The following is a 57671-nucleotide window of genomic DNA, read 5'->3' as shown; positions in this document are numbered from 1 at the left end:
ATCATCGCCGGCGGCTATATGGCGGACCGCGTCGCGAATTACAAATATTCTTCGAGAACTGCTTACACCGGCTTCAACTTTGACGGGCCGACAACGCCGGATTCGCCCTTCGACGCAAGCAATTGCTGTCTCAGCGTGATAAATAGCACAATGGACGACTTTGGCCTTCTGAGCACAGGGGTTGCGGGGATCGCCATCACGCATGCGCAATCGTTCACGATATCCCACAATACCATCCGCAACAGCCCGTCGTTCGGCATCGCCGTAGGCAGCGATTGGGACCATGCGCTGCCCGCCAACAGAAATAGTCTCTATAGCATCGGTAGCTTCGGGACGACGATCGCCTATAATGACATTTCCAACTGCGGCTATGAAAAGAACCCGGCAGGCGTTCCTGTGCCCGGCGGATCAATGGTCAATGATTTTGGCTGTCTTTATGTGCGTGGGCCCCAGGACGGAGACGGCGCGAAGCCACGCATGTCGATCATCGGCAACAACGTTCATGACGTCAGTTCGGGCGCGTGGCTGACGTTTGACGGGAAGACGCCAACTCGGCGCGCCCACGGCTTCGACGGAGTGCTCGACTATCACGACGGCAATGACGCCTCCGGTATCGATGAAAGCAACAATCTCTTCTATAATCTGAACAGCCTCGACCCGGTTCATCCAGGATATCCGAACAGGCTGATGCAACATACCGGCAACATGCGCGACGATTACTGGAATAATATATATTACGGCTTCGTCCCGGCCGGCTTCAAATATCCGAAAGATTTTGCCGCGCAGGCTTTTTATGGCGCCGGAGACCCAAATAGTCCGTGGGCGATACCTATCGAAGGGCCGCAACCGTTTTTGCGTTTCACCCGGAACATCATCGTTATTGATCAGCCCGGCGGCCCGGCGGCGCCTTTTCAGCACAACCTCGACGTGCGCAACCGAAATCAGTTCTATAAAAATGATTACAACATGTATTTCGAGCGCGGCAAAACGATCGTCGATTATGTAGATTACGGCGGCAAAATGTCGATTGACGAGTGGCGATCGCCTCCCTTTTCGCAAGACGTGCATTCGCTGTTTGACGTCGATCCGAATTTCAAGGATCCGGCGCACGGCGATTTCACATTTAAATCGACGGGAGAGGGCGCTCCGTGCGCTGGAACGGGGGGCGTCAGTCCCGCCTGCGGGTTTGCCGAACCGTTCATCCCATGGGACTATACGGCGGCGGGCGCGCACTAAGTCTTCAGCGCCCGCTGCGCGTTTCGACCATTGGACGCAAACGCTCCAATGCTCGATTGCCGCGTGGAACTGACAAAGAGAGACTTATATAACGCCGCTTCGAGAAAGAGCGACCCCATGAAACTTGCCGACGTTCGTCAAAAAGCTTTCGCGATGCCGTTGAACGACCCCGCCTATCCGCGCGGGCCGTATAAATTCTACAATCGCGAATTTATCGTCATCAGCTACCGGACCGATCCAGACGCGTTGCGTGAAGTTGTTCCCGAACCGCTCGAGGTCATTGGCGACACCGTCAATTATGAGTTCATTCGCATGCCGGATTCGACGGGTTTTGGCGATTATACCGAGACGGGGCAGGTCATCCCCGTGCGGTTCACCGGCGCGGACGGCGTGGTTCAGGAAGGCGGCTATGTCCACGCCATGTATCTCGACGATAATTCGCCGATCGCGGGCGGCCGCGAGATCTGGGGCTTCCCCAAGAAATTGGCGAGCCCCAAAATCTCTCATGAGAGCGAGACGCTGGTCGCTACCCTGCATTACGGATCGGTGCTCTGCGTTTCCGCCACCATGGGCTATAAGCATCGCGAGATCGACACGGCGCCGCTGTTGAAAAGCCTCGCCAAGCCGAATTTCATGATCAAGATCATTCCACATGTCGATTGCACGCCGCGCATCTGCGAGCTCGTGCGCTATTACTGTGAGGACGTCACGGTGAAAGGCGCCTGGTCTGGCCCCGCGGCCATAGAACTGTTTGAACATGCGATGTGCGATGTCGCGCGGCTGCCGGTGCGCGGCGTCGTTTCGGCGACGCACTTTGTTACCGATTTGACGCTCGGGCTTGGCGAAGTGGTCTATGATTATCTGAAGGTGTGATCCCACGCCCGCATCGGGAAGACGAAATCGGCGCTCGGGCGCTCCGTGGCCGCCGGTTTCGTTTAAGCGCATTGAAGGCGCTGACGCTTATGAGCGGACCCCGACCGATGTTGCGGGCGGCTGCCGCAGGCAAAGCGGCTGTTCAAATCCAAATCGTGCTTGCGCAATGTTTCGGAGAGCCCGCTGTGGCCCCTGGAGGGCCCCGGCTGTTGCGACGCGGCGGGCCGCGATCTGCGCCCGGTCTCCTTCGGAAGCGTCGTGACTGCTTTCGGAACCAGCCCGGCTCGACAGCATATGCGTCGATCACCTCGGGCGGCGTTCAAGCCGGCGACTTTGGTGAGCGAGAATCTTACGCCTGTGCGGCACAACAATGAGCATGCGCCAATTGCCGATGGCGAGCGCTTTTTCGTGGGGAACCGGCCGGTCAGGCATCGCGCGGGCGGGCGCGTTGAAATGATCAGCTCTGCGAAGGCTCCAGTTCCGCGCAAGGCGAAGCAGCGACAAGCTTAAAAAGGCTAAAGTTAATCGATTCTGTTCCTGTTGTTTTTCCTGTCGTTTTTCAGAGCTTGTTCAGATCTTGTTGCTAAATGTTGGGGTAGACTGTGTGGTTAATAATAATTATTTTGCTTAATATATTGTATATAAATCCGAATAAATAAATATTATGTATAATTAATAAAGCGACATCAGGGAGCGTTTAATTCCATTTGTAGGCATATTTTAAATAAAAGGCATTTTTCGGGATATTGTAAACTTCTGAGTTATTTTGTTATTTAAGCAGATCTTCACGGGTAAGGCGGTATACTTGGCGGCATGGTGCGCCGATCGCATCGGCGCTGCAGTAGCTTAGAGGCGAGGACATGTCATGGGTAATGCTCTAAAGAGCGAAGCGATGCAGACGCGCACCGAACAATCAGCGGAAGTTCGGCCGTTCTATCTCGAATCGCTGACGCTCGTCGAGCGCCTGCATCGGCGCCTTCTCGATGTGATCAAGGATGAATTCGACCGCCGCGGACGCAGCGATGTGAACTCGGTGCAAGCGCTTCTTTTGTACAATATCGGCGACAAGGAGCTGACGGCGGGTGAATTACGCACGCGTGGTTATTACCTCGGCTCGAACGTATCCTACAATGTCAAAAAGCTCGTCGAGACGGGCTACCTTCATCATGCCCGCTCACGCATCGACCGTCGCGCGGTGCGCATTAGCCTGACCGAGAAGGGCCGCGACGTTCATGACGTCGTCGGCGGACTTTACGATAAGCATGTCACCACGGTGGAGCAGATCGGCGGCATCAGCTCGGAGGAATTCAAACGCCTCAATCAATCGCTGGTGCGGCTCGAACGGTTCTGGACGGATCAGATCAGATACCGGCTTTAGAGCAGAATGCGTTTGAACGGAATCGTATTCCGGTCTTAAGCCTTTGTTATAACGCATGATGTGGGTCCAAAAAGTCTGCAGCTTTTCGGCATCATGATCGAGGATGATCGAGGGCAGTGGTGGAAATGCCTCTGCATCGCGGGGCAATGCGCCGGGCTCGCGGCGCTTCGGGCTTGCGCCGGACCGGCGCCGCCTCGCGGAGAGCGGCGCTTGCGCATCGGGCGAGCGCTTTGCGTCCGATTGCAGCAACGCTTCAGATTGGGGCAGGGCGGCGCGAAGAAATTCACCGTGCTCCGCACGCTCGCCGGCAAATCCCGGCAATTCCTTTTCCCTTTGTTCTTGCAACGCTTGCGGAAGCGTTCGGGCCCGGTCGTCCGGCGCGCGCGCAAGCTTGCCTCTGCCTTACAATTGCCGCCCTATTTGTGTCTTATTAACCATCGAGATGCTAAGGAAATGCATCAAATCCGAGAGGCGGACTTTCACGTCCCTTTGTTTTGCATCCGCCTCTGAAGCATGATGAGCAGCGTTTATTCAGCTTTGGCCGATCCTTTTCGGGAAAGGGCGGCGTTTCGGCTATGGCGCCATATTGCGGCGCTTCGCCACGGCGGCGGCGAAAGCGGGAGAAACGAGATTGCGGATCCGAAGGTTGGAGTTCAAATTGATAACAAATTTGCTTGACGCCTCGCGTCCCATCTTGCGGCGGGGACCGGCCGTCGCCGCCTTGCTGGCCGGCTTTTGGCTATGTCCTTCCCCCAGCGCCTTCGCCGGCCCGGCTTTCGGCGATCAGGCCGAATGGGCGCAGCGCTACGACGCCGATCCCCGATTGGCGATCACGCGCTCCAACACGCCCGTGCTTTCGCCGCAAACCTTGGCCGCGACCGAACAGGCGATTGAAGTTTATCAGCAAATCGTCGCCAAGGGTGGATGGGAGCCGGTCAACGCGACGCGTGTGCTGAGGCTCGGCGTCAGCGGCCCCACTGTCATAGCTCTGCGCAAACGCCTCGCGGCGTCGGGCGATCTTGACGTCTCCGTCGGCGCCGCGCCGATTTTTGATTCTTTCGTCGAGGCCGGCGTCAAACATTTCCAGGCTCGGCACGGTCTGCTCCAGACCGGCATTGTTTCGAAGGAAACGTTCGACGCGCTCAATATCCCGGCGGACTTCCGGCTGCATCAGCTGGAGATCAATCTGGTTCGTCTGCGCTCCTATTCCGGCAATCTCGGCGAGCGCTTCGTCATGGCGAATATTCCCGCTATGGCTGTCGAAACGGTGGAGAATGGCGTCGTCGCGACGCATCACGCCGCCGGCGTCGGCAAGATCGACCGCCAGTCTCCGGTCATGATGACCAAGGCGATCGACATCAATTTCAATCCCTATTGGACCGTGCCCGCCTCGATCATCCGCAAGGATCTCATCCCGCGCATGCAGAAGAACCCCGATTATCTGACCGAACACAAGATTCGGATCTTCAATAAGGATAATCAGGAAGTTCAGCCGAGCGAGATCGACTGGAACACCCTCGATGCGACGAATTATCGTTACCGGCAGGATCCCGGCGGCGACATCAATTCCCTCGGCGTCGTCCGCATCAACATTAACAACCCATATGGCGTTTACATGCATGACACGCCGGAGAAAGGCGTATTCGGCGATGATGTCCGCTTCGTCTCTTCAGGCTGCATCCGCGTTCAGAACGTGCGCGATTACGTGACCTGGCTGTTGAAGGATACGCCCGGCTGGGATCGCGAACATATCGATGAAGCGATCCGTTCGGGACAGCGCATCGACGCCAAGATCGCAACACCCGTTCCGGTTTATTGGGTCTACATAACAGGCTGGGGCACGCCGGAGGGCGTCGTTCAGTTCCGCGAGGACATTTATCAGCGGGATGGCTTTGGACCTGTCGCGACCAATGCTGCGTCGGCTCCGCTTCCGCAAGCCATCCAGCCCGATGCGCAGCGTCCGGTCAGCGCCGTCAGCACCAAGACGCTCGAACCATTAAGCGATGACGACCAACAATAATTTAGGGCTTACAAAGAATAATTTGGGCATCCGATCGTAAAAAAATGCGCCAGCCATGATGTGGCGCATCTCGGACGTTTTGTCGCATTTATGGCCAGGCGCAGCGTCCATTCGGCGTCCCGGCGCGATGAGCCTTCGCGGGGCGCGGCCCCGTCAGGCTTTTGCCACAATGACTTAGCCGCAACGTCTTAGTCCGAAAGGCGTAATTGCAAAGCCGGCGCATGCCGATTTCTGCGGCGCCGCGAGCGATGCGCTGGCCGAATTGAACCGACTGGTCGAGCCTTCACTCGGGCGAGATGACATGCTATTGCCAATTCATGGAGACTTCGCGCCGCGCGAAACTGCCGGCTCTCCAACCCATCGCTTTCTTTGCTTTTCCGTCTAAATAAGGAGCTCTCCAATGAGCCAGGCCAATGCCGAAAAGGGAGGCCCCGCTTCCAATTCGTTCTTCGCGGCGGATCTCAAGGACGCCGATCCGGAAATCGCTCAGGCGATCGAACTGGAGCTTGGCCGTCAGCGGCACGAAATTGAGCTGATCGCTTCAGAGAATATCGTCTCCAAGGCCGTCCTTGAGGCGCAGGGTTCGATCCTCACCAATAAATACGCGGAAGGCTATCCGGGGCGCCGCTATTATGGCGGCTGTCAGTTCGTCGACATCGCCGAAACCCTCGCGATCGAGCGCGTCACCCGACTGTTCGACTGCAAATTCGCCAATGTGCAGCCGAATTCCGGCAGCCAGGCCAATCAGGCGGTGTTTCTCGCGCTCATGCAGCCGGGCGACGCCTTCATGGGCCTCGATCTCGCCGCCGGCGGGCATCTGACGCATGGATCGCCGGTCAATTTGTCCGGCAAATGGTTCAAGCCGGTTCCCTATGGCGTGCGCCGCGACGACCATCGCATCGACATGGAGGCCGTCGCCCGCCTTGCCGAGGAGCACAAGCCAAAGATCATCATCGCCGGCGGTTCCGGCTATCCGAGGCACTGGGATTTCGCAGCCTTCCGCGCCATCGCCGATTCGGTTGGAGCCTATTTCTTCGTCGATATGGCGCATTTCGCCGGCCTGGTCGCAGGCGGCGTGCATCCCTCGCCGTTCCCGCATGCGCATGTCGTCACGTCCACGACGCATAAGACGCTGCGCGGCCCGCGCGGCGGCCTGATCCTGACGAATGACGCCGACATCGCCAAGAAGATCAACTCGGCGGTGTTCCCAGGTCTTCAGGGCGGCCCCCTGATGCATGTCATCGCCGCCAAAGCCGTGGCGTTTGGAGAGGCCTTGCGGCCTGACTTCAAGGTCTATGCGCGCCAGGTCGTCGACAACGCGCGGGCTCTCGCCTCGACGCTCAAGGACGCAGGCTTCGATCTCGCCTCGGGCGGCACCGACAATCATCTGATGCTCGTCGATCTGCGGCCGAAGAACCTGACCGGCAAGGCGGCGGAGGCTTCTCTCGGACGCGCCTCGATCACCTGCAACAAGAACGGCGTGCCCTTCGACACGGCGAGCCCGATGGTCACCTCGGGCATCCGTCTCGGCGCTCCGGCGGCGACGTCGCGCGGGTTTGGCGTCGCCGAATTCAAGAAGATCGGCGAATTGATCGCCGAAACGCTTGACGGACTCTCGACCAATGGCGACGCGAACGCAGACGTCGAGGCCAAGGTCAAAGCGGCTGTTTTGGAACTGACAGGACGTTTCCCGATCTACTGAGGTTGCGCCGCGATGCGGTGTCCTTACTGCGGCAGTCTTGAAACCCAGGTGAAAGACTCGCGGCCAACAGATGACGCCTCCGCCATTCGGCGGAGGCGCGTCTGTCCTGACTGTGGCGGCAGATTCACGACCTTCGAGCGCGTCCAGCTACGCGAACTCACGGTCCTTAAAAAATCCGGGCGACGGGCGCCGTTCGAGCGCGAAAAACTGATGCGCTCGCTTGAAATCGCGCTGCGCAAGCGCCCCGTGGAGCCGGAACGCGTCGAGCGCATGGTCAATGGCATCGTGCGCCAGCTCGAAAGCCAGGGCGAAAACGAAATCCAGAGCGAACAGATCGGCGAACTGGTCATGGAAGGGCTTCGCGCCCTCGACAGCGTCGCTTATGTGCGCTTCGCCTCCGTCTACCGCAACTTTCGCGAGGCGCGCGACTTCAACGCCTTAATCGATGAACTCGACGGCGCCGTTGACGCCGATGATGTTGCGATCGACGGAAGGCCGGCGCCGGCGGATGAGCCTCACGCCGGGCCGCCGCCAAAGACGCGATCCCCGAGCCGGGCATGATCGACGTCGCGGCCGATGATGCGCGCCTCATGGCCGCTGCGATCGCGCTGGCGAGGCGCGGCCTCGGGCTCTGCGCGCCAAACCCCGCCGTCGGAGCGCTCATCGTCAAGGACGGAGTCATTCTCGCCCGTGGCTGGACGAAGCCCGGCGGACGCCCGCACGCCGAGACGGAAGCATTGCGCGAGGCGGGCGAGCGCAGCCGCGGCGCGACGCTTTATGTCACCCTCGAGCCTTGCAGCCATCATGGCGCGACGCCGCCCTGCGCCGAGGCCATCGTCAGGGGGGGCATCGCTCGTGTCGTCGCCGCCGTCGGCGATCCTGACTTGCGCGTCGCCGGACGCGGCTACCGGATGCTGACGGACGCCGGCGTCGAAGTGACAAGGAATGTCTGCGCCGAGGCGGCGCTCCGCGCCAATCTCGGACATGTCCTTCGCGTCACAAAAAATCGCCCGATGATCACGCTAAAGCTCGCCTTGACCGCTGATGGCTTCGCCGCGGCTCTTCGCGGGGAGCCCCGTCTTGCCATTACAGGCGCGCCCGCCAATGGCTATGTGCATATTCTTCGCTCTCTGCATGACGGCATTCTCGTCGGTTCGCGGACGGCTCTGGAGGATGATCCTCTGCTTACCGTGCGGCTTCCAGGGCTTGAGGCGCGAAAGCCTTTGCGGATCGTGCTCGACAGCGATCTCGCGCTGCCGCCCGATTCGCGTCTGGCCGAAACGGCCCGCGCCCATCCAACGCTCGTCATAACCGGGGAGGGGGCCTCGGCGGCCCGAGCGTCGCAGCTTCGGGCAAAGAGCGTCGAAATTGCCCGCGTGCGCCGCGACGAAGTTGGCCGCGCCGACATTGGCGCGGCGCTCGAGTTGCTTGCCGGACGGGGAATGACGCGGCTGTTCTGTGAAGGCGGCCCGACACTGGCGAATGCGCTGATCGCGCGCGGCCTCGCCGACGACGTGATTGTGCTAAGGAGCGCGGCGCCGCTGGCGCGGGCTGGCCGGAATGGATTGAACGCCGAAAGTCTGGCGGCGCTCGGTGACCCGGCACGCTACAAGAGCGTTGAGAAGCGCCTGGTTGGCGATGACGCCCTGACCCGCAGCGAAAGGATTTTATAAACATGTTCACCGGTCTCGTCAGCGATGTCGGCGAAGTGTCGAGCGTCGAGCCGCGCGGAGCTTTAAGGCGCGTGCGCGTGCTTTGTTCCTATCCTTCGGAGTCGATCGCGCTTGGCGCTTCGATCGCTTGCGGCGGTCCTTGTCTGACCGTGGTCGGGTCTGGGATCGCGCACGGCAAGAGCTGGTTTGACGTGGATATCGCCGCCGAAACGCTGGCGCGCACCACCGCCGCGACCTGGAAGCGGGGTGAACAGATCAATCTTGAGCGCTCTCTCAAGATCGGTGATGAACTCGGAGGCCATATCGTCACCGGCCATATCGATGGAATCGCCGAAATTCTGTCGATTGAGGATTTTGACGGGATGAAGCGCTTCTGGATCCGCGCGCCCCATGGCTTGTCGCGCTTCATCGCGGAAAAGGGCTCGGTTTCACTCGACGGAACGTCGCTGACCGTCAATAGCGTCAAGGGCGATGCGTTCTCGATTCTGCTGATACCTCATACGCTGCATGTCACGACCTGGGGCGGTAAACGCGCCGGCGACGCGGTCAATCTCGAAGTCGATCTGATGGCGCGTTACGCCGCACGGCTCAGCGAAACGGCGCCCGCGAAGGTCAAGGCTGAAGCAGCCGCGCCATCTTATCCCTGATCGCCTCCACTGCGAGGACGATGCGGAAGCGCTGAAAGCCGGGCGCCCTCGGCGGCCCGTCTTCATTCAAAACGCCTGCGCCTTTTCGGCCTAGATGGGAGCGCAGAAGGACCCGCGCGTCAGCTGTCGGCCAGCGCGGCCGCGACCAGCTCCTTGCAGCGCAAGAGGCGCGCGTATTCAGCGGCGTCGACGAGGATTTGCTCGCGCCCGGACTCGCTCGGCCGCGCGGTCGCAGCCGCCTGTGCGCTGCGCAGCGCCGCCTCAAGTTTCGCAATGCGCGCATTGGCGAACTCGAGATGGATCTGAGCGTTGCCTGTCACCTTGACGGTGTGGGCATCCGTGGGCTTACCGAACTTCTTGTCGGCCGGGCGCTCCTTCTTGCCGAAATCATATTCAATGATCATGGCTTCTCCAATGGTGGCGGAGAGTTTCGCCCTTTTGGGCCTCGTAGCCCCGTCAAGCTTTCAGAATGGCTCTCTCCGCGCCAACGCGCAAGCTGGATTTGTGAATATCCAGCCAGCTCTTGAAGCCGTGCGGCGGCGCTCCGCTTTTTACACGTCGGCGGTCCGCGAGAAGCGCCCCGTCTGAAACCTGCGGCGCAAGCGTCAGACTGCGAAACGAGGATCGCCCCCCGCTTCCCTCTATCTCCTCTCTCCTCAATCCTTGGCTGCGGCATTGGCGCGAGCCGAGCCGTTGCTCTGGACGCAGGTAGTGAAATATTATAACGTTTCACTCTTATGCCGAGCTTTAGTTTCGAGGGGTGGCTATGTCGATACGTCAAACAATGTTGCTTGTAGCTCTGGTGATTGCCGCGCGGCCGGCCGTCGCTGGCGCGCTCCCGCCGGGAGCAGACGCTTCGCCCGTGGCGGCGCCCGGCGGCGGCCAGATCACACTCGATTCCATCGAGGTTATCTCGCAACAGCTCGATGAGGCTCGGCTGCAAATCCAGCCGAGCCTCGGCGCCAGCACCTATAGTTTCAACCAGCAGGCCCTTCAGGCGATCCCGCAGGCCGAAAATGCCCCCTTGAATCAGGTGCTGCTACAGGCCCCCGGCGTCGCGCAGGATAGTTTCGGCCAGGTGCATGTGCGCGGCGACCACGCCAACGTGCAATATCGGATCAATGGCGTGCAATTGCCCGAAGGGCTTTCCGTTTTCGGTCAGGCGCTCGAAACGCGCTTTGCCCGCAGCATATCGCTGATTACGGGGGCGCTGCCGGCGCAATATGGCTTTCAGACCGCTGGCGTGCTCGACATCCAGACCAAGACGGGCCTCACAAATCCGGGCCTTGGCCTTACCGCCTATGGCGGGACCTTCGCCTGGGCGCAGCCGAGCTTCGAATATGGCGGACGCTATGACAAGGTCGACTGGTTCATCACAGGCGATTATCTGCAAAACGCGCGCGGCATCGAAAACCCCGCGCCGAGCTTCAATGCGCTTCACGATAATACCGAGCAGTGGCACGGCTTTTCCATCATGAACGCCATCATCGATCCGGACACGCGGGTCAGCGTGTTCGGCGGCGCCTTCAATGGACAATTTCAGATCCCGAACAATCCGGGCCAGACGCCGCAACTCGGGCTCACAGTCAAAGGCGCCAGCACCTTCAACAGCGGCGCCCTCAATGAGAATCAGAGTGAGAACACGCAGTTCGGCGTGATCTCCCTGCAAAAACACCTTGGGCCGGCGGATGTGCAGATCTCGGCCTTTGTGCGCAACAGCAATCTCTCCTATGCGCCGGATCCTTCGGGCGATCTTCTGTTCAACGGCATCGCCCAGAGCGCGCAGCGCTCCAACCTCGCAGGCGGAATGCAGGCTGACGGCAGCTGGCGCCTCAATGACAGCCACACGTTGCGCGCCGGCTTCCTCGCTCAGCTTGAGCACACGAGCTACAATACATTTTCCAACGTCCTGCCTGTAGACGGCGCTGGCGTCCCAACATCGGATCAGCCGATCGGCGTGGTTGACAATGGCGGCAAGACCGGCGGCCTCTATGGCGTCTATCTGCAGGACGAATGGCGCATCCTGCCGGTCCTGACGCTGAACTATGGCCTGCGCTTCGATGGGGTCGATGAATATACCAATGAGACGCAGGTCAGCCCGCGCATCAATGCGGTGTGGAGGGCGACTGAAACGACGACCATCCACGCCGGCTATTCGCGCTATTTCGTTCCGCCGCCATTCGAGCTCGTCTCGCCGACGAGCATCGGCCTTTTCGCCAATACGTCGGCCGCGCCATCGGTCACGCGGGATGATGCGGTCAAGGCCGAGCGCTCGCATTATTTCGACCTCGGCGTCACCCAGCTTGTCGTTCCTGGCTTCACGGTCGGCGTCGACGGATATTACAAGCTGGCGACCAATCTGATCGACGAAGGCCAGTTCGGCGCTCCGATCATCCTGTCGGCCTTCAACTATGCGCGCGCGCGGGTCGGCGGCGTCGAATTCACAGCGAGCTACGACGTGGGGCCTTGGTCGATCTATGGCAACGCCGCTTATTCACGCGCGATGGGGATCAACATCATTTCCTCGCAGTTCAATTTCGCACCGGACGAACTCGCCTACATTCAGCAAAACTACATCCATCTCGATCACGACCAGACCTGGACGGCGTCGGCTGGCGCCGCCTACACCTTCAATCAGGGGACCAAATTCGCAACGCGCGTTTCCGTCGATCTCGTGGCGCAAAGCGGCCTTCGCGCCAGCACTGCGACTGTTCCAAATGGCGCGTCGTTGCCTGAATATGCGGCCGTCAACGCCAGCATCGTGCAAAAGCTCGATCTCGGCTTCGGCGCCGGCACGGAGCTTCGTCTTGATGTGCTGAACCTCAACGACGCCCAATATCAAATCCGCGACGGCAGCGGCGTTGGCGTTGGCGCGCCGCAATTTGGCCTGCGGCGCACGATTCTCGCAGGCGTCACGCAGCGGTTCTGAGCTGCTGGCGCCCGGCGATCACGCTCAATGCATGTCGCCGTGGGATTGACCCTCATGGCCGGGCGCGGTCGCCCCCATCCCCTCGACGGAATAGGTCACGCTGACTGTTCCCGCCTTCTCGAAGGTCAAGGTTCCAGAAAAGCTCTCGCCCTGTTTCAGGGGACGCTTCAGATCCTCGAACATCAGATGATAGGAGCCGGGCTTCAGAACGACCTCGCTCCTGGCCGGAATGGCGAGGCCGTCTTTCAAAGCGCGCATGCTCATGACGCCGCCGCTCATCGTCATTTCGTGAACCGCAGCGCGATCCGCGATTTCGGCGGTGGCGGAAACGAGCCGGTCAGGGGTCTCGCCCCCATTCTTGATGACGAGCCAGCCGCCCGCAGCTTTCGCGCTGGAGGGCGTCGCGCGCGACCAGGGCTGGATGATTTCAAGGTCGCCGAACTTGAAGTCTTTGGCGAAGGCGCTTTCGCCGAAAACCAGCACAGCGGACATGGCGAGGGCACCGGCGAAAGCACGACGGTTGAGGATGGACATTGGATTGTCTCCACACAAAATGGCTGCGCCGGATTGGCGCGGGGTCCCGGAATGAACCGGCTGGGAATCAGACAAATCTCGAACCCTTTGGCGGCGGCGCGCGGGGAGAATGCGGATTTCGCCTTTGTGGCGGGACGAAGCTCTCCTCACCCGCACCGCCTGACGCTGTGACCTCGATCGGCTGGCGCGCTATGAGGCTGGGGGAGGCTGGCGTCAGGGCGCCGCCTTGGCCGAACATGCAACACCCTGCGAGGCAGCAATGCGGCGGCGCTCCGTGATTGAGGGGATTGCGCGGGCCTTTTGGCGCGTCTTGCGCCTGTGCGCTGCAAATGATCGCGCCCGGCCCGATCCTCCCGGAAGCCAAAGCCTGCGCGCCGAGGAAACTCTGGGCGGCGAGCAGATAGGCCGCCGCGAGGGCGACCCAAAAGCTCCATTGGCTACGCATTGCTGTCACGGCTGTGGAGCCTCGCGCTTGAGCCGGCGCGATGGCGCGGGCCGCTGGACTAAATGCGATCTTGCCTATGTTCGGCGCACGGTCTCGAGCAGCCGCGCCGCGGCCTCCATTTCCGCCCAGCGCCGCTCCCGCCGCGCCATCGCCTGTTCGTCGACGCCCCAGACCTTCATCTGGAAATCCTCATCGACATGCGCCGCTGTCCAGGCTTCTTCCGGCGTCAAGGCGCCATGCGCCACCGCCAAAGCCAGCAGGGCCGATCCCGTCAGCGTCGTCATCACATGCAGCGCCGCGAGTGCAAACGGGCCGGACGCCTCATCCCCGGCAATTTTCTCGACGGCTTCGAGAATTGCGCGCCGCGCCGGCTCCGGCTGTTCGGCGAAATTGATCCCTTCCGCGCAGATCAGCCGCGCGCCGAGGTTATCTCGCGCGAAATCCAGCACCTTGTCCCAGCTGGCTGCCTGCGCCCGGGCAAGATCCTCAGTCTCTCCCGCGCGATAGCAGATGAGATCGGAGGCGCCATATTTCGCGACATTCGCCGCCGTCGCCGCCATCTCGCGCGCAACGCCGTCGATTGCGGAATTCGCGATCCTCGTCAGCGGCATGGAGCCCGGATCGATAAACTCCTCCTGCCGCGCCCATTCCGCCGCCAGCTCCTGCGCGGCGGCAAGCGTCGGCAGGGCGAGGGCGTTCCGGGCAGGCGTTTTGGCCGGGCGTCCATCGAGCAACAGCGCGAAGGCGCCGTCCCGCGCTTCCGCCGTCGCTTCTTTATAGAAGCGCTTCGGCAAGGTCTTGCGCAAATCGCGCCGCGCCATCGCGACGGGATCGATCGGGATGATTTCGCCCGGCGTGGGGGCGAGATCGTCGCGGATGGTTTTGTTCGGCTTATCGTCCTGGTTCATCTGCGATGAAATGCAGCAATTCAGCAAAATCCGCAACGATCCGTTCAGCGCCCGCATCCTCGAGCTCGGCCCGGCTGTGATAGCCCCAGCCGACGCCGATCGGGTGAACGCCGGCGGCCGCGGCCATCTTCATATCAAAGCTGGCGTCGCCGATCATATAGGTTGCGGAAGGCTCCAGGCCGGTCTCCGTCATGGCCGCGAGGATCATGTCCGGCGCTGGCTTCGAGGGGTGATCGTCGGCGGTCTGCACAGTGTCGAACCAGTCGCGCCAGCCAGCGCGCTCCAGCAGATGCGCGACGCCTCGCCGCGCCTTTCCCGTAGCGATCCCGAGCGCGACGTCATCCATGCCGGCGAGCGTCGCGATGATCTCCTGGGCGCCGGGAAAAAGCGGTTCGTCATAGGAGGGATCGGCTCTGATCTCCGTCCAGGCCTCGCGATAGGCTTCCGAGAGGCTCTCGACCGGGGCTTCCGCCCCGGCGAGAACCGTAAAGGCTTCACTCAGCGAAAGCCCGACGATGGAAAGCGACGCCGCGCGGCTCGGCGGCGCGATCTTATGGGCCGAAAATGCCCGCCGCTGCGCCTCGATGATGTAATCCTGACTGTCGACCAAAGTGCCGTCTATGTCGAAAATCACCAGTTTCACGCGCTTAATCCTTTGGTTCGATCGAGGCGATCTGCTTGCGGCTGAGCGTAACGGCCCTCGGCCTACAGGATAAGAGCGGCGTCGCGAGCCTTCAGACCTTGCCTCGATCGCCCGGCGGCGTCCCTTTCGCCCGTCAGGGGTTGCGGCGCGAAAAAGAGACCGCATAGGCGCCGTCGCGGGTATCGACGAGCGGATCGTCTGACTGCTCGATGCCATCGGTCAGCGCGCCGGGAAGGAACAGCAGTTTCTTTTGCGCCTCGAGACTGTCGGGGACCGCCTTGTCAATCGTCAACACGCCAAGGTCCACGACCTTTCGGTCGGCGGGCCAGGGTTTCGAGCCGTCCTTCGTCTGATCGTCCGGCGCCGCCAGCTGCGCCTTCAGATGAAAAGTGACGGGGCCGGCCTTCAGGCGGCTTGGCAACTCGTCGATGAGAAAATCAGGCTTCTTGTCGGCGGCTGCCTTGGGATCGAGATAGACGAGCTTTTCCGGCGTGATCTGATAGCGCACGGCCTGTTTCGTGCCGGCCTTGTTCACGAAGATAAATGCGTTGACGCCGAAATATTCCTCATCCGCGAAACTGTCCGGCGTATGCACAGTCGCCAAAGCGGCCGCAACTGTCGGATGGCTCTCCTTGAATTTGTCGAGCGCCGTTGGATGCGCGGCGTCTTTCGGGCTTTGCGAAATAGCCGTCAAAAGATCGCGAAATTGCTCGCCCGTCGCGACGGGGAAGAAGTGCAGCGAGTTCGTGACCATATCCGTTTCGCTGCCGTCGGGCAGGTGATATTTGATCGCGATGCCATGCGGGTTCGCTTGCGGACTGCCGTCTGCGATGTTTGGAACGCCCGTCGAATCGGAGAATCGTACGGTGACCGGGATCTTGGCGCCGGTAAAGATCGCCGCGCGGCTCAGTCCGGCTGCTTCGGGCGTCGCGGTGAAGCTGCCTTCGACGACGACTCCTTTGGCGTGATTGGCGCGAAAGCCAGGATGGACGCCGAAGACTTTGTTCATCACGTCGACAATCTGCGTCGCGACATCCGGCTCCTCGGCTCTTGCGGGAAGGGAGCCCGAAAGAATGGTCAATGCGGCCATGAATATTGGCAGCTTCGTCTTGGTCATTTACTTTCTCCCGGAAAGCGACATTGAGTAGGCGCGGCGAAACCGCAGGCTTCATTTTCGTATTCGCGCCGCGTTTCAGTATCATGTCTAAGAAATTGGCGGCAAGCCAGAGCGTGACTGGCTAGCGGCTCCGTTTCGCCTCGCAGACAAGCTCGCGCGGCTGGCAAGCGATGCCGGGGGTCGAACACGTTATTTTGACAAGTCCGCGGCGCGACCAGGGGTGATTTGCCCGCGCTTGCCGAGGCTCCAGACGGCGGCAGACGGCGCAACCGTTGGTCCATTCGAGGCAATCGGGGTTAAGGCGGCCGAAGTTTTGCAGCGTCAGCTCGGGTTTTGGCAGGGGCGAGACGCCCGGCTCATCCGCCAGCGCCGGCAACACGAGCGCGACGCCAAACGCCAACGCCGCGCCAAAAGCGGACGCCGGGCATCGTGTGACATGGGGAGCGGTGATCGGCATGAACCAGCTTGGTGAGAGGAGTTTCACACGGGGCAAATGGCGGCGGGGCAAATGCGAAAGCGTCGGCAAGGACAAGGGCAAACATAAAGAAAATGAAAACGCGCGGCTGCGATGTTAGCGCATTTTCGCATCAGGTCGAGCCTTGCGCCGTCCTTTGTCCCGTCTCCTCCACGCGCGGAGACCAATTGCCGTTTCCGGCGCAGCGTGCTAGGCGCGGCCATGCTTGAAGGTTTGCCTCCCAATAACGCCGCTCACGTCATGCGCCTCTCCTGCGACGAGCCGATGGCGCGCCAGGTCTCGGACGTCATTATCGAGACGTTCGATCCGGCCGACGTCGCGGTCTCCGCGTTTGAAGAAGCGCCGACGACAAATGACTGGAAGAGCGGCGCCTGGATTGTCGAAGCCTATTTCGGCCTGCCTCCGGACGAGGCGAACATCCGGGCGCTCATCGCCGCGGTGGCGGGCGAAGAGACCGCAGAGCGCCTAAGCTTTGGCCGCGTCGAGACGCGCGATTGGGTCGCCTCGTCGCTCGAGGGGTTGAAGCCCGTGCGCGCCGGCCGGTTCGTCGTGCATGGCGCGCACAGCCGCGCCGATGTGCGCGACAATGACATCGCCATTGAAGTCGAGGCGGCGCTCGCCTTCGGCACGGGGCACCACGGGACGACGCGGGGCTGCCTTTTGATGCTGGACCGCATCGCGCGACGGCGCCGGCCGCGCTCCATTCTCGACATCGGCACAGGCACAGGCGTGCTCGCCATAGCGGCCGCCAAACTGTTCAAGCGGCCCATTCATTCGGGAGATATCGATCCGGTTTCCGTTGCGGCCGCGGCCAGCAACGCGAGGCGCAACGGCGTCGGCGCCTTCATCGATCCGGTGCAGGCGCGCGGCGCGGCGCACAACGCTTTGCGCAAAGCCGCGCCTTACGATCTCGTCTTCGCCAATATCCTCGCGCGGCCCCTGCGCGAGCTCGCGCCGGACATTGCGCAGCTGACGCAAATGGGCTCCGACATTGTTCTTTCAGGCCTCATCGCTCGCGACGTCCCCGGCGTTCTCGCCGCCTATCGCGCGCAGAAAATGGTGCTCGCCCGCCGCCTCGATATCGACGGCTGGGCGACGCTTCTCATGCAAAAGCGCTGACCTTGAAGGATCGGCTCACGAGAGCGTTTTGGTGCGCGCGAAAGAGAGGCGCAGCCGCGCGAGCGTGATGGCGCGCAGCCCGGCGATATCCGCGCTCATCACAATCAAGGCGTAGACGGCGACGCCGAGGGTGATCTGAACGATGAGCGTCGCAACGCCCGGATCGCGATCGCGCATCGGCAGCAGCGCCGCCGCCATGACCGCGTTGCCGAGAATGATCGCGCCAATGTCCCGCATGCGCGGCCATTTCGGCTTGGCGGCGCTTGCAAATCCAATAAGCGTGACGAGGGACGCGAGGAGGGCTCCCGCCTGCGCAATCGCGAGGCTTGAGGCATCGGCGTCGCGCGGAAGGGCGATGATGAGCAGCGGATCAACGAGGCAGGCAACGACCGCGGCGACGATCAAGGGGCCGGTCCTCTTCTCGATCTGGAAGATCGGGGCGATCGCATATTGAATGATCGCCATGCAGAAAAGCCCGGTCATCATCAGCGGCAGCAACAGGCCGAAATGGCCGCGAAACTGTTCCGGCACGATGAGCAATTCGATCGACGGCAGCGTCAGCCAGATCCCCGTGCAGGCCGGCAGCACCATGGCGAAGACGATCGTCATGTTGCGCCCGATCTGACGCCTCGCCTGCTTCGGTCCGCGCAGCTCATGCGTCGCCACGGCGATCTGGAACAGCACGATATCGAGCGCCGAGCCGATCGCCTGAATGGCCTTGGATCCGAAATCATAGGCCAGCGAAAACTGGCCGGTTTCGGAGAAGCCATAAAGCACGGCGACGATCGACCGGTTGGCAAGAGGAATCGACAGATAGAGCAGATTGGCGGCGACGATCGGCAGGCTGTAGCGCATCAGCTCCTCCGCGATCGGCAATCGCGCGAGCCGGACGTCGGAGGACGGGTCGAGGAGCGCGGCGCGGGCGGTGACGACCGATCCGCCGAGGCTGATGATCCCGCCGATCAGCGTCATTTTTGCGGAGCCGAACCAGAATGCCCCACCGCCCATGAGCGCGAAGGTCAGGATATTCTTGACGAGGACGAGCCGCGCGAACAGCCGGTCATGGAAGCGGGCGCGAACGAGGGCCGTGTAATAATCGAACAGGCCGTTGGTGATGGCGACGCCCAGCGCCAGAAGGATCAGGCTGTCGGATAGCGTAAACGTCACGCCGGACAAAAGAAGAAAACAGGCGCCCGCCGTGAGCGCGACGGCGATGATGGCGAAGCCGAAATCGAGTGTCGCGCGCAAGGCCGGATCTTCGCTGCGGATGCGCTCCGAATAGAAGCGGGTGGCGCCGAGCCGGATCCAGTCGAAGAAGGCGGTCTGCACCGCGATCGCGGTCGCATGGGCGAGGGCGAAGCGGCCATATTCCTCGGGTCCAAGAAATTTGGCGACGAGCAGGCCGACTGCGAAATTGAACAGAATGTTGCAGAAAAAGGCGAAAAATACCGTCATCGCGGCGTTCGGCCCGGACCGTGCCGGTTTTTTGCGCCGAACTCGGCGCCGCCTGCGAGCGATGCGGGCTCAAAGCGCAACGAGTGGGCAATAACGGGAAAGCGCATGGAGATCGCGGCGATCCTTTCCAATTCCAAAGCCCGCCCAAGCAAACGGCGGGCCTGCCTATGGCTTTGCGATGGCTGACGTTTTAGAGCATTTTTTGCCGACGTCGAATCGCACGCATTTTATGCACGCTGTTTTGATCCGCGGGGCCTCAGATCGCGCTCCGGCAGGTATTGAGCCTATCACACGAAGTTTACGAAAATCGTCAACTGTTGTCCTTTGATCAGCGGCTTGCCGCTTCCGCCCATTCCTCGAACCCGCTAAAAGCGCTTATGTCGCATGATGTCACCCTTCCCGCCGCCGCGCTCGCCGGGCTTTTGTCCTTTCTCAGTCCCTGCGTCCTGCCTCTGGTTCCGCCCTATCTGACCTTTATCGCAGGGACGACCATCGAGGAGGTGGCGACGCAGCGGGAGGGCCGGGCGAGACGGGACATATTGATCGCCGCCGCGCTCTTCGTCTGCGGCTTTTCGACGGTCTTCGTCGGGCTTGGCGCCACCGCTTCCGTCGTCGGGCAGGTCTTGCGCGAGCATCTGAGGTTGCTGTCGGTGCTCGCCGGCGGCGCCATCATTCTGATGGGCCTGCATTTCATAGGCGTGTTCCGCTTCGCTGTTCTCTATCGCGAGGCGCGGGTCGAGGTGCAAAGGCCGGTCGGGAGCTGGGGCGCCTATGTCATGGGGCTCGCCTTTGCATTGGGCTGGACGCCGTGCATCGGTCCAATTCTCGCCGCGATCCTCGCCGTCGCCGCTTCGGAGGAGACAGCCGGCAAGGGAGCGACGCTCCTTGCCGCCTATTCCCTGGGCCTCGGCATTCCATTCTTTCTGGCGGCGCTGGCGATCGAGCCGTTCATTCGCGGGATAAAGAGGTTCAAGCGCTACTTCGGCGTGCTTGAGCGAACCGTCGGCGTCCTGCTCGTTCTGACCGGCGTCGCCTTCCTCACCGGCTCGGTTCAGGATGTTTCCTTCTGGCTGTTGCAGACGTTTCCGGGCCTTGCGACAATCGGGTGACGGCCTCGACGAAACGCGGCGCATCCTCACTGTTTGAGCTGGTAATAGCTGATGCGTCCGTCCGGACCTTTCTTCCATACGAACACGACATAATCGGCGCGCGTCACATCGCCTTTCTTGTCGAATTTGATGTCGCCTATGACGGTCTTGAACGTCATGCCGGAATGAATGGTCTTGGCGACTTCTAAAGGATCCAGCGATTTCGCCGCTTCCGCCGCCTGCTTCAGAACCTCGACGGCGGCGTAGGAATAGAGCGTATAGGTCTCCGGGTTGAAGTTTTTCGCTTTGAATTCTTCGACCACCCTCGCGGCTTCCGGCCGGTCGCGAGGATCGGGCGGGAAGGTCATGAACGTTCCCTCGACGCCGGGTCCTGCGATGGCGGCGAATTCGTCGGATGCAATGCCATCGCCGCTCATCATCACGGCGTTGACGCCCTGGTCGCGCATCTGGCGCAACAGAAGGCCGCCTTCTGTATGGACGCCGCCCCAATAGACGATGTCGGCGCCCGATTCCTTGAGCTTCGAGACGATCGCCGAATAATCCTTTTCCCCTTTGTTGACGCCCTCATAGAGCACTTCCGTGACGCCGAGCGCGTTGAGGCTCTTCTTGGTTTCGTCCGCGAGGCCTTTGCCATAGGTCGTCTTGTCGTGAAGAATGGCGATCTTCTTCGGTCCGAGACCGGCCAGGAATTTCGCTGCGACCGCTGCCTGTTGATCGTCGCGGCCGCAGGTCCGAAAGAGCGTCTCGATGCCCCGGTCTGTGATTTTCGGATTGGTCGAACCGGGCGTGATCTCCAAAATCCCGTTCTCGGCATAGACGTCGGAAGCCGGCATGGTGACGCCCGAATTGAAATGGCCGATGACGAAGGCGACCTGATCGCCGACGAATTTATTGGCGACGGAGACGCCCTGCTTGGGATCGGCCGCGTCGTCGCCGGTTTCGATGCTGACTTTCTGGCCGAGAATGCCGCCCGCCGCGTTAATCTCGGCGACCGCCTGCTCGGCGCCCATTTTCAATTGCGCGCCGAATGTCGCGTCCGGGCCCGTGATCGGCGCCCCCACGGCCATTTTGACGTCCGCCCGCGCCGCGCCGCAGGGGCCGATCGCGACGAGGATGCTTAGCGCGAGCGTCGCAAGGACGTTCTGACGGCGCTTCATAGCCAGCTGCGTCAATCGGTTCATGAAGGCTTCCCTGTGCTTGCTGGCGATCCTCGCGGCGCGTCCTCGCGCGCGAAGATCGGACCATATTGCTGTTTCATCTGGCTCCGCCGCGTCAGCTTGAATCCGCTGAGAACGAATCCGAACGCCGCGGCGAAATCGAGGCCGTATCGGGCGAGCGACACGAGCGGCTCGCCGAACAGGGCATAATGGAGAAAGCGCGCGGCGGCGGCGATGAGCAGCGCGGCGACGGCGCCATGCCAGATCGGACGCCAGCGCAGCGCGAGCGCGCGCCCGGCGCTGTAGGAGGCCGCGCCACTGAGGATGACGCTGAGGCCGAGAAAGATCAGGACGGAGCGGTTATCGAAGGCGAATAAGGGCGTCAATGTCCACCCTCAAGATAAGCGGCGCGAATTTCAGGACGCGCCAATAATTCGCGGCCCTTGCCGGACAAAGTGATCGCTCCATTGACCATGACGTGGCCGCGATGGGCGAGCGTCAAGGCATGAAAGGCGTTTTGCTCGACGAGAAAAACGGTGAGGCCTTCGGTCCGGTTCAAATCCTTGATGACTTCGAAGATCTGCTTGACGATGAGCGGGGCGAGGCCGAGCGAGGGCTCGTCCAGCATCAGAAGGCGCGGCCGGCTCATCAAGGCGCGCGCGATCGCCAGCATCTGCTGTTCACCGCCCGACAACGTGCCGCCACGCTGGTTTGCGCGTTCTTTGAGACGCGGAAAAATCACGAAGACCCGTTCGAGGTCCGCGGCGAAATGGCGATCGCCGCTGAGCTGCGCGCCGATTTGCAGATTTTCATAGACGCTCATGCGCGGAAAAATCCGCCGTCCCTCGGGCGATTGCGCAAGGCCAAGGCGCGCTATGTCATGCGTTTGCATGGCGGTGATGTCACGCCCGGCGAAATGGATCGCTCCCTCGCGCGCGCGGGGATTGCCGAAGATGGTCATCATGAGCGTCGTCTTGCCGGCGCCATTGGCGCCGATCATCGTTACGATCTCGCCTTCATGAATGTCGAGATCGACGCCTTTGAGGGCGATGATGTTGCCGTAGTAGGTTTTTACGCCCCGCATCGACAACAAGGGGCCAGATCCTGCGCCGCTCATGCCCTGACCGCCGCCGCGACTTCGTCCTCGTGCTCGACGCCGAGGTAGGCCTTGATCACTTTCGGGTCCTGACGAATCTCGGCCGGGAGCCCGTCGGCGATCTTCACGCCATAATCGAGAACGACGATATGATCCGAAATCTCCATGACGACGGACATGTCATGCTCAATGAGAAGGATCGAGGTTCGATGTTCGTCGCGAAGGCTTAAGAGAAGCGCGTTGAGCTCGTGCGATTCACGCGGGTTCAACCCGGCGGCGGGCTCGTCGAGGCAGAGCAGCACCGGCGCCGTCGACATGGCTCGTGCGATCTCGAGCCGGCGCTGCGCGCCATAGGGCAGGGAGCCGGCCGCATCGTCGGCGCGGTCCAGAAGGCCGATCCTGTCGAGCCAATAGCGCGCGGATTCGATTGCGGCTTTTTCACGCGCGGCGGAGGCCCCAAAGCCGAGCAGGCCGGAGAAGCCGAAGGCCGCTCCGATGAGCTGATTATGCTGCGCGACAATGAGATTTTCGAGCAGCGTCATGCCGGCGAAGAGGCGGATGTTCTGGAATGTCCGCGCGATGCCGGCGTGCTTTGCGATCTCGAAATCGGCCATGCGCTCCAGAAGGAAAATTTCGCCGGAAGCCATTTTGGCGTGGCGGCGTCCCGTTTCCGTCAGGCTGTGCACATCCTGCGCCGCGGCGCAGCCGGTGCGCGCGAGGGCCATGCGGCCGCCGCAACTGCGGTAAAAGCCGGTGATGCAATTGAAGACAGTGGTCTTGCCGGCGCCGTTCGGCCCGATGAGAGCGGTGATGTCGCCGCGCCCAACGGTGAAATCCAGCCCCTCCACGGCGCACAGGCCGCCAAAGCGCATCGTCAGCTGTTCGACCGCGAGCAGGGGCGCGGAAATCCAGCGCATCAGCCGTGGCCCTCTTGCGCCAGTACGCCGACGGGCTTTGGCTTTGAGAGGAAGATCGACGGTTTTCGCAGGGCGATGAGGCCACGCGGCTTCCAGTTCATCATCGCGACCATGGCGACGCCGACGATCAGCATGCGATATTGAGTGGGATCGAAGCCGTCGCCGAAAATAACCTTCAATCCGTCGAGTTCGCGCAAAAGCTCCGAGCCGCCGATGATCCCCACGGCGGCGAGCGCGACCCCGAGTTGCGAGCCGCCGCCGCCGAGAACGACCAGCGCGAGAATGGTCGCCGATTCCATGAAGGTGAAGCTTGTCGGCGACACGAAATTCTGGCGCGCCGCAAACAGGGCTCCGGCCATGCCGGCGATCAAGGCGCCGAGGGCGAAGGCCGTGAGTTTCGTCGCCACAGTGTCGATGCCGAGCGAGCGGCAGGCAATCTCATCCTCGCGCAGCGCCTCGAAGGCGCGTCCGATCGGCAGGCGCCTGAGGCGCAGGCTCAGGAAATTGACCAGAAGCGCCATGGCGAGAACGAGGTAGAAAAGAAAGATCACCCGATGCACCGGTGCGAATTTCAGCCCGAACAAAGCCGCGAATCCGTGCGGGCCTGGAACGAAAGGCCAGCCGAAAAACGTGATGCGGGGAATCGAACTGATGCCGGCGTCGCCATTGGTCAGCGCGGTCCAGTTGGTCAGCACGATGCGAATGATCTCGCCGAAAGCAAGCGTCACGATGGCGAGATAATCGCCGCGCAGACGCAGCACAGGCAGACCGAGCGCAATGCCCCATAGAGCGGCGAAAAAGCCCGCGATAGGCAGACAGACCCAGAACGACCAGCCCCATGTCGTCGATAGCAGGGCATAAGTATAGGCGCCGACCGCGTAGAAAGCGACATAGCCGAGGTCGAGCAGGCCGGCGAGGCCGACGACAATGTTAAGGCCCCAGCCGAGAAGGACGTAGAGCAGGATCTGGATGCCGAAATTGTCGATCCATTTTTGCGCTCCGGCCGGGCCCGAAATGGCGAGCGTCGCGATCGGGAAGGCGACCAAAGCGGCAACGCCAGCGCTCGACGCGAAGCGCGCCAGTACGAGAAGAGCGCCGTAGCGCGCCGCTCCGTTATTTGGCTTGGCGGCCCTTTGCGGGCGCCGGGGCGCGAGGAGGACCAAAAATCTGAGGATAAAGGCCGCAGCGACCGCCACGGCGACGGCGGGCCAGCGGCTTTGCAGGTAGAGCTCGTTGGAGAAGTTCAGATCGGTGCGATAGGCGAGGATCGGAAAGGCGACGCCGAACATCAGGACGCCGGCTTTTGCCGCCCCGATCAGGGCAGCGCGCACGGGCGGGGAATCGGAGCGAGCCGGCGCGTCGGACCCTGCCATCTTGCGCCTATACCTTCTCGACATCGGGTCGGCCGAACAGGCCGGAGGGCATGAAAATCAACGTGACCGCAAGAATCGAAAAAGCCGCGACATCCTTGTAGTCGCTGGAAAAATAGGCCGCCCAGAACGTTTCGATCAGGCCGATGAGAAGGCCGCCAAGGACCGCTCCGGGCAGCGAGCCGACGCCGCCGAGAACGGCGGCCGTGAAGGCCTTGACGCCTGGCACGAAACCGTCGCCCGAATTGATGACGCCGTAGTAAACGATATAAAAAACGCCAGCGACCGCGGCGAGCGCCGCGCCGATGACGAAGGTCAGCGAAATCGTCCGATCGACGTCGATGCCAAGGAGCGCCGCCATGCGGCTATCCTGTTCGCAGGCCCGCTGGGCGCGCCCGAAGGATGTCTTCTGCACGAGGAACCAGAAACCCGCGAGAAGGGCGGCGGTAACGCCGACTATAAGGATCTGCTTCAGCGACAGCGTGACGGCGTAGCCGCCGCCCCTGGTCAGCGTGATGACGTCGTGGAACAAAGGCGGCAGGGCCTTGTTGCGCGGCCCTTGCAGCACATAAACGAGATTTGAGAGAAAGATCGACATGCCGATCGCCGAAATAAGCGGCGCGAGGCGGAATGAGCCGCGCAGGCGCCGATAGGCGATGCGCTCGATCATGTAGCTCCACAGAGATGTCAGGACCATTCCGGCAATGAGGACAATGACGAAGGCGAAAGCCAACGATGTGACGCCGAGCATCTGCGTCAGGGCGAGAAATACGATGAGCGCGATGAAGGCGGAGAGCATGAACACGTCGCCGTGCGCGAAATTGACCATGCCGATGATGCCGAACACCATGGTGTAGCCGATGGCGATCAGGCCATAAATCGACCCCAGCGTCACGCCGTTGATCAACTGCTGCAGGAAGATCTCCATGGGCGTCCTCGCGGCTCCTTTGGTGGGGTGAGGCGGTTTTCGAGAGAAGCGGATCGGCGCCCGCGTAGAGAAAATGCGCTAAAATGGAAAAACAAGCGAATTTTTGCGGCTCCTCCGGAGTTCAGGGCATGCGCCGATGCGACGCCGGGGCATTTTCCTCGTGGCGGACATTGCTTTGGTCCCGGTCCAGCGTGCAATTGCGGCGCCGTTTCGAACGCTCCGGCGCGGGTCGGCAGCCTTTGTTGATCGGTTTGTTTTTGCTATGAAAGGCGGTCGCTTGGCTCCGGCCGTTCGGGCGGATGAAACGGGAAGCAGGAGCTTCAGCACGAATATGGCCGAATTGACTGTTGGCGGCGCCGACCTTGCCGCCCCCCTTGGCTTCGGCCCTGATTCGATCCATTTTCGCAACGCGATGAGCCGCATCGCCGCTGCGGTTCATATCGTCACGACGAACGGCCCAGCCGGCCTTGGCGGCATCACTGTCACCTCCGTGACGTCGATCACGCTTGATCCCGCGATGATGCTTTTTTGCATCAACAAAGCGTCCGCGTCCGTCGACCGCATCGTGGAGAACGGGGTCTTCTGCATCAACGCGCTCACCCCGGCGCATCAGGTCCTCGCCGATATTTTCGCGGGCCGCACCGATCAGCGCCTTGAGGAACGTTTCGCGGGCGCCGACTGGACGAAGCTCGCGACCGGCTCGCCCGCGCTGCGCGAAGCGGCGGCGTCTTTCGACTGCCGGCTCGTCGAGGCAAAGGAAGTCGGCACGCATCTGATCATGATCGGTCTTGTCGAGGCGGTCGTCTATGGCCCTGAAGGCGAGAGCCTTGTCTATGCTCATCGCCGCTACAGAACGCTTTGACTTTTTGGGTTTCGTTCATCGGCCACGCCGCGGCTTTTTGAGCGCGGCCTTTTTCTGAACGGCCTTTTTCTGACCGGCCTTGGCCGCGGCAACGCGCCCTTTTTTTGCGACGCTTTTGCTTGGCGCGCTTTTGCTTGGCGCGCTTTTGGCCGGCGCCGTCCTGACCGGCGCCTTCTTCACGGCGCCTTTCTTGGCAGCAACTTTCTTCGCAACAGCTTTCTTCGCAACAACCTTCTTGGCAGCGGCCTTGTTCACCGGAACCTTCTTCGGGGCGGCTTTCTTGACCGCCGATTTCTTGACCGGCGCTTTTTTCACCGCGCTCTTTTTCACCGCCGCCTTTTTTGCAGGCGCTTTCTTCACAGCAGTCTTTTTCGCAGCGGCTTTCTTTGGCGCAGCCTTCTTCGTCGCGGCCTTTTTTGGGGGGGCTTTCTTGGCCACGGCCTTCTTCGCTGGGGCGCGGCTCGCGAGACCCTGCCGGGCCGGCGTGCGCCTCGCTATCTTTCGCGGCGGGGCGGCCTTGCGCAGGGGACTGTCAACCGCCGTCAGGAAATCGACAGCGGCCTCCATAAAGCCCTCCTGATCCTCAATGGCCGAAATATGCGAGGATTCCAAAGTCACGAGCTTGGCGCCTTCGATGACGCTTGCGACGAAGGCGCCGAGGGAGGCCGGAGCCGAGGGGTCATGCCGCCCGACGAGCACAAGCACTTTGTTGCGAATCGATCTGACCGTTTCGCGCTGGTCGACGTCGCGCAGCGCAGCACAGGCGGCCGCATAGCCCACGGCGGGAGTGGCGCGGAAAATATCGATGACGAATCTCACCAGGTCGGGCTCGGCCGCGCGGAAATCTTCCGTGAACCACCGCTCGGCGGTGCTTTGCGCCAGATGGTCCATGCCAAGGCTCCGCGCGGCCAGGATGCGGGCGTTCCAGATCTCCGGCGCGCCGATCTGCGCCGCCGTATTGGCGAGCACGGCGCGGCCGATCCTGTCCGGCGCCTGAAGCAGCACGGCCTGCCCGACGATGGCGCCCATGGAAAGGCCGAGCCAATGCGCTTTTTCGATGCGGAGGGCATCGAGAATGCCGATCGCGTCCTGAGCCAGTTTTGCGACCGAGTAGGGTCCTTCGTTGGCGACGCTTGCGCCATGTCCGCGCGAATCATAGCGCAGCACCCGGAAATGCTCGAGCAGAGCCGGCATCAAGGGCTCCCAAAGCTCGAGACTGCCGCCGAGATGATGGGCTAGGGCCAAGACCTCTTTGGTCTCGTCGCCCTCAAGGCGAACATTGAATATCTCGCCCGCAACTGTGATCTCGGACATGCTTTTTTCTCTCCCCAGCCGGCGTTTTTCGCATATGGGCGCCGCCTGATTCGCATTATCGCGCCAGACTAGCAACCTGCGTCAGTCCGGCAATAGCGATCGCACCGGGGCCAGAACCTCGTTCCGGCGAGATTCAAGCGTGGCACAAGCTTTGCTCGGCAAAATTTGGACGCAAACGTAACATTAAGATGACGGGCGTTGAATGGAGGCGCGCGCAGGGGCGCTAAGACTGTCGAAACCGCGCAACGCAATTTGCTTTTCGGCGTTGCTGGCTCGGAGGTTCCGCAATGATTAAAGCCGAACACGTCGAAATCAGAGTTTCCGAAGACTTCCTCAAGCAACTGGCCGGCTACGGCCTCGCTACGGCCGAAATACTCTACCGCTTGCCAGACCATCCACGCTTATTACAAAGCTATATCTGGCAGGACTATGATATTGCGCCGAACTTTCCGACCTTGCTGAAATTCCTCAATTTCTGGACGCAAAAGCTCGAAGGTCCGCTGCATAGCGTCCGCGTCGGCCACTCGAAACTGATCAAGCCGGCGGAAATCAGGACGATCGATGGAGAGTTTAGATTGAACTGACGATGCTTTTCAGATGAGGCGCATCGACTTGAGGCTCGCGTGGCCGTGCTTGCCGATGATCAAATGGTCGTGCACGGCGATGTTGAGCGGCTTGGCGATGGCGATGATCTGATGGGTCATGTAGATATCTTCGGTCGAGGGTTCGGGATCGCCAGAGGGATGATTATGGACCAGGATCAGGGCCGACGCGCCAAGCTCGAGCGCGCGCCGCATGATCTCGCGCGGGTAGACCGGCGCCTGATCGATCGTGCCGACGCCTTGCACCTCGTCGGCGATAAGGAAATTTTTCTTGTCAAGGAAGAGGATGCGGAATTCCTCCCGGTCAAGGAAGGCCATGGCGGTGCGGCAGTAGTCGATGACGGCGCCAAAGCTCGACATAGACGACCGTTTCTGAATCGATGATTTGGCGAGGCATCGGGCCGCCGCCTCGATGATCTTGATTTCCACGATGGCCGCTTCGCCGAGGCCTTCAATCTCGGCAAGGCGCTCGGGCCGCGCCGAGACAGTCTCTGCGAAGGAGCCAAACCGGGCGATCAGCGCCTTGGCGAGCGGCTTGACGTCGCGCCGGGGCATCGCGCGAAACAGGATCAGCTCCAGCAATTCATAGTCTGCGAGCCCCTCCGCGCCGGCCTTGCGGAAGCGATCACGCAGCCGCTCCCTGTGGCCATGATAATGCGGCGTTTCCGCGCTTGCTGGAGGCGCGTCTTCGCGCCTCGCCTCCGACCGGGTCACGCAGCGTCCGCCGACCCGAGGTCGTAGGGCGGATGATGGAGCCCCTTTGGCGACAGCGTAAAGATCTCGCAGCCGGTCTCGGTGACGCCGATCGAATGTTCGAATTGCGCCGACAGCGAGCGGTCGCGCGTCACGGCCGTCCAGCCGTCTGAAAGAATTTTGACCTGCGGACGGCCGAGATTTATCATCGGCTCGATGGTGAAGAACATGCCAGGCCGCAGCATCACGCCTTCGCCGCGACGGCCATAGTGCAGAATATTGGGCTCGTCGTGGAAGAGCCGGCCGAGTCCGTGGCCGCAGAAATCGCGTACGACGGAACAGCGCTCTCCTTCCGCGTAATCCTGGATGGCGGCGCCGATATCGCCTGTTGTGGCGCCGGGGCGCGCCACCGCTATGCCGCGCATCAGTGATTCATAGGTGACCTCGATGAGGCGCTGAGCCCGTCGCGGCACGTCGCCAATGAGATACATGCGGCTTGAATCGCCGTGCCAGCCGTCGACGATGAGGGTCACGTCAATATTGACGATATCCCCTTCCTTCAACGGCTTGCGGTCCGGCATGCCATGGCAGACGACATGATTGATCGAAGTGCAGATCGATTTGCGATAGCCGCGATAATCGAGCGGCGCGGGATAGGCCCCATGCGACATCGCAAAATCAAAGATCAGCGAATCGAGGAACTCGGTCGTGACGCCCGGCTGCACATGCTCGGTCAAAAGATCCAGCGCTTCGGCCGTGAGCCGTCCAGCCTTCCGCATGGCGGCGAAGGCCTCCTCGCCGTGCAATTTGATATGGCCCGCCTTGCGGCCCGCGATTTCCACAGCGTCGACGAAAGTCATTTTCCTGTCCATCCGGCAGACTCTCGCGCCGCCGATCTGTCGTCAATTTAGGCGTTTGTCGCGGCGAAGCAAGGCCGGCGCGCCATTCCGCTTTGCCCCCCGCAGCCAAATCGAGCGCCGTTCGGCCAATTTGAAGAGTAAAGTGATAGGGCCGCGCGGGGCGAACCGGGTTCGGCGGCCCAAGGCGTATTCTCAGCGTCAATTCGGGGTCCGTGTCAGCAGCTGCGGCTTGATTGGCGCAACGAAACAAGGCAAGGTCCGCTTCCGTCCGGAGCCGTTGGAGCGCAAGGTCGAACAGGTCCGGATTCACCCTCATTCCTTGAGCACTCGAGCCTCAGCCGCGGGCGATCATTGTCGAAGCGCGCTCTAAGGAGCGCATGTTGAAGACGGCGTCTTCAAAGCTCCGCGCGGCGATAAGGCTCTCCAACCTTTTTCCAGGCTTTCTTCTTCATGTTGCCTCCTTTACGCATTGGACTCGCTGGTCTTGGCACCGTCGGCGCCGCCGTGCTCCGGCTTCTCGAACGGCAGGCCGAGGTTTTGACGCGACGCACAGGGCGCAAGATCCTCGTTGTCGCGGTTTCCGCGCGAGATGCGGCGAAACAGCGCGGCGTCGATCTTTCCCGCTTCAAATGGTTCGATGATCCCGTCGATCTCGCAAAGTACGGCGAGATCGACCTTTTCGTCGAACTCATCGGCGGCGCCGACGGCGTGGCTCTCGCCTGCGTCGAGGCGGCGCTCGGCGCCGGCAAATCCTGCGTCACGGCGAATAAGGCGCTGCTCGCCAAGCACGGCATGCGGCTGGCCCGGCTCGCCGAGGAAAAAGCCGTCGCGCTCTCCTTTGAGGCGTCGGTCGCCGGCGGCATCCCGATCGTGAAAACTCTGCGCGAAGGGCTTGCGGGCAATTCGATCGAGAGAGTCTATGGCATCCTGAACGGCACGTGCAATTACATCCTGAGCCGCATGGAGACAGAGGGCTTGAGCTTCGAGCAATGTCTCAGCGAGGCGCAAAAGCTCGGCTACGCCGAAGCTGACCCGACCTTCGACATCGGCGGCTTCGACACCGCGCATAAGCTCGCCATTTTGACCTCGCTGGCTTTCGGCACGGTCATCGACGCCAGCGCCATCGCGATCGAAGGCATCGAATCGATCAGCCTCGCTGATCTTGAGGCGGCGTCCGAGCTTGGCTACCGCGTCAAGCTCCTCGGCGTCGCGCGGCGCACGCCCGACGGCATCGAGCAAAGGGTGCATCCTACGATGGTGCCGAAATCCTCGGCGATCGCACAAGTCATGGGGGTCACCAATGCGGTGACGATCGACGCCGACGCCGTGCATGAACTGACGCTCGTCGGACCTGGGGCGGGCGGCGAGGCGACGGCCTCTGCGATCGTCGCCGACATCGCCGACATTGCCCGCGGCGTTCGCTCGCCGCCGTTCGGCCTGCCGGTCGCGACGCTGAGCGAAGCCGAGAACGCGCCGATGCAATTGCATCGCGGCGGCTATTATGTGCGGCTGTCCGTATTCGATCGACCGGGCGCGGCGGCGGCCATCGCGACGCGTTTCGCGGAGCGGGACATTTCGCTCGAAAGCATCGTGCAGCGCCGCCGCCCGGGCGCGGGCGATGAGACGCCAGGGGCGGTTCCGGTCATTCTCATCACCTATGCGACGCATGAGAAAATTATTAGTGAGGCGCTCGACGCGGTGGTCGATGATGGATTTTTGGCGGCAAAACCCCAGTTTATTCGCATCGAGCGCGAATAATCTCCGCCGCGCCGCAGACCCGGCGGCCGGTCCGGCGCGGCGGCGCGAACGCACGGGAAAGCCGCGATGAATGGGATTCGCCGGGCGCTTGTGGTGAGTCTTGGCCTGTTGGTCGCCATCGCAGCCGGGCTGATCCTGCTGCCGGTCCTAGCCGTGCTCGACCCGGCCGCGCGAGAGGCGGGCGCCGCCTTCGCACAGTTCGTGTTTCTGTATCTGGCCCCATCGGGTCTTGAGGGATCTTCAGCTTTCGCCGGCGCTGAACTGGCGCGTTTCGTCTGGACCGCGGCCATTGCGGTTTGCGTCGCCCCCCTCATCATAACCGTGCTGATCGGTGAAAGCGCGCGTGTGCGATCCTCCATCTGGTATGTGGGCGCGACCGGGGTCATCGCCGCCGCCACGCCCTGGGTCGCGCGCGCGGCGTTCCGCACGACGCGGGCGATCGGCGCGACGCCGGAGGAATTGCGCTTTGCATTCGTCTTTTTCCTGACCGGCGCGGTTTCGGGGCTGATTTATTGGATGATCGCCGGTCGCCCGGCGAGCGACCGCTCGGCGGCGCCCGACTGAACGTTATTTCAAAATCATCCTTTTTTGGCCGAATTCCCGGCTCCCACCGGGTTGCGGCGCGGGGCGCCTCGCACTATGGTCCAGCCGCCGCAGCGGCTTGCCGAGCGGATTTTGGGGCGTCGCCAAGCGGTAAGGCAGCGGATTTTGATTCCGCCACGCGGAGGTTCGAATCCTCCCGCCCCAGCCACGCATTCCCGCGATTCCGGAACGGGCGCCGTCTCGGAAGGTAGTGCCGTAATTTCAGAGGCTTGGCGGCAGGCGCGGCGTATTAGAGACGCGCAGAGACCGGAATTGGCGGTCTCGGGGGCCCATTTCTGGTCCTAGTCTCTGAGCGCCAATTTCCAATCTCCGGAATTTCCGGACGGCGGCGACCCGAGACCGGTTCGAATTGCGACGAGACCGGTTCGATTAGTCGCGCTCGCAGGCTTAGGCCGGCGTCCGGCGGGTGAGCGGAGGCGCCCTGGCACCGCGTTCCCGGGACGATCGGTTGTCAGCAACGATGCTTGCGGGTAATCGGCGGAAGATGGAGTAACGCCGGCGACTGGTCGCCCTAGCCCAGCCCGAACATTCGCTGCTGGTCGGTCCACTTGTGCGGCAGAGAGCGGGCAAGGCCGGATACGGTCAGGCCGGCCGGGCCTGCGCCATCGGCGATCGAAGCAACAATGTGCGGGGACAAGAATGCGAGAGGCATCAGGAATCGGACATGGCGCTCGGCGAGATTCTCGGCGGCCGCGATAGCGTCGAACGATATGGCGTTGCCGGAAAGAATTGAGTCCAGCCAGCCGCGCGCCCGCGCGATCGCCCGCAAAAGGGCGTCTCGCGTTTCAGAATTCATGGTTCCCTGATCGGCGGGCGCATGGGTGATCCCTTTCTGGCGTGGAAGGTTCGGGGCAAACGGGACCGACAGGCAAGTCGGCGCGCCAGCCCCAGCCCCATCTGCATCGCTGCGGAGCATGATCCGCAGCTCTTTCGGGTGGACGGTGACGCGTTCGACATGCCGCTGGAGGAACTCGCGATCGGGGATCTTGGAATCCGATTGCTCCCTCTGCCTCATCGCCTTGCAGACAAGCGCCTCGACTTCGGGCGCAGGCACGCGGGCGATAGAACCGGAGTTGGCTTTCCGGTTCTGCAGCAGCGCGTGCGAGACGTAATACCGGTAGCGGACGCCCTTCTTGTTGGCGTGACTCGGGCTCATCGGGTTGCCGCGATCGTCGAAGATCAGGCCCATGAGCATCGAAGGCGAGCGGGATCGGCTCAGCTTTCGCGCGACGGCCCGCTCGGCGAGTTTTTCCTGCACCGCCTCGAACAGCACCCGATCGAGGATCGGTTCGTGCTCGCCCTTGTGAACCTCGCCCTTATAGACGACCTCGCCGACGTAAAACCGGTTCTTCAAAAGGTGAGCCAACGGGCCGACCATGAAGCGCTCGGCCGCGACGGCTGTCCCGTTTGCGAGGACTCGTGGTCTTGGCCGGACGCCTTCCTGTTCGAGCGCGGCGGCCAACTCGCCGATCGATCCGAGACGCAGATAATCGGCGAAGATCTTGCGGACCAGCGCGGTATCCTCGGGCGCGACCTCAAGCTTCTTGCCGATGCTGCGGTAGCCGAGAGGCACAGGTCCGCCGACCCAGATCCCCTTGTGCTTGGAGGCAGCGATCTTGTCGCGCACCCGTTCCCCGATCACTTCCCGTTCGAACTGGGCGAAGGAGAGCAAGACGTTGAGGGTGAGGCGGCCCATGCTCGACGTCGTATTGAAGGACTGGGTCACCGAAACGAACGAGACGTCATGGGCGTCGAAAAGCTCGACGAGCTTGGCGAAGTCGGCGAGTGACCTTGTCAGCCGGTCGACCTTATAGACCACGATGATGTCGATCTTTTTGGATCGGATCTGTTCCAGCAGCGCCTGCAGGGCGGGGCGCTCCAGCGACGCGCCGGAGAGGCCGCCATCGTCGAATTTGTCGGAGATCAGCCGCCAGCCTTCATGCGCCTGACTCTTGATATAGGCCTCGCAGGCCTCGCGCTGGGCGTCGAGCGAGTTGAAGGCGAGGTCGAGATTATGCTCGGTCGATTTGCGCGTATAGATGGCGCAGCGCCGCGGCTTTGGAGCGACAGGCTTCATGCGGCGCCTCCATGAGGTTTGGCGGAGCGCCGCGCCCTGATCGACCCCGATCGCGGGACGGACATCCTGGCGGCCGCCGCCTGCGCCGGAGCCGCCGCATCGGCAGCGGGCGTCTCCTCGCCGCCGGTGCGCAAGCCGAAGAAGCGGGGCCCGTTCCAGCTGGTTCCGATGATCTTGCGGGCGATGGTCGAAAGACTCGCAAAGACCTGTCCTCGCCAGCAGAAGCCGCCCGGGACGACCAGAACCTCACGTAGCTCGCCCTGATATTCCCGGACGATGACCGAGCCCACTTTCACATGCCGGGGGGGCGGGGCCCCGCTGGAGGATGCGCTCAGAAGCTTGCGAACACGCGGCTCAAGACCGCCCAGAACCTCTTCCTGGAGCCAATAGGCCAGCGCACGGGCGATCAGGTCTTTGGAAAAGGCGGGCGGCGGTTCCTGGCCCCGCTGCTGACGCCAGAGGTCCCCAAGTTGTTCGATATTCAAGGCCGCGATGCCGGCAAGGCCGGCTTCGAGATCGATGGCGGCTGGCGTCCCCGCCGGCCGTCGTTTCATGGCTGACTTCGCCATCGGTTCAGGCCCCGACTGAAGCCGCCTGAGCGCCGGCGATCCGGTACAGCGATCCGAGCTTTTCGTGGCGGGTTCGTTCGATCGCAAAACCCCGCTTGCGAAGGCCCGTGATCGCGGCCCGGGTCGTGTGCGGCAGCCAGCCCGTCGCCTCGACCAGAGCCGAGAGCGTCGCGCCCTTGTCCTTCGTCAGCATGGCCACAAGGAGCGCCTGTTTCGAACCGGATCGCGGCAAGCCGGCCGTCGGCGGCCTTTCAGCGTTTGCGACCGCGAAGCCGGGCTTGGCGCTCCTCGTCTCGACTGGCGGTTGCGTCTCGCCAGCATCGTCCGCGACGCTGATCGCCTCGCGACCTGCCCGCGTGATGATCAGGCTGATGCGCCGCCCGTCATTATCGATCCGCCAGACCGGCATCCCTGGCTTGGCGCGGATCTCACGCATTAGCTTGCGGAACAACAGGCTAGCCGCGACCTTTGCGGCGGCGGCCTTGTTCACTCGGTCGGGAACGCATGCGGCCCCGTCCACGCGTTGGGCCGCTTTCGACAACACGATCAGCTGGGTATCGGTGAGCTTCGCCATGTTCTTCTCCTGTGCTTGCGACAGCATCGGCTGTCACCAGCACGACCCCGCGATGGCCCGAGGGCCTGCGGGGTGCGGAGAAGGGCGGCTCCGCCGCCCGGCGTCTGACGCCAAGCAATGCTCTGGGCTGCGAAGAAGTCCAGCCGGATTTGGGCAAGCGAACCTGGCGTGTGCCGAAGAGCACCAACCCGCCGAAGGGCCACGGGCTTTGGGCCGAGAATAGGGCCCCAAGACTCGGACGATCTTGATCTCGTGATCGAACGATCACGAACTCCGGCTTCGGCGGCGCCTCCGGATCAGGCTCGATTTGCGGGGCATCAGGGGCGACGGCGAATATGCGCTTTATGTTCCAGGCCATGGTCACGAGGCTCCACTCGCTGCGCACTTTTTCGAGCCCGCGCATCGAAAATTGACGGAATCCGAGCACCGATTTTATGATGCCGAACACCGGCTCTGGAGTTTTGTTTGCGCAGGGCGTAGCGATCCCGGCCTCCCGGCGTCTTCAACCGATGCGCCATGGCCTCGACCGGCGTCGGATTTTCGGGCGCCGTCTCGAAGCGCTCTTGCAACGGCGGATGATGCGGTTGACGGCCCATCGCAATCAGTGGTTCGACGCCCGCCTTTTCGCAAGCCTCGACATTCGCTCCGCTGAAATAACCCGTGTCGGCCAGCAGCGTTTCGGGTTCGCCCAGGTCTTCGGGCAAGGCCTCGATCTTGCCCAGCATCGGCTCGAGCTGCTGCTTGTCGTTTGGCGCCTGAACCACATCGACCGCGACCACCAGCATGCTCCCTGCGGCTACGGCGGCCTGTGCATTGTAGCACTGCTCAAAGCCGCCTCCCGCCACCGGCATGATGCGTGAGTCCTCGTCGGTGAGATTGATCTGATCGCGCGGCAACGGTCCTTTAGTCGGCGGTTGCGGCGCCTTGCCGCCGGGCTTCTTGCCCCTGGCTGCCGTCTTAGCCGCGCGCGCCGCAAGTTTGGCTTCATGCTCCGCCTGCTCGCGCGCATGGCGTTCCTTGGCGCGCGCTTCGGTCTTCGCGCGCGCTTCGGCGATCTTGCTCAAACGCTCCTCGCGTCGCGCCAGTTCATCAGGAATCGACATGCCATCGGGAATGTCCGCCGCGTCCGCCGCCTCGGCTTTGGCCATGAGATCAGCGACTTCGGCCTTCAATTGCGCCGCGATCTTGCCCGCTTGCTCATAAGACAGCGCGCTATGCCGGCTGGCGTTGGCGTGGATCTTCGTGCCGTCGAGCGCAACCGTGCCCATCTTCAGCACGCCCATCTCGCGCGCCAGCAGCAGCACCTGAACGAACAGCGCCTCGATCTCTTTCAGAAACCGCCGCCGGAACGCCGCAATCGTGGCGTGGTCGGGATGATCATTGGCGGCGATGAACCGGAACGCCAGGGAATCATACGTCGCCCGCTCCAGCTTGCGACTGGAAAACACTCCCGTCGCATAGCCATAAACTAGAATGCCAAGCAGCATGCGCGGATGATACGACGCCGAACCAGAACCGCGATAACTCCCGCTCATGGCGCGAAGGTCGAGTCCGTCGATCACCTCCACCACAAAGCGCGCCAGATGCTTTTCCGGCAACCACTCGTCCACCGAAGGCGGCAGCAGAAACCCGGTCTGCCGGTCTATCGTGCGAAAATTGGGCATCGAAAAGCGCCCGTCATCAGAAGATGAATCAACGCGATCATTCTCGCGCAAACGACCGCGTGACGTTAAGTCCGACAGGCTGCTAGTGGATGGTCGACGTGTTAAGGCGCGCTACTGCTTCGTTAGTAGGAACGAGCGCGCGCAAAATGCTTTGAAACAAAGCCCAACCCTCCGATCGGCGTGCCTCCCACGAATACTCAGCCCTTTGGCGGGCTCACCTGACCACGAATTTCGCCATCGGGATTCTTTTCTGTGTGGACGTTGATGTACCACTGACCCGAGGTGAACTCCTGCGCCTGCTCGGGCATCAGCGTCGCCTCGCCCTTGATTGGGCTGTCAGCCATCGAACCCTTTTTCGTTAGCCAAATCGTCGGCGGGGCGTTCTTGCCAGCCATCGCCGGCCCGTGAAAATGGGCCATCGTGGCCGGACCCGAGAGCTCGCTGAACTCGACCGTCCAAGTCACGACTCTCGTGTCGGGATCGTAGGTCAGCTGGGCGGTCCCCTTGCCAGAGGTCTGCACTGGAGGGACCTGCTCGGCGCCGGTCAGCGGAACGCTGATTGACATCGGCGCCGCCGACGCCACCGCTCCCCACGCGAGGCCCGACAGGGCCGCCGCTACAAATAGCACTCGCCGTAAGATTGAAACCGCCATGTATGCCTCCTCGGGTGGCCGACCGGATACCGCTGCGCCGGCGATGTCGCCACAAAGAGCTAACGTGCGCCCTTGGCTATTTGTTCAAGTTAGCCCGTGGCCAAAACACGTCGGACCTGCACCGTCCAGCGCTGTTCAAGCTGTCTTGCTTCAGCAAAACGCACCGAGCCTTCAGGTCTCGGCGATGCGGACATGGCGCGAAGTCGTCGCGGCGTGGGGTCGACACGCCCCGCATTTTTGTTGCGCATTTCGGCGGCCGAACGATCGTTCGCGAAGATTGCGAATTCCGACGCAATCCGGCCGGGGATTCCGATTTGAAGCCGGCTGAGCACCGTGTCCACGAAAGCGGCGGCGAAGGGTCTCGTCGCGGTCGTCCCACTTTATCACGGACGGCCTTACTATTTTCTCCTGCTAGACGGCGATCGCTGTTGCGTCCGGGACATCCTAGACAGTCTCCGAGAACGCGGAGGCTAGCCGATGATCAAGCAGGGCCCGAAGGATGTCTTTACATGTCTCGGGAGTCGAAACAATTTTGCCGTTGGCGTCAAACTGGAAAAAGAGTCCGAATTCCTTCTGATGGGCCTTTAGCCGAAGCCTTATTTCACGCGTCGGGAGCGGCTAAATTGGGGTCTTGCCTAACTGATGTGACCCCGAGGGCCACTCCCGCCGTGCTGTTCGTATTTTCTCCGCTATGCCGCCACCCGAAAGGTTGTGACAGCAATCATCGCGGCATCCTTACCCGGTGGAAGCATCCCGACCTCCATAGTGAATTACAAACGTCAATATTCAGACACTGGTCTTGTGGCCTGTCTGAACCGCGCCGGGTTTGCTGGAGGCTCCAACTTCCAAATAGGATGGAGCCATGACGAGCAAGACGACGAACAAATTTTCCACCGAAGTCCGCGCCCGCGCGGTGCGGATGGTTTTGGATCACGAAGGCGAGCACCCATCTCGTTGGGTGGCCGTTTCTTCGATAGCCGCTAAAATCGGCTGCTCTCCGCATACGCTGCTGGATTGGATTAAGAAAGCCGAGATCGATAGCGGCGGCCGTGCTGGCATTCCAACGGATATAGCCGCCAAGCTGAAGGCCCAGGAACGCGAGATCCGCGAACTGCGCCAGGCCAACGAGATTCTGCGCAAGGCGTCGGCTTATTTTGCCCAGGCGGAGCTCGACCGCCGGTTCAAGCCATGATCGCCTTCATCGACGATCAGCGCGAGGCGCATGGGGTCGAGCCGATCTGCAAGGTCTTGCCGATCGCCCCTTCGACCTATCAGGCGCATGTCGCCACACGGGCCGATCCCGCGAAGCTCTCGGCGCGAGCCCGGGGGGATTTGGTTCTCAAGCCCGAGATTGCCCGCGTCTTTGCCGAGAACTTCGAGGTTTATGGCGTGCGCAAGGTTTGGCGGCAACTGAGCCGGGAAGGCTTTTCGGTCGCCCGCTGCACGGTGGGGCGGCTGATGCGGAACATGGGCTTGCAGGGCGTGATCCGCGGCAAGCCGGTCAAGACGACGGTTCAAGACAAGGCCGCGCCGTGTCCGCTCGACCGCGTCAATCGGCAATTCCATGCGCCAGCGCCAAACCGGCTGTGGCTCTCGGACTTTACCTATGTTTCGAGCTGGAGCGGCTTCGTCTATGTGGCCTTCGTGATCGACGCCTATGCCCGCCGGATTGTGGGTTGGCGGGCTAGCTAGATCAAGCGACAAGAACATACAAGGAACAAATTGCGGTTTCGGCTTCTTCATGCGACGCTGCCCGAAAATACTTCGGCCCATTACGATTCGTAGAGTCCATGCCGCGTACCGCTAAATCGTTTAAATTCATCGATTTGTTTGCCGGGATCGGCGGACTACGTCGCGGGTTCCAATCAATTGGCGGCCACTGCGTCTTCACCAGCGAGTGGGACCGTTGGTCGAAATTAACGTACGAGGCGAACTACCCGGACAACGGCGAGGTCGAAGGCGACATCCGTCAGTTTGCTGAGAACCCTGGCCTGATCCCGTCGCACGATGTCCTCCTCGCCGGCTTCCCCTGCCAGCCGTTCTCGATTGCAGGCGTCTCAAAGAAGAACGCGCTCGGACGCCCCCACGGCTTTCTCTGCGACACCCAGGGAACTCTCTTCTTCGACACCGCCCAAATCATCGCCCACCACCGCCCGGTGGCCTTCCTGCTCGAAAACGTCAAGAATCTCGAAAGTCACGACGGTGGCAAGACATTTGCTACGATCATGCATGTCCTGCGCGAGGAGCTTGGCTACCACGTCCAAGGGCGGGTAATCAGCTCCGAGCCTTGGGTACCGCAGAAACGCAAGCGCATCTTCATCGTCGGCTTTCGAGAGAAGTCGAAATTCGACCTGGAAAAGATGAAGTTGCCGGAGGGGCCGGGACCGACGCTCGGATCGATACTCGAACCAGAGGTCGACTCGAAATACACGCTGACCCCGCACTTATGGAAATATCTGCAAGATTATAAGGCCAAGCATAACGCCGCGGGCAATGGCTTTGGCTGCTCGGTCTTCGGGTCAAACGATGTCACCCGGACCCTGTCCGCGCGCTACTACAAGGACGGCAGCGAAATCCTGATCGACCGGGGCAAGGGCAAGATACCGCGCCGCCTGACGCCGCGCGAATGCGCCCGACTCATGGGCTACCCGGACAGCTTCAAAATTCCTGTCTCTGACACTCAGGCCTACCGCCAGTTCGGAAACAGCGTCGTCGCCCCAGCTGTCGCCCACATCGCCAAAGCTATGAAGCGCTATATCTACGCCGCGCTGGACGCCGAGGGGCCGGAACACCGAGCAGCGCCCACTCGCGCGGTGACCCGTCCAGACCGTCCTTCGGTCGAGGCCTGTGGCTGACGTCGTCCCGCCGGAGGTCCGTAGCCGGATGATGGCCGGCATACGTGGCAAGAACACGCAGCCTGAATTGATCCTGCGCGGTGGACTGCATGCCCTCGGCTTCCGGTATCGGGTGCATGTCGCGGCACTCCCGGGTAAGCCAGACCTCGTCTTTCCTAGCCGCCACGCCGTGCTCTTTGCCCACGGCTGTTTCTGGCATGGCCATGATTGCCACCTGTTCAAGCAGCCGTCGTCCCGATCGAAATTCTGGGCGGCAAAGATCGCCAAGAACCGGGAGAACGATTCTCGGGCCATCGAGGCGCTGGCAGCCGCCGGGTGGCGGGTAGGGGTCGTTTGGGAATGCGCGATCAAGGGACGATCGCGCAGGCCGCTCGAATCGGTTATCGAATCTTGCGCGACTTGGCTTAAGGCCGACGAAAGGCATTTCGAGCTTCGAGGATTTGAATGACCATCCGCTGCGGTCTTTTGAGCGATCTTTTCGTCGGCGTCGTCGCCAAGCGTCTCACCTTGGTCGAGACAGTGACGAAGAGTTCCAATCAACACGAATTTCAGGGCACACGCCCGCTGCGTAAGCTGTTCGGCGAGGAGGACCAGCGCAACATCCAGACGCGGTTCGTCTGGCTCGCTGGGGAGCAGGAAGGCGTCTCCGAGGACGGGTTCCTCAGCTGGAGCAACGTCCGAAAGGGTAAGCCGCGCACCGCTGAATACCACCTCTATTACAGCGGAAACGCCGTGACCGAGGCCATGCGTCCGGGCGACACGATGTTTCTCGCCCGCAGGCTGGACGGATCGATCCTCGTCGTCGTCGTCCCCGCCGGAAGCACGGTCGATTCGCAGATGATGTGGCTGTTCGGCATAGAGGAGCAGCGCGAACTCAAGGAAGAATACAAGGACATCGAGCACGACCGGCAAGCGGAGCTGGACTTCGCTGCGCGCTACGTCCTCGACGAACTTGGAATTGAAATCGAGGAGCCTGAGGTCGACGTCCTCGATGACCTCCTAGTTCCGTTCGGGATGTCGTTCCCCACGACGGCGGTGTTCTCGGCCATTGCACGGAAATCTCTTCCGCACGTCGACCCACGTGACGGCGCCGACTTGGCGCTCATGGCTTGGCTCGAACGCGAGGAGTCACTCTTCAAGCGCCTCGAACGAACCATCGTCGCGCAACGCCTTAAGACCGGTTTCATGGGTGCCGATGAGGCCGATGTTGAGGGGTTCTTATCATTTTCCCTGTCAGTGCAGAACCGCCGCAAGTCGCGCGCCGGTCAATCCCTTGAGAACCACTTGGAAACCGTCTTCAAGGCCCACGGTCTTCGCTACGCACGAGGAACGATGACAGAGGGGAAGAGTAAACCAGACTTCCTGTTCCCCGGCGACGCCGAATATCAAGACGCCGCGTTCCCGCCCGAGAAGCTGACGCTTCTCGGGTCAAAATCGACGTGCAAGGACCGCTGGCGGCAGGTCCTGTCTGAGGGCGTACGCGTGCATGACAAGCATCTGGTCACGCTTGAGCCCTCGATCAGCGAGAACCAGACCGACGAGATGAAGACCCACCGGCTGCAACTCGTCTTGCCAAAGGCCATCCACGCAACGTACAAGCCAGCGCAGCAGGCGTGGTTGATGGACCTGACAGGATTCATCGGCTTGGTCCAAGACCGTCAGGAGGCCTGACGACTCTGGCAGATGCACTGCGGCGCTTACGTTGAAGAAATATGGACTAGGCTTGGCTGCCGGTTAGCACTTTGGCGCGAAATTTCTGGAATTTGCCCGACTATTAGCACTTAACTGGTTCATCCTTCAATCCTCAGTTGCGGAGCTGCCTACACAGGCAACATACGCGCGCGCAAAAGTTCTGGTCCGGCTCGCCCCTACCGTCGCATGACGACGATGTCTGGCCATTCGCTTTTGAGCGCGTCAACCTTCGCCGCCTGAGCGCTTGTCAGCGTTCCGCGCCGCTTCCTGAATAGGCCTCGTCAATTGCCCCCTAGGTTGAGAACCCATACATCATACTGATTCTATGGTATGTTTTTGCCATGATTTGAGTCGCGGGGGCGAATGTCATGGCTAAGAGTTTGTTTTGGCTGTCGGATGCGGCATGGGAGGCGCTGGCGCCGCATCTGCCGCGCGGCAAGCCGGGAAAGCCGCCGGTGGACGATCGGACCGTCATTTCAGGCATCCTGCATGTGTTGAAAACAGGATGCCGCTGGCGCGACGTTCCAACAGCCTATGGGCCGCCAACGACTATCTACAATCGTTATAATCGTTGGTCGCAGCGCCGCGTCTGGCAGCGTATATTCGAGAAAATGGCGGCCGTCGGTCCCGTGCCGGACGAACTTTCCATCGACTCAAGCCACGTCAAGGCGCATCGCTCGGCGAGCGGTTCAAAAAGGGGGAGTTCGCCGAGGCGATTGGCCGTTCGCGCGGCGGAAGAACGAGCAAAATCCATGCTTTGGCCGATGATCGCGGCAGACCGGTCGCCTTTGCGCTGACGCCGGGAAACGTCGCCGACATCTCTATGGCCATTCCGCTGCTTGCAGCTGTCGCCCGACCAAAGCGGCTGTTGGCCGACAAAGCCTACGACGCCGACAGCCTGCGCAAATGGCTCAAACAAAGAAAGGTCAAGGCAGTCGTTCCATCGACCGCCTCGCGGCGGACGCCCTATCCGCTCGACGCCAAAGCCTACAAACGCAGAAACCTTATCGAACGCATGTTCTGCAAGCTGAAGAACTGGCGACGCGTCGCAACCCGATATGATCGCCACGCGCAAAACTATCTATCCGGCCTCGCCCTTGCAGCCATAATGATTTCATGGATCTGAATGAGTCCCCAACCTAGCACTACTTTGGCGGATTAACGGATTGGTTACTTTGATTGGCAAGGCTTTGCGCTCCAATGGGAGCGCGAGTGATGGCGGATTGGAATGCGGCGCTGACGGATTGGTTGAAGCCGTTCGTTGAGAAACTTGGCCACAAGAAGCGGCGGCAGATGTGCCCTTTATATGTGGCGGGGCTGATTGGGCCGGGGGAACGCAAGAGCATCGAGCCGATGGCGGCGCGCATGGCGCCCGATCGTTACGACCGGCTGCATCATTTCATCTCGGACGGCCTGTGGGATAGCGCGCCGCTTGAGGCGGAATTGGCGAAGCAAGCGGATAGGCTCATCGGCGCGTCCGACGCCTTTCTGGTCATCGACGACACGAGCCTGCCCAAGAAGGGCGAGCATTCGGTCGGAGTCGCCCCGCAATATGCGTCCATGCTCGGAAAGAGAGCCAATTGCCAGACCCTGGTTTCCCTGACGCTGGCGCGTCAAGAAGTTCCGATCGCCGTCGGCTTGCGGCTGTTCCTGCCGGAGAGCTGGACGAGTGATCCGCTCCGCATGGCGAGAGCCGGCGTTCCCGAAGCATCTCAAAGGCCACTCACCAAGCCGGAGATCGCGCTTCAAGAGATCGACCGGCTGACGGCTCAAGGCGTCCGCTTTGGCGTCGTTCTCGCCGACGCTGGCTACGGCCTGTCCGCCGCCTTCCGCCAGGGGCTCAGCGCGCGCGGGCTTGTTTGGGCCGTGGGCGTTCCCAAACATCAAAAGGTCTATCCCGCCGGCGTTTCCTTGATCTTCCCTGTGGCGGGGCGCGGCCGGCCGCGCAAGAACCAGATCCCCGATCAGCTCTCGGTCGCGGCCGAGACGATGTTGGTCGAGGCCAAATGGAGGAAAGTCAGTTGGCGGCGTGGCGTCAAAGGTCCCCTGAGCGCCCGCTTCGCCGCCCTGCGCATTCGCATCGCGGACGGGGCGCCTCAGCGCATCCTTGACAAGGGCCAACAGCACATGCCGGGCGAGGAGGCGTGGTTGGTCGGCGAATGGCGCTCATCCGGCGAGCGCAAATATTATCTCGCCAATCTGCCGGCCAAGGTCAGTCTCAAGAGGCTCGCCGCCGCAATCAAAGCGCGCTGGGTCTGCGAGCAGGGGCATCAGCAGATGAAAGAGGAACTCGGCCTCGATCATTTCGAAGGACGATCATGGCGGGGGCTGCACCGGCACGCGCTCATGACCATGATCGCCTACGCCTTCCTTCAGCATCAGCGCCTCAAGCAGGCGACGCGGGAAAAAAAGAATCCTTCACGGGCCGCCGCAACCGACCCTCCCGGCGGTTCGACGCGCCGTCATCAAGGCGCTATCGCCAAAGCAAATCTACCACCGATGTCCCCATTGCCGAATGCGCTTCAGGCGTACTCAGAATTAATTCCGCCAAAGTAGTGCTAGCACTACTTTGGCAGATTTGGTTCGACGGCGTCGGCGATGAGTTTCTCACAGTGGGGGCATCGTCTGGGTGGAGGCCGTGCGAAGAGGTCGAGAATGGCTTGTCTGATGGCCGGCAGGCTCGGTTGTGGCGGCGGTCCCCCGATTCTTTTTTTTCCGTCCCGCGGCCTTGAGGCGGCGGGTCTGGAGGAAGGCGTAGGCGATCATTGTCATCAAGGCGTGCCGGTGTAGTCCGATCCAGGATCTGCCTTCGAAGTGGTCGAGGCCGAGTTCTTCCTTCAACTGCTGATGCGCCTGCTCGCAGACCCATCTGGCTTTGATCGTGGCGGCGAGCGTCTTGAGGCTGGTATCGGCCGGAAGGTTGGACACATAGTATTTTTGCTCGCCGCTCGACCTCCGTTCGCCGACGAGCCAGACCTCGTCGCCCGGCATGCATTGCATGCGATCATCAAGCATGCGGTGCTTATGACCGTCTGCAACGCGAACGCGGCGGGCCGCGAAGAGGCATGTCAGCCGGCCCTTTGTGCCCCGCCGCCAATTAACCCTTCGCCATTTCTCTTCCGACAACAACGCTTCGGCAGAGACCGGAGGCTGATCCGGGATGCTGTATTTGCGCGGCCTTCCGGCCCTGGCGACCGGAAAGATCAAAGCGACGTCGGCGGGATAGACGTTCTGGCGCCGCGACAGCCCGACCGCCCACTTGAGACCGCGCGCGCTCAGAGCCTGACGGAAAGACCCGCTGGAGCCGTATCCCGAATCGGCGAGGACGCAACCGAAGCGCGCGCCCGAGGCGATGACGCGGTCGATCTCTTCGATCGCGATCTCCGGCTTCGTCAGAGCGGTCCGCCTATCCTCCGGCACACGAGCCCGCGCCATGCGCTCGGGATCATCTGTCCAGCTTTCGGGCAGGAATAGCCGCAGGCCCACCATCACCGGAATCTCGCGTGACGCCAACGTTAGCGAGACCAGCGACTGACAGTTGGCGGTCTTTCCGAGCGACGAGGCATATTGTGGCGCGACGCCGACCGAATGCTCGCCCTTTTTCGGCAATGCCGTATCGTCAACGATCAGCCACGCGTCGGCGCCGCCAACCATTCTGTCGGCTTCGGCGAGCAGGGCCTTCTCAAGCGGCGCGGCGTCCCACACGCCGCTGGCGATGAAGTGATGAAGCTGGTCGTAGCCGACTTCGCCGTCGCGCGCCGCCATGGGCTGGACGCTCTTGCGATCCCCCGCGCCGATCAGCCCCGCAACATAAACCGGGCACATCCGTGCCCGCGCCTTGTGTCGAAAAGCACTGAGAAAAGGCGCCAGCCACCGCTCAAGATCGGACTTCCAAGTCTCGTCCATGGTCGGCCCTCCGTGACGCCGACCACCCATGAATCACGCAATGCGCGTCTCGGGAATCCTAAAAACGCGCGACCCCTCAAAAATCTGCCAAAGTAGTGCTAGAGGCGCTACGTCAAGCAGTTAAGCGATTGATATTGCGTATTCTATTTGCTGACCTCCACGCCGATCGGAGGGCGGGGAGCAAACAGAGCTGGCTCGGGGAATCTGGACGGATCGATAAGTAGCTTTTCCGCCTGACAGCGGCGATGATCGTCGCGCATCAGGAGAGATTATGACCAAACGACCGCGCCGGAACCACACGCCAGGTTTCAAGGCCAAAGTGGCTCTAGCCGCCCTGAAGGGCGAGAAGACGCTGACTGAGCTAGCGCAGGACTTTGAGGTTCATCCGAACCAGATCAGGGACTGGAAGTCGCAATTGCTTGAAGGGGCGGCCGGGGTTTTCGGCGCCGACGCCACGAACGTCCAAGCCGCGCCGGTGGATTTGAAGGCGCTTCACGCCAAAATCGGCGAGTTGGCATTGGAAAACGATTTTTTGGAAGGCGCGCTCATCAAGGCCGGCATGCTGAGCGCAAAGCGATGATCGACCGCAATCACGATCTTCCTATCTCCCGTCAGGCCAAGATCCTAAATATCAGTCGCGGCAGCGTCTATTACAAACCTCGCCCGGTATCGGCCGAAGACCTCGCGCTGATGCGCCGCATCGACGAATTGCATCTGGAATTCCCGTTCGCGGGCAGCCGGATGTTGCGGGATTTTCTGAACCGCGAGGGCGTCGCCGCGGGCCGCCGCCATGTCGCCACGCTGATGAAGCGCATGGGCATCGAGGCGATTTATCGCCGGCCAAACACGTCAAAACCCGCGCCAGGTCACAAGATTTACCCGTATTTGCTGCGCGGATTGAAGGTCGATCGCCCGAACCAGGCGTGGGCGATGGACATCACCTACATCTCGATGGCGCGCGGCTTCGTCTATCTCGCCGCGGTCGTCGACTGGTTCAGCCGTCGCGTGCTCAGCCACCGCGTGTCAATCACAATAGAGGCCGATTTCTGCGTCGAAGCGGTGGAGGAGGCGTTGGCGAAGTATGGCAAGCCGGGGATTTTCAATACGGATCAGGGAAGCCAGTTCACCAGCGAGGCGTTCACCAGCGTGCTGATCGCCAACAAGATCGCAATCAGCATGGATGGCAAGGGCGCCTGGCGCGACAATGTTTTCGTCGAGCGCATCTGGAAGTCGGTCAAGTACGAAGAGGTTTATCTGCACGCCTATGACAGCGTCGGCGTGGCGCGCACTTCGATTGCCCGATATCTAAACTTTTACAATCGGCGGCGCCCGCATTCGAGCCTTGACCGACGCACGCCGGACGAGGCTTATTTCGAACCGACGCCCATCTTGGCGGCGGCCTGAATTTTCCGCCGCCGGGTGCTGGATGCGACTGCGGCCGGGCTTCGCCCTCCCTGCGTCACACCCAACACCCGGCGCCCTCTAACGAAAGCAACCCGGCGGAACGCCACTTATCTTTCGCGGAAAACTGTTTAGACAACCCGAGCCAGCTCTAACCGTCGCGCCGATTTAAAGTCGGCCTCATTTTATATGGGATTTTGAAGTCAACCTCCTTGTCCTGCTGTCTGTCCCCTTTGGCAGGGTCAAGCGGCTCAAGGTCTTTCTTAGACCACGCCATGCGCCGGGCTGATATCACGCGCCGCCTTTTGCAAATTTCTTCGGGACTAGCATGTGAATCCGGTCGCAGCCGAGCGGCCAATAAACGAGAAAGGTCGCGGCGGGATATTCCTCGGAATTGCAGCGCAACTCGACCGGCTGATCCCTGATGATCTGAATTCCGTTCCGGGCCGCCTGCGACTTAAAAAGGGCTTCGAGCTGCGGCGGGGCCTCGATCATTGCCAGCTCAGACAGTGGCAGGCGTTCGTCGCTAAACGGATACAATCCGTCGGGAAGCTTTGTGTCGAGCGTCATATTCCAGCCTCAAACTCGTCTATGCACACAATCTGTAACTGCGGCTAATCTCCACAAGCGATGAGAGAAACATCATGCTCAACATTTGGCATTTTGCCGTAAACTGCACGGGCTCGCTTGCTTGCGGTTTGAAGGAACACGCTCCGCAGGAGCAGCGCCAAGGATTCTGCGCGTAAGCGTCCTTGTCAATAGGCGCTCTCGACTCTTTGGTACTTTGCTAATGCCATTCATTCCGCTTAGGCCAATTTCGGTTCAACAAGCTGGGTCTCACCATCATTCAATGCGCAACTCAGGGATGGAGTTTTTTGGCGAGGGATAGCTGGCTGCTTTGACCCAGTTCCAGGTTTCGCCACGTCTGGCGACCTCAGAAATCTGCTGGCCTGGCGCGATTCGATCGAACTCGGCGTTCACGATCACGGCCCAGTCCCACAGCAGATCTTTGAAGTTGCTGGAAATGCCCTGTCTCTGCCAGATCTGCTCGAGATCGAGCTTTTCGCCCAAGCGATCCGCTACGACGGCAACAACGTATGTTGCTATGTTGACCCAGCCTTGGCGGAAAATCTCCCGGGCATCCTCTTTCTTGATCATGATCTGGATCGCATCGAAAAGGATCACCTTGGAAATCATTGCACGATACCACCGCGCATCGAGGGGGTTCGGAACGATTGTCGGATCGTTATCGAGGGCGGCCATGAAGGCGACAAAGTTTTTTTCGGCGGTCAAAGTCACCTTGCCTCGCCAGGCCTCGTGATACTTGGCGATGTCGTTCTTGGAGAGCTTTCGTTTGGGCGGGATCATCTCCTGCAGTTTGCGCCGTTTTGCGGGCGTGGTTCCCTCGCGCAGAAGAAGCACGTTGTAGGCGCCGGCGGCACGTTCATAGAACCACCGCGTGGCTCCATCTGGGCACCAGGTTTCGTTCGCCAACTTCTCGAGCTGTCTGTGGAATGGCCTGTTTGCCGACAGATCTGACATCTTCACAGCGTTCTGGCTGTTGGCAAAGCGCGACACGTTGCTGATCAACTTTTCGCGCGCGTCGTCTTGGGATCCCTTGAGTATGATGATCTTGGCTGGCACCCGCACGTGGCTCAAATCGATCGTCGAATCGTCCCGCGACCCGAAGTAGATCGTCGAAGTGGTCTGGCCGCCATTGACGATCTGTAGCCCCTTCAGGAAGGACAGTCCCACGCCGCCCTCATTGGTTTGCTCGAACCCAGCCTCATCGCAGACAAGAACGAGACCGTTGTTGAAGGCTAGAAAATGTTCCGGCTCGGTCCGAAGCGTTTCGACAATGCCCTTGTTCACGGCTTTCTTCGCGCCAAGGAAGGTGCGCACGTTGGCTTCCAGCAATCGAGGTCCAAATCGCAGATAAAGGTCCCGGATCACCCGCCCTGGAATTGCGGTCAACGCGTATTCGTAGTCCGCGTCAGAATCGGGGACATGAACGCACGGTAAGGGGTGACCGATTGCCTGAACCAGGCTGACCGCCAGTTCATCGCGTGGTTTACCTTCGGTGTGGCGGTAGAGGCGCTCCATATCCATGGCCTCGATCGCTACCATCTTGCCGTGAGCTTCCTTGTTCGAGAACCGCTTGTTTTTGGTCCGACCATCCGTAATGACGAAAACCCGCATTCGATCAATACTATCCCATCGAGATCGAATTGTAGCCACCAGGTCTCGGACCGGATGGGTCGGGTCGATGCGACTTTCCAGATTGCCCCGCGCCGCGCGGAACAGAAAGCGGACCCCCTCGCTGGCCGTAGCAACAGCATCGGTATCCTTCAGGTCTGCAAGGCCCTCCGATCCGAAGTAGTGAGTCACGAACAGATCGAGTGCTGTTTCGTCCGAGGAAAGGGCGTAGCCGGTAATACGGAGCTTCGCGTTGCCGATTGTTCCGTTCCAGTGACAGATGGTTGGCGTATCGCTGATGCCTGCCTCAGCCACATGGTCCATGACCATTTCGGCGAATACGAGTTCTGCTGAAGGAAAAGGTCCTTCTCCTGCCTCCACTCGTTCGGAAATTTTGGTCTGCAAGTGAGATCTGAAGTTGCGGTGGAAGTCTTCAAGGCTCATGTTAATCAAGTCCAAATGCTTGGAGAGTGTCACGAATCCCGAACGTCGGGATGCCGAGGACGTCAAGATCGAGTACGTATGCCGCCGATCGCACAGCCGCAGGCAGCGCGGCGCGTGTAAGGTGAGGCATGTCACCTTCGACGCGGAATGCTCTGGCCTCCTTCAGCGCAAGGGCGCGGCCGTAAAACGGCGCATGCTCGTCCAGGTAGCCCATGACCAGCAGCAGAGCGTCGAATGCCCGGCGCAGGTCGGCTGCCATGAATCGCTCGCGCATGCTGGTCACCATGCCGACGAGCGGCTCTCCATCCTTGTTTTCCTCAAATCTCAAGGCGCAGAGGAACAACGGCACCCGATCGCTGTCGAGCTGTTCGATGCTGTTGATCCGCGCGAGGAATGCACCCGTGCGAGCCGTGCTCTTCACTTCGATGCCCCCTCCACGCAGGTGGAAATCTTGCGCGGCTTTGAGCGGCCCCTGCCAGCACTCCAGTGCGTCTGGCCCGAGTGGTGAGTCCATCAATGCGCTGAGCATCCACAGTTCGCCAATGAGACCAACCTGAGCATCTGGAGACAGGGGCCTGTGCTTGCGCGCCATGAATGTCTGCCATTCCCGAACCCGCTCCAAGAAGACGTCGAGGACGTCACGCTGTGTGTCGGACGCCGCAGTTTCTAGCGTCCGAAGCACGTCGACCACAATCACAGCGAAGATATCTGGTGAGCCTTCCACCCTTCGAACCAGCGCAATTGCAGTTCGTCCCTGAAAGGCGTGCTGGTCATCGATCAGGGTGACGTCGAACCCCTTGCCTTCTGGAAGCAGGGCAGGATTGATGGGCAAGGCTCCCGGAAACGATACAATCAGTGCCTCGCGAGCGGCGGGTAAATGGCAGCCTGCTTCGACTGAGACTTGGCCTATTGTGGTCAGATGCACGAACCGCCAGTCCTCGCCTGCCTTCTGCCGCGCCAGTGCGCGCCAGGCCCGGGCGAGCCCGTCCTCACTCCACCCAGTCATTTAGTCCTCCCCAAAGCACGCTGTTCGCGATGTATTTCGAGTTGGAGACCATCCGGTCGGACGTGCTTGACGGGAAACTGATCGCCCAGGCGACCACCGGGTCCGCATCCACAATTTCCGGCACTTCCGCTCCTGCCGGATCAAGCAGATAGAGCATCAACAGGCCACGTTCACGCCGATGGGGGACGCCGATGTCTGCAACGCCTTCACCGAGAACCTTGCGGATCTGCGGTCCCCGAGGTTCTAATGGCGGCTCCTTGCCTTCGTTCCGCTCAGTATCGTTTCTCCATGTCTTCCGGCTGAGGTCCAACGCGGCCCGCCATTCGGTCTCGGTCAGGTCGATCGCCTGGTCGCGCGGCGAAATCAGCGTCTTGATCGAATAGCGGTCCGAATGATCAGCGGCCCGGCGGCGCTGGAGCATGTTCACGTCACATCCCCCAACTGCGCGTACCGAGTCGTCCGAACCGCTATCCTTACCGATCAGAGCCACGGTCCAGCGGACCAATTCCCGGTCCTTGTTCATCTCCTCGATGAAGTCAGCGATCAGCGGACTCATGATACGGAAACTTGCGGGGTGAGTGCGGTAGTCCCGCAAGAAAGAGATCACGGCGAGTGCGGGAACGTCGCGCCAGAGATGGCCGCTCCAGCGCTGGCCCTCGTGAAGGTAGTACTGATCATTCAGGTCGATCGAAGCGCCAAGCGTAATGACGAACCTGTCGGCGGCCGCGAAGTTGGAAGATATATCTTCCTTCTGGTTCGGGAAGACGATCGTCTGCAAAAGGTCGCCAGCATAGGTCAACTGCATTGCGCGAGCATTACGCATCTTGGCGCGTGACGTGACGGTCAGAACCGAATGCGATTTCACGCGAAGCCCAAACTGCTTTGGAGTTGCGCCCGCTGCAACCATGTTATCAAATTCCTGCCTCAATTCCTCAGCGGCGTCAGCAATGTGACCGAACCATTTAATCATTTCTGCAGAAGTATAGAGCCGACACACGTCGAGATACCCATCGCGGTAGCCAAACCAGCGGCCCATCTGCATCAATGTGTCATACATACGGGCCGTCCGCAGGAAGTAGCTTGTGCAGAGCCCTTCAAGGGTCAGTCCGCGAGCCAGTTTGTCGCCGCCTATGGCGATCACCTTCAGGCCTGTGCCTTCATTCTCAGCATAATCCAGCGCATCCTTGGCCGAGCCGTTGATTTCTCGCACGCGGATGTCGGACAAGACATCAGGCAGTACTGAGCGAACTTCGGACCAAGAGAAGTCTTCGAGCCTTTCACCCTCGACGAGTGCATCCCGTATGCGTCGCATTCCCGGAGCGAATACCAATTCATACTCGGAACGCATGGAGGCTTCGAGCTCAGCGAGATCAATGCCCCTTGTGTAGCGACCCTTGAGATCCCGAACATATGCTGTCACCTGGCTGACCACCGCGTTCTGCACGGATGTGAAACGCGTGACGTGGACCAACATTGACGAGTGCTTATTGCCTTGACCACGCAGTTTCCGCAGGACGCAGGCATACAGGAACGACCTGACTGCCTCGGCCAGCGAGTCAGGAATCTGCTCCTCGCCTTTCCAGCGCGGCCGGTAACCGTTCTTGTGTCGTGGAGGCATCCACGAATTGAAATCGTCTTCGGCCAGCGGCCGCACCAGAGGCAGATCTTCTGGCGTGCTTGACGCCGAACCGAAGACCCGTCCGGGTCCAACATAGTTCGAAGGGGCAGCCAGGCTGGTGATGAAGGCCGCCGGAAACAGATCAGGCCCATGTTCTCCGGTTTCGCCGCGGTTGTGGATGAAGATGTTGGCGAAAGGCGTGGCCGTGTAGCCGACATAGGCTTTGCGCGTGAAATGGTGAAGGATCGACCGGATCAACCGGTTGATTGCCGTGGGCTGGTGCTCCACGTCGGGGACGCCAAACTCGTCGACGACGTCCTCGCCCGTGTCGACCGAACCGTGGTCGGACTCGTCATCGATGACAAGCAACGGCAGATTTGCGACCAGTTTTTGTCCCGTAACGGGGTCGACATGGTTAGCGACCCTGTTGCGAATCCAATGCAGCAGGCGTTCGAGCACTGTCTTGTTCTTCTTCACGACAAACAGCCACGGCCGCTGTTCGGGACTGATGTTCATCTTTGAAGCAATAGCGGTATTGAAGTCGCCCTTGTCGCTCCGGTTAGTCGCCGCATTCGGGCGGACTGCGGCATCTGTATCAATGAGACCGACGCCAACGGCTGGCAGCTCGTCTGCATCGGCGATAGTGGCAAACCCGAGAAATCCTTCGTCCAGGCGAATTTGTGTCTGCGAGCGTAAATTGTTGTGCAGCCCTGCCAGTACGATGACGATCTTGTAGCCAGCATCAGCCGCCTTGCAAATCAAGCCGGTGTAGTTGCCTGTCTTGCCAGACTGGACATGCCCGACGACAAGACCACGCCGATCCCAGGCGCCCTCACGCCTCGGATCCTCAAGCTGACCAAGCACTTCGTCCGTCGCAAGATCCAGAGCGTCCAGCGCGATCCATGGAATACGGGTTTCCATATATTCTGAATAGCGACGCCAGTAGGTCCAACCCTTCTTGCGCTCCGCATCGAGCCAGGGAATGTGGTCCTCGCCGCTCGCGAGAGTTGCATTCTCGCCCACTGTGCGGCTCGAGCGCCGGATTAGTTCGTCCACGAGCGCTTCCCGATCGACGAGGGCGAAGTCCTCCTCCATGAGGATTGCTAGCCTGTTCAGCTCCTTTCCGATCATCTCCGGCGTTACGGCGCTCTGCGCGCGTTCGGCGGCGAGGCGGAGCATAGTCTGCGCCATCGAGAGTATTGAATCGAATGCCTTTTGGTTGAAGAGCGTCATACGGAAGCTTTCCGTTCAAGAGCGTTAACAATATCGAGGTACCGATCAAAAGGTGGGGTGCGGCGAAGCCTTTCGCGGGCCTCGTCCGGATTTCGGCCGCCATACTTCACAAAAGCTTCGAACAGCGAAGATAGCACATCGCGTATCTCGGCTTCCGGGGCGCCAACGAAGCCGGTCCGGGGTGTTTCCTTGTCCTCGGCGGTATCCAGCCAGATTCGTTGTACCGGAACCGTCTCCTCGATGAGGCGCAGGAGCGCGAGGATGTCCGCCTTCAGCGGCCCTGCGCGATCGAGGATTGAAGCGACAAGATCATGGTCACGGGCGATGCGATATGAAGTGCCTTGGGCTGATCGCCGGACCTGCCAAGTTTCGGGCAGCGCGTTTGCTCGCGCGCCTGAAGCCGGTGTGACATGCCCGCGGTGGGCGAATACTCGCCTCGCGATCTCCCGCGTATCCGACGCAAGCCAACGGAGCTGGGGACGCAAGAGCACAGGTGGGCTCGCCGTGGATTTCAGGACGTTGATCTTCCATTCCGCATCGGCGGTGTTAGGGATGTCAAGCCGGATGCGCGCCAAACGGTGCGCTTCGTCCCGGGGCCAAGGCTTGCCCCCGTCGCTGAGCCCGAGCCAGCCGCCAGCCAGCATAAGGCGTCGATTGCGATACACATAAAAACCTTCCTGCTGGGTCCATCCGCCTAGCCCGGCAGCCCTTTCCTGTTCGTCGGGCCTGAGCTTGTCACGGTGAGGCAGCACGTGACACTGAGCCGTCACACCGGTGGTGTGACGAATGTGATAGTCGGTACTCTCCCAAGCCTTGCTAGGATGTCCCACCAGGAACGGATCCCAAGGCTTAATAACTTTGTCGGGGCCAAGAAGAAGTCTGAATTCGGCTTGTGGGCCATCGATGAACCGATGGAAAGTCATTGCAAGATGCGCTTCCACACGGCCAGTCAGCTCGATCATGTCATTGGCAGTAAATCCGTCGGTCACGATGCGGTCGAGGGTCTCCCACAGGACGACAGTTCCATGCCCCATTCGCTCGAGAGGCTCGAGAAGGTGCTCTGACCCGGGCGTAGGGCCTTCGAACAGTGGCCAGTCGGCGCCGGGCTCTCGGCCGATAAGATCCAGATCCCATCGCAGGCAAATGATGGAAGCATCCTTGCGACGACTGGCCACGGTCAGCCGTCGCGCCTGCGAAAAGCTCGCCGTCTTCAGGCCCAGACCGAAACGGCCGAAATCTCTGGCTGCGCGATCCGCCCGAGGATCACGCGCGCCAAGGCGCATCCCTTCCTCAAGGGCAGCATCATCCATGCCATCCCCGTCATCGATGACTCTGATCGAACTAACCGGGCCCTTCCAATCGACATCGATGCGAACCTCGCGTGCATTCGCCGCGATAGAATTGTCGACGAGGTCAGCCAACGCAGTCGCCGGCGTATAACCCAGTCCCCGAAGTGACTCGAGCATGGCGCCGGCATGAGGTGGAACATTACGTACAACCATCCCCTCAGAGCCCCATCAATGTCTGCAAGCGGCGTTTGCGCCGTGGATGCGAAAGGTGCTCAAGACCCATCGCTTCGATCTGTCGGATGCGCTCGCGCGTCACCCTGTAAATCTGACCGATTTCTTCCAGCGTCATGTCGCGGTCGCGGCCAATGCCGTAACGCATGCGGATTACTTCTGCTTGCCGATCCGGATCCGGCAGCTCTGCGAGCGCTTCCGAGATGATACGCGCCGCTTCCACCTGGCCAAGGGCTTCCTCCTGTTCAGGGCCTGAAATGGCCCCCTCCCATTGCTCGAGGCCCTCCAGATCGGAGTAATGACGGGGAATGTCCAGAAATAGCTTGACGTCCTTCAAGTCCCATCCAAGTTCCTCAGCCAATTCGGACTCTGTTGGTGGTCGACCGTGGCTGCCTTCAAGCCGTTCAACCGCCTCGTCGAGTTTTGCGAGTTTCTGGTGCCGATGCATCGGGATCCGTACTATCGCTCCTTCGTCCGCGCGCCATCGCGTCAGCACCTGCTTCATCCAGAACGTGGCATAGATCACGAACCGGTACCCCCGCTCGGGATCGAAGCGAAGGGTCGATCGCTGCAACCCCATGAATGCCACCTGAAAGACATCTTCAGGGTCTTCCCCCGCTTCGACGTTACGTGCCGCAAAGCGACGCGCGTAGGGCAGATGTTCGATGATCAGCCGCTCGATGGCCGAGATCATGGCATCGAGTCGACGGGAAGCTTCAAGATAGTGTTCGTGCTCGGCAAGAACTCCCACCAGCGCATTGTGGAACACGAGGGAAAGGTCAAGCGCCTCCAGCGCTTCCAAGGCTTCCCGACGACGCCTGCCGTCCATCACGCGGCCGGCCAAATTCCAGTACCGCAGGGCCTGCCCTGCCTTGAAAAAAGCGGCCGTTTCAGCTTCATCGGGCCGCGATGGGACTATCGGTCTCATCGTTACAAAACCTGTCTGCACGGAGCCGTCGATAAGCTTGTCTAAATTGGCAAGTATTTCGTGGACAGCGGGTTCGCAGGCGAGAATGCCTAACTGGAGATCCCGCTTCGCCCGCAGCAGCGGCTCTAGCAGACGAGCCTCGATGGCCTTGTCCATATTGAAACGCGAGGTGCCTGGCAGGCGCGTTGCCCGCGAGCATGCTGATTCCAGCGCCTCGGCAAGGTCGTCGGCAGAAATGTCCGATCTGATATCCCATAGGGCATCTTCGCAGTTGATTGCCTCGTCGAACGACTCAAGCCCCGCTGCGTCGAGGATTCTCAGCAGGTTAGATCGGAGCTCATCGGAGTCACCGTTGCCCTCGCAAAATGAAATCAACGCGTCAACGTCGTCGGAACAGAAGTATCCCTTTTCGAGGATCTCGGTCGCCCAATTCAGGCAACATTCGGGAGCGATCGAGAGTCGTGTGCTTGACGGTAATGCAGCAGGCTTGATCGACCGCCGGCCCCGCCTTCGGACCTTGAGGAAGTCATCATCTCCGGCCAGATCAGGAGTGACAGCCGCTTCGGAACCTATGCCCTCTCCAGCAATCTGCGTCGGCGAAAGATCAAGCTCCCAGTCGACATCGGCATCATTCGCACCTTGCGAAGCGCTGGTCCCCAACGCCACGAACGTACCCGAAACTGGCCCGCCGGCAGATCGATAGAAGAAGCGCTCTGCGTCCTCCTCCGGTTCGAAGGTCTGGGGCTCGCCAAACGCAGCCCGATCTTCCTCCCGTTCAATTGCCGCAGACTGAAACGTCCCCGCTCGCACCGCCTTTGTCTGTGCGCCGGCGAAGTGTCCAAGCCGCCCAACGGCCAGCGCGGCATCTGAATCCTCGATGGGCGGATTGTCGGCGAGCGAGAAGAGCAGCTG

The 57671-nt window shown here is 61.1% G+C and carries 48 protein-coding genes, 1 tRNA gene, 3 pseudogenes and 1 other annotated feature (2 of these 53 only partly in view); of the genes and pseudogenes, 23 read left to right on the top strand and 29 right to left on the bottom strand.

Translation table 11 applies throughout. The annotated features are described in order from the left end of the window. The 8 genes from SIN04_RS10820 to SIN04_RS10785 form a co-directional block, all read left to right on the top strand. A protein-coding gene (locus SIN04_RS10820; protein WP_166795912.1) for a right-handed parallel beta-helix repeat-containing protein crosses the window boundary here: on the top strand, positions 1-1236 show its 3' end. It extends 1527 nt beyond the left edge of the window; 1236 of the gene's 2763 nt are visible here — the last part of the coding sequence; its start codon lies off the left edge, out of view; its stop codon occupies positions 1234-1236. Between the two features lie 117 nt (positions 1237-1353). Further along, positions 1354-2109 carry an acetoacetate decarboxylase gene (locus SIN04_RS10815; protein ID WP_134489052.1) on the top strand — a complete coding sequence of 252 codons (756 nt, stop codon included), beginning with the start codon at positions 1354-1356 and terminating at the stop codon, positions 2107-2109. A gap of 865 nt (positions 2110-2974) precedes the next feature. Continuing rightward, positions 2975-3487 (top strand): transcriptional regulator LdtR, encoded by a 513-nt coding sequence (ldtR, locus tag SIN04_RS10810; RefSeq protein ID WP_134489050.1) that lies wholly within the window; start codon positions 2975-2977, stop codon positions 3485-3487. A gap of 661 nt (positions 3488-4148) precedes the next feature. Continuing rightward, positions 4149-5507: a L,D-transpeptidase family protein gene (locus tag SIN04_RS10805; RefSeq protein ID WP_423136026.1), complete on the top strand. Its 1359-nt coding sequence runs from the start codon at positions 4149-4151 to the stop codon at positions 5505-5507. Between the two features lie 400 nt (positions 5508-5907). Then, on the top strand, positions 5908-7209 hold the full coding sequence (glyA, locus tag SIN04_RS10800; protein WP_134489048.1) for a serine hydroxymethyltransferase: 1302 nt from the start codon (positions 5908-5910) through the stop codon (positions 7207-7209). Positions 7210-7221: 12 nt separating this feature from the next. Beyond that, positions 7222-7770, top strand: a complete 549-nt coding sequence (gene nrdR, locus SIN04_RS10795) for a transcriptional regulator NrdR (RefSeq protein ID WP_134489046.1) — start codon at positions 7222-7224, stop codon at positions 7768-7770. Next, positions 7767-8882, top strand: coding sequence for a bifunctional diaminohydroxyphosphoribosylaminopyrimidine deaminase/5-amino-6-(5-phosphoribosylamino)uracil reductase RibD (gene ribD / locus SIN04_RS10790; protein ID WP_134489044.1), 1116 nt, complete (start codon positions 7767-7769; stop codon positions 8880-8882). The genes nrdR and ribD overlap by 4 nt, the downstream gene beginning before the upstream one ends. Before the next feature lie 2 nt (positions 8883-8884). Beyond that, positions 8885-9529 carry a riboflavin synthase gene (locus SIN04_RS10785; RefSeq protein WP_134489042.1) on the top strand — a complete coding sequence of 215 codons (645 nt, stop codon included), beginning with the start codon at positions 8885-8887 and terminating at the stop codon, positions 9527-9529. Between the two features lie 119 nt (positions 9530-9648). Here SIN04_RS10785 and SIN04_RS10780 read toward each other — a convergent pair whose 3' ends face one another. Then, positions 9649-9933, bottom strand: a complete 285-nt coding sequence (locus SIN04_RS10780; protein ID WP_134489040.1) for a hypothetical protein — start codon at positions 9931-9933, stop codon at positions 9649-9651. A gap of 380 nt (positions 9934-10313) precedes the next feature. Between SIN04_RS10780 and SIN04_RS10775 the strand changes: the two genes are divergently transcribed. Further along, entirely contained in the window at positions 10314-12458 is a 2145-nt protein-coding gene (locus SIN04_RS10775; RefSeq protein ID WP_197731967.1) for a TonB-dependent receptor, read from the top strand. 24 nt (positions 12459-12482) lie between these two features. Here the strand turns inward: SIN04_RS10775 and SIN04_RS10770 are convergent, their stop codons facing one another. The 6 genes from SIN04_RS10770 to SIN04_RS10745 form a co-directional block, all read right to left on the bottom strand. After that, positions 12483-12992, bottom strand: coding sequence for a copper chaperone PCu(A)C (locus SIN04_RS10770; RefSeq protein WP_134489036.1), 510 nt, complete (start codon positions 12990-12992; stop codon positions 12483-12485). A 67-nt stretch (positions 12993-13059) separates the two neighbouring features. Next, positions 13060-13446, bottom strand: a complete 387-nt coding sequence (locus tag SIN04_RS10765) for a DUF2946 family protein (RefSeq protein WP_134489034.1) — start codon at positions 13444-13446, stop codon at positions 13060-13062. 65 nt (positions 13447-13511) lie between these two features. Beyond that, positions 13512-14345, bottom strand: a complete 834-nt coding sequence (locus tag SIN04_RS10760; RefSeq protein ID WP_341264434.1) for an ATP12 family chaperone protein — start codon at positions 14343-14345, stop codon at positions 13512-13514. Further along, positions 14329-14988, bottom strand: a complete 660-nt coding sequence (locus SIN04_RS10755; protein WP_244605773.1) for an HAD-IA family hydrolase — start codon at positions 14986-14988, stop codon at positions 14329-14331. Before SIN04_RS10755 ends, SIN04_RS10760 begins: the two co-directional genes overlap by 17 nt. Before the next feature lie 133 nt (positions 14989-15121). Then, on the bottom strand, positions 15122-16105 hold the full coding sequence (locus SIN04_RS10750; protein ID WP_197731966.1) for a catalase family peroxidase: 984 nt from the start codon (positions 16103-16105) through the stop codon (positions 15122-15124). Positions 16106-16226: 121 nt separating this feature from the next. Then, positions 16227-16562 carry a hypothetical protein gene (locus SIN04_RS10745; RefSeq protein ID WP_134489030.1) on the bottom strand — a complete coding sequence of 112 codons (336 nt, stop codon included), beginning with the start codon at positions 16560-16562 and terminating at the stop codon, positions 16227-16229. Positions 16563-16781: 219 nt separating this feature from the next. Between SIN04_RS10745 and SIN04_RS10740 the strand changes: the two genes are divergently transcribed. After that, positions 16782-17699, top strand: a complete 918-nt coding sequence (locus tag SIN04_RS10740) for a 50S ribosomal protein L11 methyltransferase (RefSeq protein ID WP_134489028.1) — start codon at positions 16782-16784, stop codon at positions 17697-17699. Between the two features lie 15 nt (positions 17700-17714). Here the strand turns inward: SIN04_RS10740 and SIN04_RS10735 are convergent, their stop codons facing one another. Next, positions 17715-19154: a lipopolysaccharide biosynthesis protein gene (locus tag SIN04_RS10735; RefSeq protein WP_134489026.1), complete on the bottom strand. Its 1440-nt coding sequence runs from the start codon at positions 19152-19154 to the stop codon at positions 17715-17717. A 377-nt stretch (positions 19155-19531) separates the two neighbouring features. On the opposite strand from SIN04_RS10735, the gene SIN04_RS10730 reads away from it, so the two are divergent. Further along, positions 19532-20263 carry a cytochrome c biogenesis CcdA family protein gene (locus SIN04_RS10730; protein WP_134489024.1) on the top strand — a complete coding sequence of 244 codons (732 nt, stop codon included), beginning with the start codon at positions 19532-19534 and terminating at the stop codon, positions 20261-20263. Positions 20264-20289: 26 nt separating this feature from the next. Here the strand turns inward: SIN04_RS10730 and SIN04_RS10725 are convergent, their stop codons facing one another. From SIN04_RS10725 to SIN04_RS10700, 6 genes are read right to left on the bottom strand one after another with little or no spacing between them, the layout of a single operon-like run. After that, a complete protein-coding gene (locus SIN04_RS10725) occupies positions 20290-21444 on the bottom strand; it encodes a branched-chain amino acid ABC transporter substrate-binding protein (RefSeq protein ID WP_244605772.1) in 1155 nt (384 codons plus the stop codon). Further along, a complete protein-coding gene (locus tag SIN04_RS10720; protein WP_134489022.1) occupies positions 21441-21806 on the bottom strand; it encodes a DUF6867 family protein in 366 nt (121 codons plus the stop codon). The genes SIN04_RS10725 and SIN04_RS10720 overlap by 4 nt, the downstream gene beginning before the upstream one ends. After that, positions 21803-22537, bottom strand: a complete 735-nt coding sequence (locus tag SIN04_RS10715; RefSeq protein ID WP_134489020.1) for an ABC transporter ATP-binding protein — start codon at positions 22535-22537, stop codon at positions 21803-21805. The genes SIN04_RS10720 and SIN04_RS10715 overlap by 4 nt, the downstream gene beginning before the upstream one ends. Beyond that, complete coding sequence (locus SIN04_RS10710; protein WP_134489018.1) at positions 22534-23433, bottom strand: ABC transporter ATP-binding protein; 900 nt, start codon at positions 23431-23433, stop codon at positions 22534-22536. Before SIN04_RS10710 ends, SIN04_RS10715 begins: the two co-directional genes overlap by 4 nt. Next, entirely contained in the window at positions 23433-24806 is a 1374-nt protein-coding gene (livM, locus tag SIN04_RS10705; RefSeq protein ID WP_134489016.1) for a high-affinity branched-chain amino acid ABC transporter permease LivM, read from the bottom strand. The genes SIN04_RS10710 and livM overlap by 1 nt, the downstream gene beginning before the upstream one ends. 7 nt (positions 24807-24813) lie before the next feature. Continuing rightward, on the bottom strand, positions 24814-25731 hold the full coding sequence (locus SIN04_RS10700) for a branched-chain amino acid ABC transporter permease (protein WP_134489014.1): 918 nt from the start codon (positions 25729-25731) through the stop codon (positions 24814-24816). Positions 25732-26062: 331 nt separating this feature from the next. Here SIN04_RS10700 and SIN04_RS10695 point away from each other — a divergent pair, with 331 nt between their 5' ends. Next, entirely contained in the window at positions 26063-26593 is a 531-nt protein-coding gene (locus tag SIN04_RS10695; RefSeq protein WP_134489012.1) for a flavin reductase family protein, read from the top strand. Between the two features lie 15 nt (positions 26594-26608). Here SIN04_RS10695 and SIN04_RS10690 read toward each other — a convergent pair whose 3' ends face one another. After that, complete coding sequence (locus SIN04_RS10690) at positions 26609-27907, bottom strand: alpha/beta fold hydrolase (protein ID WP_134489010.1); 1299 nt, start codon at positions 27905-27907, stop codon at positions 26609-26611. Between the two features lie 287 nt (positions 27908-28194). Here SIN04_RS10690 and SIN04_RS10685 point away from each other — a divergent pair, with 287 nt between their 5' ends. Then, positions 28195-28491 (top strand): usg protein, encoded by a 297-nt coding sequence (locus SIN04_RS10685; protein ID WP_134489008.1) that lies wholly within the window; start codon positions 28195-28197, stop codon positions 28489-28491. A 9-nt stretch (positions 28492-28500) separates the two neighbouring features. Here the strand turns inward: SIN04_RS10685 and radC are convergent, their stop codons facing one another. Both radC and map read right to left on the bottom strand, forming a co-directional pair. Continuing rightward, on the bottom strand, positions 28501-29223 hold the full coding sequence (radC, locus tag SIN04_RS10680) for a RadC family protein (RefSeq protein WP_134489006.1): 723 nt from the start codon (positions 29221-29223) through the stop codon (positions 28501-28503). Further along, complete coding sequence (gene map, locus SIN04_RS10675; protein WP_134489004.1) at positions 29220-30062, bottom strand: type I methionyl aminopeptidase; 843 nt, start codon at positions 30060-30062, stop codon at positions 29220-29222. The genes radC and map overlap by 4 nt, the downstream gene beginning before the upstream one ends. A gap of 450 nt (positions 30063-30512) precedes the next feature. On the opposite strand from map, the gene SIN04_RS10670 reads away from it, so the two are divergent. From SIN04_RS10670 to SIN04_RS10660, 3 genes are all read left to right on the top strand, one after another. Next, positions 30513-31820 carry a homoserine dehydrogenase gene (locus tag SIN04_RS10670; RefSeq protein ID WP_134489002.1) on the top strand — a complete coding sequence of 436 codons (1308 nt, stop codon included), beginning with the start codon at positions 30513-30515 and terminating at the stop codon, positions 31818-31820. 66 nt (positions 31821-31886) lie between these two features. After that, a complete protein-coding gene (locus SIN04_RS10665) occupies positions 31887-32384 on the top strand; it encodes a hypothetical protein (protein ID WP_134489000.1) in 498 nt (165 codons plus the stop codon). A 112-nt stretch (positions 32385-32496) separates the two neighbouring features. After that, positions 32497-32571: transfer RNA gene (locus SIN04_RS10660), tRNA-Gln, on the top strand. Positions 32572-32934: 363 nt separating this feature from the next. Here SIN04_RS10660 and SIN04_RS10655 read toward each other — a convergent pair. From SIN04_RS10655 to SIN04_RS10635, 5 genes and pseudogenes are all read right to left on the bottom strand, one after another. Next, positions 32935-34500, bottom strand: a complete 1566-nt coding sequence (locus SIN04_RS10655; RefSeq protein ID WP_134488998.1) for a recombinase family protein — start codon at positions 34498-34500, stop codon at positions 32935-32937. Continuing rightward, positions 34497-35054, bottom strand: a complete 558-nt coding sequence (locus SIN04_RS10650) for a DUF2924 domain-containing protein (RefSeq protein ID WP_166795911.1) — start codon at positions 35052-35054, stop codon at positions 34497-34499. Before SIN04_RS10650 ends, SIN04_RS10655 begins: the two co-directional genes overlap by 4 nt. A 19-nt stretch (positions 35055-35073) precedes the next feature. Then, a complete protein-coding gene (locus SIN04_RS10645) occupies positions 35074-35643 on the bottom strand; it encodes a DUF3489 domain-containing protein (RefSeq protein WP_244605771.1) in 570 nt (189 codons plus the stop codon). Between the two features lie 319 nt (positions 35644-35962). Further along, positions 35963-37307, bottom strand: a pseudogene (locus SIN04_RS10640) (IS1182 family transposase); the annotation flags it as partial. A gap of 197 nt (positions 37308-37504) precedes the next feature. Next, the gene (locus SIN04_RS10635; RefSeq protein WP_134488992.1) at positions 37505-37960 is read right to left on the bottom strand and encodes a CHRD domain-containing protein; all 456 of its coding nucleotides are present in this window, start codon (positions 37958-37960) and stop codon (positions 37505-37507) included. Between the two features lie 862 nt (positions 37961-38822). Here SIN04_RS10635 and SIN04_RS10630 point away from each other — a divergent pair. The 6 genes and pseudogenes from SIN04_RS10630 to SIN04_RS10605 form a co-directional block, all read left to right on the top strand. Continuing rightward, a pseudogene (locus tag SIN04_RS10630) lies at positions 38823-39649 on the top strand (IS3 family transposase); the annotation flags it as partial. Then, positions 39107-39223: a sequence feature (AL1L pseudoknot), on the top strand. Its footprint overlaps the pseudogene before it by 117 nt. A gap of 101 nt (positions 39650-39750) precedes the next feature. Further along, a complete protein-coding gene (gene dcm / locus SIN04_RS10625) occupies positions 39751-40815 on the top strand; it encodes a DNA (cytosine-5-)-methyltransferase (RefSeq protein ID WP_134488990.1) in 1065 nt (354 codons plus the stop codon). Further along, the gene (locus SIN04_RS10620; RefSeq protein WP_134488988.1) at positions 40808-41263 is read left to right on the top strand and encodes a very short patch repair endonuclease; all 456 of its coding nucleotides are present in this window, start codon (positions 40808-40810) and stop codon (positions 41261-41263) included. The genes dcm and SIN04_RS10620 overlap by 8 nt, the downstream gene beginning before the upstream one ends. Continuing rightward, entirely contained in the window at positions 41260-42486 is a 1227-nt protein-coding gene (locus SIN04_RS10615) for a type II restriction endonuclease (protein WP_197731965.1), read from the top strand. The genes SIN04_RS10620 and SIN04_RS10615 overlap by 4 nt, the downstream gene beginning before the upstream one ends. 389 nt (positions 42487-42875) lie before the next feature. Then, positions 42876-43633, top strand: a protein-coding gene (locus tag SIN04_RS10610) for an IS5 family transposase (protein WP_423136009.1) whose coding sequence is annotated in 2 segments (ribosomal slippage) — positions 42876-43199 and positions 43202-43633 — 756 coding nt in all. Because the reading frame shifts where the segments join, the coding sequence is not laid out codon by codon here. A 74-nt stretch (positions 43634-43707) separates the two neighbouring features. Beyond that, on the top strand, positions 43708-45063 hold the full coding sequence (locus SIN04_RS10605; protein WP_423136008.1) for an IS701 family transposase: 1356 nt from the start codon (positions 43708-43710) through the stop codon (positions 45061-45063). Positions 45064-45114: 51 nt separating this feature from the next. Here the strand turns inward: SIN04_RS10605 and SIN04_RS10600 are convergent. Continuing rightward, a pseudogene (locus tag SIN04_RS10600) lies at positions 45115-46450 on the bottom strand (IS701 family transposase). Between the two features lie 234 nt (positions 46451-46684). Here SIN04_RS10600 and SIN04_RS10595 point away from each other — a divergent pair. Next, a protein-coding gene (locus SIN04_RS10595) for an IS3 family transposase (protein ID WP_322847426.1) occupies positions 46685-47817 on the top strand; the annotation gives its coding sequence in 2 pieces (ribosomal slippage) (positions 46685-46949 and positions 46949-47817; 1134 coding nt in all). Positions 47818-48105: 288 nt separating this feature from the next. Here SIN04_RS10595 and SIN04_RS10590 read toward each other — a convergent pair. The 6 genes from SIN04_RS10590 to SIN04_RS10565 form a co-directional block, all read right to left on the bottom strand. Next, positions 48106-48384, bottom strand: a complete 279-nt coding sequence (locus SIN04_RS10590) for a hypothetical protein (RefSeq protein WP_134488980.1) — start codon at positions 48382-48384, stop codon at positions 48106-48108. A gap of 273 nt (positions 48385-48657) precedes the next feature. Further along, positions 48658-50454 carry an AIPR family protein gene (locus SIN04_RS10585; RefSeq protein WP_166795909.1) on the bottom strand — a complete coding sequence of 599 codons (1797 nt, stop codon included), beginning with the start codon at positions 50452-50454 and terminating at the stop codon, positions 48658-48660. A gap of 1 nt (position 50455) precedes the next feature. Next, entirely contained in the window at positions 50456-51460 is a 1005-nt protein-coding gene (locus tag SIN04_RS10580) for a PD-(D/E)XK motif protein (RefSeq protein WP_134488978.1), read from the bottom strand. Continuing rightward, positions 51444-54311 carry a Z1 domain-containing protein gene (locus SIN04_RS10575; RefSeq protein ID WP_134488976.1) on the bottom strand — a complete coding sequence of 956 codons (2868 nt, stop codon included), beginning with the start codon at positions 54309-54311 and terminating at the stop codon, positions 51444-51446. Before SIN04_RS10575 ends, SIN04_RS10580 begins: the two co-directional genes overlap by 17 nt. Next, a complete protein-coding gene (locus SIN04_RS10570) occupies positions 54308-55732 on the bottom strand; it encodes an ATP-binding protein (protein WP_244605770.1) in 1425 nt (474 codons plus the stop codon). Before SIN04_RS10570 ends, SIN04_RS10575 begins: the two co-directional genes overlap by 4 nt. 85 nt (positions 55733-55817) lie before the next feature. After that, a protein-coding gene (locus tag SIN04_RS10565) for a sigma-70 family RNA polymerase sigma factor (protein WP_134488972.1) crosses the window boundary here: on the bottom strand, positions 55818-57671 show its 3' portion. The gene runs 321 nt beyond the window's last position; only the last 1854 of its 2175 coding nucleotides appear in the window; its start codon lies off the right edge, out of view; it ends in the stop codon at positions 55818-55820.

Source organism: Methylocella tundrae, from assembly GCF_038024855.1.
GTDB lineage: Bacteria > Pseudomonadota > Alphaproteobacteria > Rhizobiales > Beijerinckiaceae > Methylocapsa > Methylocapsa tundrae.
This window is presented reverse-complemented; position numbering and strand designations above follow the sequence as displayed.

Coding starts and splice junctions, on each gene's coding strand:
- SIN04_RS10815 (WP_134489052.1), top strand. CDS start 1,354: ATGAAACTTGCCGACGTTCGTCAAAAAGCTTTCGCGATGCCGTTGAAC.
- ldtR (WP_134489050.1), top strand. CDS start 2,975: ATGGGTAATGCTCTAAAGAGCGAAGCGATGCAGACGCGCACCGAACAA.
- glyA (WP_134489048.1), top strand. CDS start 5,908: ATGAGCCAGGCCAATGCCGAAAAGGGAGGCCCCGCTTCCAATTCGTTC.
- nrdR (WP_134489046.1), top strand. CDS start 7,222: ATGCGGTGTCCTTACTGCGGCAGTCTTGAAACCCAGGTGAAAGACTCG.
- ribD (WP_134489044.1), top strand. CDS start 7,767: ATGATCGACGTCGCGGCCGATGATGCGCGCCTCATGGCCGCTGCGATC.
- SIN04_RS10785 (WP_134489042.1), top strand. CDS start 8,885: ATGTTCACCGGTCTCGTCAGCGATGTCGGCGAAGTGTCGAGCGTCGAG.
- SIN04_RS10780 (WP_134489040.1), bottom strand. CDS start 9,933: ATGATCATTGAATATGATTTCGGCAAGAAGGAGCGCCCGGCCGACAAG.
- SIN04_RS10775 (WP_197731967.1), top strand. CDS start 10,314: ATGTTGCTTGTAGCTCTGGTGATTGCCGCGCGGCCGGCCGTCGCTGGC.
- SIN04_RS10770 (WP_134489036.1), bottom strand. CDS start 12,992: ATGTCCATCCTCAACCGTCGTGCTTTCGCCGGTGCCCTCGCCATGTCC.
- SIN04_RS10760 (WP_341264434.1), bottom strand. CDS start 14,345: ATGAACCAGGACGATAAGCCGAACAAAACCATCCGCGACGATCTCGCC.
- SIN04_RS10750 (WP_197731966.1), bottom strand. CDS start 16,105: ATGACCAAGACGAAGCTGCCAATATTCATGGCCGCATTGACCATTCTT.
- SIN04_RS10745 (WP_134489030.1), bottom strand. CDS start 16,562: ATGCCGATCACCGCTCCCCATGTCACACGATGCCCGGCGTCCGCTTTT.
- SIN04_RS10740 (WP_134489028.1), top strand. CDS start 16,782: ATGCTTGAAGGTTTGCCTCCCAATAACGCCGCTCACGTCATGCGCCTC.
- SIN04_RS10735 (WP_134489026.1), bottom strand. CDS start 19,154: ATGACGGTATTTTTCGCCTTTTTCTGCAACATTCTGTTCAATTTCGCA.
- SIN04_RS10730 (WP_134489024.1), top strand. CDS start 19,532: ATGTCGCATGATGTCACCCTTCCCGCCGCCGCGCTCGCCGGGCTTTTG.
- SIN04_RS10725 (WP_244605772.1), bottom strand. CDS start 21,444: ATGAACCGATTGACGCAGCTGGCTATGAAGCGCCGTCAGAACGTCCTT.
- SIN04_RS10715 (WP_134489020.1), bottom strand. CDS start 22,537: ATGAGCGGCGCAGGATCTGGCCCCTTGTTGTCGATGCGGGGCGTAAAA.
- SIN04_RS10710 (WP_134489018.1), bottom strand. CDS start 23,433: ATGCGCTGGATTTCCGCGCCCCTGCTCGCGGTCGAACAGCTGACGATG.
- livM (WP_134489016.1), bottom strand. CDS start 24,806: ATGGCAGGGTCCGACGCGCCGGCTCGCTCCGATTCCCCGCCCGTGCGC.
- SIN04_RS10700 (WP_134489014.1), bottom strand. CDS start 25,731: ATGGAGATCTTCCTGCAGCAGTTGATCAACGGCGTGACGCTGGGGTCG.
- SIN04_RS10695 (WP_134489012.1), top strand. CDS start 26,063: ATGGCCGAATTGACTGTTGGCGGCGCCGACCTTGCCGCCCCCCTTGGC.
- SIN04_RS10690 (WP_134489010.1), bottom strand. CDS start 27,907: ATGTCCGAGATCACAGTTGCGGGCGAGATATTCAATGTTCGCCTTGAG.
- SIN04_RS10685 (WP_134489008.1), top strand. CDS start 28,195: ATGATTAAAGCCGAACACGTCGAAATCAGAGTTTCCGAAGACTTCCTC.
- map (WP_134489004.1), bottom strand. CDS start 30,062: ATGACTTTCGTCGACGCTGTGGAAATCGCGGGCCGCAAGGCGGGCCAT.
- SIN04_RS10670 (WP_134489002.1), top strand. CDS start 30,513: ATGTTGCCTCCTTTACGCATTGGACTCGCTGGTCTTGGCACCGTCGGC.
- SIN04_RS10665 (WP_134489000.1), top strand. CDS start 31,887: ATGAATGGGATTCGCCGGGCGCTTGTGGTGAGTCTTGGCCTGTTGGTC.
- SIN04_RS10655 (WP_134488998.1), bottom strand. CDS start 34,500: ATGAAGCCTGTCGCTCCAAAGCCGCGGCGCTGCGCCATCTATACGCGC.
- SIN04_RS10650 (WP_166795911.1), bottom strand. CDS start 35,054: ATGAAACGACGGCCGGCGGGGACGCCAGCCGCCATCGATCTCGAAGCC.
- SIN04_RS10645 (WP_244605771.1), bottom strand. CDS start 35,643: ATGGCGAAGCTCACCGATACCCAGCTGATCGTGTTGTCGAAAGCGGCC.
- SIN04_RS10635 (WP_134488992.1), bottom strand. CDS start 37,960: ATGGCGGTTTCAATCTTACGGCGAGTGCTATTTGTAGCGGCGGCCCTG.
- dcm (WP_134488990.1), top strand. CDS start 39,751: ATGCCGCGTACCGCTAAATCGTTTAAATTCATCGATTTGTTTGCCGGG.
- SIN04_RS10615 (WP_197731965.1), top strand. CDS start 41,260: ATGACCATCCGCTGCGGTCTTTTGAGCGATCTTTTCGTCGGCGTCGTC.
- SIN04_RS10605 (WP_423136008.1), top strand. CDS start 43,708: ATGGGAGCGCGAGTGATGGCGGATTGGAATGCGGCGCTGACGGATTGG.
- SIN04_RS10590 (WP_134488980.1), bottom strand. CDS start 48,384: ATGACGCTCGACACAAAGCTTCCCGACGGATTGTATCCGTTTAGCGAC.
- SIN04_RS10585 (WP_166795909.1), bottom strand. CDS start 50,454: ATGAGCCTTGAAGACTTCCACCGCAACTTCAGATCTCACTTGCAGACC.
- SIN04_RS10580 (WP_134488978.1), bottom strand. CDS start 51,460: ATGACTGGGTGGAGTGAGGACGGGCTCGCCCGGGCCTGGCGCGCACTG.
- SIN04_RS10575 (WP_134488976.1), bottom strand. CDS start 54,311: ATGACGCTCTTCAACCAAAAGGCATTCGATTCAATACTCTCGATGGCG.